63 protein-coding genes, 4 tRNA genes and 1 pseudogene (2 of these 68 cut by a window edge) are annotated in these 52912 nt (G+C 66.7%); 41 read left to right on the top strand and 27 right to left on the bottom strand.

Going from position 1 to position 52912, the window contains the following annotated elements:
• The 3 genes in view from BKG60_RS03200 to BKG60_RS03190 are tightly spaced (at most 25 nt apart) and all read left to right on the top strand, a layout consistent with a single transcriptional unit that may run on beyond the window.
• Positions 1 to 497, top strand: partial view of a trimeric intracellular cation channel family protein gene (locus BKG60_RS03200; protein ID WP_070186680.1) — the 3' portion only. It extends 130 nt beyond the left edge of the window; the window shows 497 of its 627 coding nt (coding positions 131–627); its start codon lies beyond the left edge, outside the window; it ends in the stop codon at positions 495 to 497.
• A gap of 25 nt (positions 498 to 522) precedes the next feature.
• The gene (locus BKG60_RS32805) at positions 523 to 726 is read left to right on the top strand and encodes a DUF5993 family protein (RefSeq protein WP_070946593.1); all 204 of its coding nucleotides are present in this window, start codon (positions 523 to 525) and stop codon (positions 724 to 726) included.
• A 4-nt stretch (positions 727 to 730) separates the two neighbouring features.
• The gene (locus BKG60_RS03190) at positions 731 to 1384 is read left to right on the top strand and encodes a disulfide bond formation protein B (protein ID WP_070946594.1); all 654 of its coding nucleotides are present in this window, start codon (positions 731 to 733) and stop codon (positions 1382 to 1384) included.
• A 4-nt stretch (positions 1385 to 1388) separates the two neighbouring features.
• Here the strand turns inward: BKG60_RS03190 and pdxR (BKG60_RS03185) are convergent, their stop codons facing one another.
• Positions 1389 to 2801, bottom strand: coding sequence for a MocR-like pyridoxine biosynthesis transcription factor PdxR (pdxR, locus tag BKG60_RS03185; RefSeq protein ID WP_120764806.1), 1413 nt, complete (start codon positions 2799 to 2801; stop codon positions 1389 to 1391).
• A 49-nt stretch (positions 2802 to 2850) separates the two neighbouring features.
• On the opposite strand from pdxR (BKG60_RS03185), the gene BKG60_RS03180 reads away from it, so the two are divergent.
• Positions 2851 to 3321: a carboxymuconolactone decarboxylase family protein gene (locus BKG60_RS03180; protein ID WP_070946595.1), complete on the top strand. Its 471-nt coding sequence runs from the start codon at positions 2851 to 2853 to the stop codon at positions 3319 to 3321.
• On the top strand, positions 3273 to 4121 hold the full coding sequence (locus tag BKG60_RS03175; RefSeq protein ID WP_341350323.1) for a phosphotransferase family protein: 849 nt from the start codon (positions 3273 to 3275) through the stop codon (positions 4119 to 4121). Before BKG60_RS03180 ends, BKG60_RS03175 begins: the two co-directional genes overlap by 49 nt.
• Here BKG60_RS03175 and BKG60_RS03170 read toward each other — a convergent pair.
• Positions 4079 to 4414 carry a TFIIB-type zinc ribbon-containing protein gene (locus tag BKG60_RS03170; protein ID WP_083650223.1) on the bottom strand — a complete coding sequence of 112 codons (336 nt, stop codon included), beginning with the start codon at positions 4412 to 4414 and terminating at the stop codon, positions 4079 to 4081. The two genes, BKG60_RS03175 and BKG60_RS03170, sit on opposite strands and share 43 nt — an antisense overlap.
• Positions 4415 to 5045: 631 nt before the next feature.
• Between BKG60_RS03170 and mspA the strand changes: the two genes are divergently transcribed.
• Entirely contained in the window at positions 5046 to 5693 is a 648-nt protein-coding gene (mspA, locus tag BKG60_RS03165) for a porin MspA (RefSeq protein WP_070186691.1), read from the top strand.
• 97 nt (positions 5694 to 5790) lie between these two features.
• Positions 5791 to 6210 carry a pyridoxamine 5'-phosphate oxidase family protein gene (locus BKG60_RS03160; protein ID WP_070187580.1) on the top strand — a complete coding sequence of 140 codons (420 nt, stop codon included), beginning with the start codon at positions 5791 to 5793 and terminating at the stop codon, positions 6208 to 6210.
• Positions 6211 to 6214: 4 nt separating this feature from the next.
• On the opposite strand, the gene wzm is transcribed toward BKG60_RS03160, so the two are convergent.
• Genes wzm through BKG60_RS03135 form a run of 5 tightly spaced genes read right to left on the bottom strand, consistent with a single transcriptional unit; the run spans position 6215 to position 11228 of the window.
• A complete protein-coding gene (gene wzm, locus BKG60_RS03155) occupies positions 6215 to 7045 on the bottom strand; it encodes a galactan export ABC transporter permease subunit Wzm/RfbD (RefSeq protein WP_070187535.1) in 831 nt (276 codons plus the stop codon).
• Entirely contained in the window at positions 7042 to 7938 is an 897-nt protein-coding gene (glfT1, locus tag BKG60_RS03150; protein ID WP_423226847.1) for a galactofuranosyltransferase GlfT1, read from the bottom strand. The genes wzm and glfT1 overlap by 4 nt, the downstream gene beginning before the upstream one ends.
• Entirely contained in the window at positions 7928 to 8725 is a 798-nt protein-coding gene (gene wzt / locus BKG60_RS03145) for a galactan export ABC transporter ATP-binding subunit Wzt/RfbE (RefSeq protein WP_070187537.1), read from the bottom strand. Before wzt ends, glfT1 begins: the two co-directional genes overlap by 11 nt.
• Before the next feature lie 6 nt (positions 8726 to 8731).
• Entirely contained in the window at positions 8732 to 9247 is a 516-nt protein-coding gene (locus tag BKG60_RS03140; RefSeq protein ID WP_075909214.1) for a bacterial proteasome activator family protein, read from the bottom strand.
• The gene (locus BKG60_RS03135; protein WP_075909213.1) at positions 9225 to 11228 is read right to left on the bottom strand and encodes a DUF6541 family protein; all 2004 of its coding nucleotides are present in this window, start codon (positions 11226 to 11228) and stop codon (positions 9225 to 9227) included. Before BKG60_RS03135 ends, BKG60_RS03140 begins: the two co-directional genes overlap by 23 nt.
• A gap of 123 nt (positions 11229 to 11351) precedes the next feature.
• Here BKG60_RS03135 and BKG60_RS03130 point away from each other — a divergent pair, with 123 nt between their 5' ends.
• The gene (locus BKG60_RS03130) at positions 11352 to 12548 is read left to right on the top strand and encodes a cysteine desulfurase-like protein (protein WP_070187540.1); all 1197 of its coding nucleotides are present in this window, start codon (positions 11352 to 11354) and stop codon (positions 12546 to 12548) included.
• 18 nt (positions 12549 to 12566) lie between these two features.
• Here the strand turns inward: BKG60_RS03130 and BKG60_RS03125 are convergent, their stop codons facing one another.
• Positions 12567 to 13544, bottom strand: a complete 978-nt coding sequence (locus BKG60_RS03125) for an NAD(P)H-quinone oxidoreductase (protein WP_075909234.1) — start codon at positions 13542 to 13544, stop codon at positions 12567 to 12569.
• Between the two features lie 67 nt (positions 13545 to 13611).
• On the opposite strand from BKG60_RS03125, the gene BKG60_RS03120 reads away from it, so the two are divergent.
• The 4 genes from BKG60_RS03120 (at position 13612) to BKG60_RS03105 (ending at position 15540) form a co-directional block, all read left to right on the top strand.
• Complete coding sequence (locus BKG60_RS03120) at positions 13612 to 14124, top strand: MarR family winged helix-turn-helix transcriptional regulator (RefSeq protein ID WP_070187541.1); 513 nt, start codon at positions 13612 to 13614, stop codon at positions 14122 to 14124.
• A 19-nt stretch (positions 14125 to 14143) separates the two neighbouring features.
• Positions 14144 to 14230 (top strand) — tRNA-Ser (locus BKG60_RS03115).
• A gap of 189 nt (positions 14231 to 14419) precedes the next feature.
• On the top strand, positions 14420 to 14737 hold the full coding sequence (locus tag BKG60_RS03110; protein ID WP_075909212.1) for a hypothetical protein: 318 nt from the start codon (positions 14420 to 14422) through the stop codon (positions 14735 to 14737).
• Positions 14738 to 14799: 62 nt separating this feature from the next.
• A complete protein-coding gene (locus tag BKG60_RS03105; RefSeq protein ID WP_075909211.1) occupies positions 14800 to 15540 on the top strand; it encodes a DUF4253 domain-containing protein in 741 nt (246 codons plus the stop codon).
• Positions 15541 to 15580: 40 nt separating this feature from the next.
• On the opposite strand, the gene BKG60_RS31850 is transcribed toward BKG60_RS03105, so the two are convergent.
• Complete coding sequence (locus tag BKG60_RS31850; protein WP_165688696.1) at positions 15581 to 15730, bottom strand: hypothetical protein; 150 nt, start codon at positions 15728 to 15730, stop codon at positions 15581 to 15583.
• 104 nt (positions 15731 to 15834) lie between these two features.
• Between BKG60_RS31850 and BKG60_RS03100 the strand changes: the two genes are divergently transcribed.
• The 3 genes from BKG60_RS03100 to BKG60_RS31665 all read left to right on the top strand — a co-directional run bounded on the left by BKG60_RS03100 (position 15835) and on the right by BKG60_RS31665 (position 17475).
• Positions 15835 to 16665, top strand: coding sequence for a 3-octaprenyl-4-hydroxybenzoate carboxy-lyase (locus tag BKG60_RS03100; RefSeq protein WP_075909210.1), 831 nt, complete (start codon positions 15835 to 15837; stop codon positions 16663 to 16665).
• Positions 16666 to 16834: 169 nt separating this feature from the next.
• Positions 16835 to 17140 (top strand): hypothetical protein, encoded by a 306-nt coding sequence (locus BKG60_RS03095; protein ID WP_075909209.1) that lies wholly within the window; start codon positions 16835 to 16837, stop codon positions 17138 to 17140.
• 17 nt (positions 17141 to 17157) lie between these two features.
• On the top strand, positions 17158 to 17475 hold the full coding sequence (locus tag BKG60_RS31665; protein ID WP_131827499.1) for a hypothetical protein: 318 nt from the start codon (positions 17158 to 17160) through the stop codon (positions 17473 to 17475).
• Between the two features lie 212 nt (positions 17476 to 17687).
• On the opposite strand, the gene BKG60_RS03090 is transcribed toward BKG60_RS31665, so the two are convergent.
• Positions 17688 to 18713 carry a linear amide C-N hydrolase gene (locus BKG60_RS03090; protein WP_075909208.1) on the bottom strand — a complete coding sequence of 342 codons (1026 nt, stop codon included), beginning with the start codon at positions 18711 to 18713 and terminating at the stop codon, positions 17688 to 17690.
• 176 nt (positions 18714 to 18889) lie between these two features.
• Between BKG60_RS03090 and BKG60_RS03085 the strand changes: the two genes are divergently transcribed.
• Positions 18890 to 19807 (top strand): acyl-ACP desaturase, encoded by a 918-nt coding sequence (locus BKG60_RS03085; protein WP_110765074.1) that lies wholly within the window; start codon positions 18890 to 18892, stop codon positions 19805 to 19807.
• 161 nt (positions 19808 to 19968) lie between these two features.
• On the top strand, positions 19969 to 20652 hold the full coding sequence (locus BKG60_RS03080) for a cutinase family protein (protein ID WP_423226849.1): 684 nt from the start codon (positions 19969 to 19971) through the stop codon (positions 20650 to 20652).
• Here BKG60_RS03080 and pdxR (BKG60_RS03075) read toward each other — a convergent pair.
• Positions 20649 to 22052, bottom strand: coding sequence for a MocR-like pyridoxine biosynthesis transcription factor PdxR (pdxR, locus tag BKG60_RS03075; RefSeq protein ID WP_075909206.1), 1404 nt, complete (start codon positions 22050 to 22052; stop codon positions 20649 to 20651). The two genes, BKG60_RS03080 and pdxR (BKG60_RS03075), sit on opposite strands and share 4 nt — an antisense overlap.
• Positions 22053 to 22098: 46 nt before the next feature.
• On the opposite strand from pdxR (BKG60_RS03075), the gene BKG60_RS03070 reads away from it, so the two are divergent.
• The gene (locus BKG60_RS03070) at positions 22099 to 22521 is read left to right on the top strand and encodes a hypothetical protein (protein ID WP_075909205.1); all 423 of its coding nucleotides are present in this window, start codon (positions 22099 to 22101) and stop codon (positions 22519 to 22521) included.
• Positions 22522 to 23430, top strand: a complete 909-nt coding sequence (locus BKG60_RS03065) for an NAD-dependent epimerase/dehydratase family protein (protein ID WP_075909204.1) — start codon at positions 22522 to 22524, stop codon at positions 23428 to 23430.
• On the opposite strand, the gene BKG60_RS03060 is transcribed toward BKG60_RS03065, so the two are convergent.
• Positions 23417 to 24232, bottom strand: coding sequence for a crotonase/enoyl-CoA hydratase family protein (locus BKG60_RS03060; protein ID WP_070187554.1), 816 nt, complete (start codon positions 24230 to 24232; stop codon positions 23417 to 23419). The two genes, BKG60_RS03065 and BKG60_RS03060, sit on opposite strands and share 14 nt — an antisense overlap.
• Before the next feature lie 19 nt (positions 24233 to 24251).
• Here BKG60_RS03060 and BKG60_RS03055 point away from each other — a divergent pair, with 19 nt between their 5' ends.
• The gene (locus tag BKG60_RS03055; RefSeq protein ID WP_083650219.1) at positions 24252 to 24791 is read left to right on the top strand and encodes a TIGR03086 family metal-binding protein; all 540 of its coding nucleotides are present in this window, start codon (positions 24252 to 24254) and stop codon (positions 24789 to 24791) included.
• Here the strand turns inward: BKG60_RS03055 and BKG60_RS03050 are convergent.
• Positions 24788 to 25249 carry a DUF4334 domain-containing protein gene (locus BKG60_RS03050; RefSeq protein ID WP_070187556.1) on the bottom strand — a complete coding sequence of 154 codons (462 nt, stop codon included), beginning with the start codon at positions 25247 to 25249 and terminating at the stop codon, positions 24788 to 24790. The two genes, BKG60_RS03055 and BKG60_RS03050, sit on opposite strands and share 4 nt — an antisense overlap.
• Positions 25246 to 26316: a histidinol-phosphate transaminase gene (gene hisC, locus BKG60_RS03045; protein WP_075909202.1), complete on the bottom strand. Its 1071-nt coding sequence runs from the start codon at positions 26314 to 26316 to the stop codon at positions 25246 to 25248. The genes BKG60_RS03050 and hisC overlap by 4 nt, the downstream gene beginning before the upstream one ends.
• A gap of 88 nt (positions 26317 to 26404) precedes the next feature.
• On the opposite strand from hisC, the gene BKG60_RS03040 reads away from it, so the two are divergent.
• A tRNA-Ser gene (locus BKG60_RS03040) sits at positions 26405 to 26496 on the top strand.
• A gap of 37 nt (positions 26497 to 26533) precedes the next feature.
• A tRNA-Arg gene (locus BKG60_RS03035) sits at positions 26534 to 26606 on the top strand.
• Positions 26607 to 26707: 101 nt separating this feature from the next.
• Here BKG60_RS03035 and BKG60_RS03030 read toward each other — a convergent pair.
• Complete coding sequence (locus tag BKG60_RS03030) at positions 26708 to 27121, bottom strand: hypothetical protein (RefSeq protein ID WP_110765075.1); 414 nt, start codon at positions 27119 to 27121, stop codon at positions 26708 to 26710.
• Positions 27122 to 27222: 101 nt separating this feature from the next.
• A complete protein-coding gene (locus BKG60_RS03025) occupies positions 27223 to 27579 on the bottom strand; it encodes a Fe-S protein (RefSeq protein ID WP_070187559.1) in 357 nt (118 codons plus the stop codon).
• Between the two features lie 93 nt (positions 27580 to 27672).
• Between BKG60_RS03025 and BKG60_RS03020 the strand changes: the two genes are divergently transcribed.
• Entirely contained in the window at positions 27673 to 28173 is a 501-nt protein-coding gene (locus BKG60_RS03020) for a metallophosphoesterase family protein (RefSeq protein WP_075909201.1), read from the top strand.
• 8 nt (positions 28174 to 28181) lie between these two features.
• On the opposite strand, the gene BKG60_RS03015 is transcribed toward BKG60_RS03020, so the two are convergent.
• Positions 28182 to 28520 (bottom strand): winged helix-turn-helix transcriptional regulator, encoded by a 339-nt coding sequence (locus BKG60_RS03015; RefSeq protein ID WP_070187561.1) that lies wholly within the window; start codon positions 28518 to 28520, stop codon positions 28182 to 28184.
• Positions 28521 to 28623: 103 nt separating this feature from the next.
• On the opposite strand from BKG60_RS03015, the gene BKG60_RS03010 reads away from it, so the two are divergent.
• From BKG60_RS03010 to BKG60_RS32280, 6 genes and pseudogenes are all read left to right on the top strand, one after another.
• Positions 28624 to 29499, top strand: a complete 876-nt coding sequence (locus tag BKG60_RS03010) for an NAD(P)-dependent oxidoreductase (protein ID WP_075909200.1) — start codon at positions 28624 to 28626, stop codon at positions 29497 to 29499.
• Entirely contained in the window at positions 29496 to 30365 is an 870-nt protein-coding gene (locus BKG60_RS03005; protein WP_075909199.1) for an imine reductase family protein, read from the top strand. Before BKG60_RS03010 ends, BKG60_RS03005 begins: the two co-directional genes overlap by 4 nt.
• Positions 30366 to 30544: 179 nt before the next feature.
• Positions 30545 to 31681 carry a TIGR03364 family FAD-dependent oxidoreductase gene (locus BKG60_RS03000; protein WP_075909198.1) on the top strand — a complete coding sequence of 379 codons (1137 nt, stop codon included), beginning with the start codon at positions 30545 to 30547 and terminating at the stop codon, positions 31679 to 31681.
• A gap of 26 nt (positions 31682 to 31707) precedes the next feature.
• The gene (locus BKG60_RS02995; RefSeq protein WP_075909197.1) at positions 31708 to 32406 is read left to right on the top strand and encodes a phosphonatase-like hydrolase; all 699 of its coding nucleotides are present in this window, start codon (positions 31708 to 31710) and stop codon (positions 32404 to 32406) included.
• Between the two features lie 82 nt (positions 32407 to 32488).
• Positions 32489 to 33178: pseudogene (locus BKG60_RS32285) on the top strand (MFS transporter); the annotation flags it as partial.
• 100 nt (positions 33179 to 33278) lie between these two features.
• Positions 33279 to 33833, top strand: a complete 555-nt coding sequence (locus BKG60_RS32280) for an MFS transporter (RefSeq protein ID WP_242671554.1) — start codon at positions 33279 to 33281, stop codon at positions 33831 to 33833.
• 52 nt (positions 33834 to 33885) lie between these two features.
• On the opposite strand, the gene BKG60_RS02985 is transcribed toward BKG60_RS32280, so the two are convergent.
• Both BKG60_RS02985 and BKG60_RS02980 read right to left on the bottom strand, forming a co-directional pair.
• Complete coding sequence (locus tag BKG60_RS02985; protein ID WP_075909196.1) at positions 33886 to 34626, bottom strand: GntR family transcriptional regulator; 741 nt, start codon at positions 34624 to 34626, stop codon at positions 33886 to 33888.
• A 66-nt stretch (positions 34627 to 34692) separates the two neighbouring features.
• The gene (locus BKG60_RS02980) at positions 34693 to 35448 is read right to left on the bottom strand and encodes an SDR family NAD(P)-dependent oxidoreductase (protein ID WP_070187583.1); all 756 of its coding nucleotides are present in this window, start codon (positions 35446 to 35448) and stop codon (positions 34693 to 34695) included.
• Between the two features lie 48 nt (positions 35449 to 35496).
• On the opposite strand from BKG60_RS02980, the gene BKG60_RS02975 reads away from it, so the two are divergent.
• Entirely contained in the window at positions 35497 to 36105 is a 609-nt protein-coding gene (locus BKG60_RS02975; RefSeq protein ID WP_075909195.1) for a histidine phosphatase family protein, read from the top strand.
• A 9-nt stretch (positions 36106 to 36114) separates the two neighbouring features.
• Positions 36115 to 37146: a phosphotransferase family protein gene (locus BKG60_RS02970; RefSeq protein WP_110765077.1), complete on the top strand. Its 1032-nt coding sequence runs from the start codon at positions 36115 to 36117 to the stop codon at positions 37144 to 37146.
• A gap of 14 nt (positions 37147 to 37160) precedes the next feature.
• On the opposite strand, the gene BKG60_RS02965 is transcribed toward BKG60_RS02970, so the two are convergent.
• On the bottom strand, positions 37161 to 37556 hold the full coding sequence (locus BKG60_RS02965) for a LapA family protein (protein WP_070946058.1): 396 nt from the start codon (positions 37554 to 37556) through the stop codon (positions 37161 to 37163).
• Positions 37557 to 37710: 154 nt separating this feature from the next.
• On the opposite strand from BKG60_RS02965, the gene BKG60_RS02960 reads away from it, so the two are divergent.
• The 5 genes from BKG60_RS02960 to BKG60_RS02940 are packed head-to-tail and all read left to right on the top strand — an operon-like array spanning position 37711 to position 41777.
• Positions 37711 to 38625, top strand: coding sequence for an ABC transporter substrate-binding protein (locus BKG60_RS02960; protein ID WP_070946099.1), 915 nt, complete (start codon positions 37711 to 37713; stop codon positions 38623 to 38625).
• On the top strand, positions 38622 to 39734 hold the full coding sequence (locus BKG60_RS02955; RefSeq protein WP_070187570.1) for an ABC transporter ATP-binding protein: 1113 nt from the start codon (positions 38622 to 38624) through the stop codon (positions 39732 to 39734). The genes BKG60_RS02960 and BKG60_RS02955 overlap by 4 nt, the downstream gene beginning before the upstream one ends.
• Positions 39734 to 40402, top strand: a complete 669-nt coding sequence (locus tag BKG60_RS02950) for an ABC transporter permease (protein WP_070187571.1) — start codon at positions 39734 to 39736, stop codon at positions 40400 to 40402. The genes BKG60_RS02955 and BKG60_RS02950 overlap by 1 nt, the downstream gene beginning before the upstream one ends.
• Complete coding sequence (locus tag BKG60_RS02945; protein WP_070187572.1) at positions 40399 to 41193, top strand: ABC transporter permease; 795 nt, start codon at positions 40399 to 40401, stop codon at positions 41191 to 41193. Before BKG60_RS02950 ends, BKG60_RS02945 begins: the two co-directional genes overlap by 4 nt.
• On the top strand, positions 41190 to 41777 hold the full coding sequence (locus BKG60_RS02940; protein WP_070187573.1) for a putative glycolipid-binding domain-containing protein: 588 nt from the start codon (positions 41190 to 41192) through the stop codon (positions 41775 to 41777). The genes BKG60_RS02945 and BKG60_RS02940 overlap by 4 nt, the downstream gene beginning before the upstream one ends.
• Here the strand turns inward: BKG60_RS02940 and BKG60_RS02935 are convergent.
• Positions 41740 to 42684 (bottom strand): prephenate dehydrogenase, encoded by a 945-nt coding sequence (locus BKG60_RS02935; protein WP_070187586.1) that lies wholly within the window; start codon positions 42682 to 42684, stop codon positions 41740 to 41742. The two genes, BKG60_RS02940 and BKG60_RS02935, sit on opposite strands and share 38 nt — an antisense overlap.
• 98 nt (positions 42685 to 42782) lie before the next feature.
• Between BKG60_RS02935 and BKG60_RS02930 the strand changes: the two genes are divergently transcribed.
• The 3 genes from BKG60_RS02930 to BKG60_RS02920 all read left to right on the top strand — a co-directional run bounded on the left by BKG60_RS02930 (position 42783) and on the right by BKG60_RS02920 (position 43933).
• Positions 42783 to 43289 (top strand): tRNA adenosine deaminase-associated protein, encoded by a 507-nt coding sequence (locus BKG60_RS02930; RefSeq protein WP_070187574.1) that lies wholly within the window; start codon positions 42783 to 42785, stop codon positions 43287 to 43289.
• On the top strand, positions 43286 to 43750 hold the full coding sequence (locus BKG60_RS02925; RefSeq protein WP_075909194.1) for a nucleoside deaminase: 465 nt from the start codon (positions 43286 to 43288) through the stop codon (positions 43748 to 43750). The genes BKG60_RS02930 and BKG60_RS02925 overlap by 4 nt, the downstream gene beginning before the upstream one ends.
• A 92-nt stretch (positions 43751 to 43842) precedes the next feature.
• Positions 43843 to 43933 (top strand) — tRNA-Ser (locus tag BKG60_RS02920).
• On the opposite strand, the gene BKG60_RS02915 is transcribed toward BKG60_RS02920, so the two are convergent.
• From BKG60_RS02915 to BKG60_RS02890, 6 genes are read right to left on the bottom strand one after another with little or no spacing between them, the layout of a single operon-like run.
• Positions 43912 to 44448 (bottom strand): DoxX family membrane protein, encoded by a 537-nt coding sequence (locus BKG60_RS02915; RefSeq protein WP_075909193.1) that lies wholly within the window; start codon positions 44446 to 44448, stop codon positions 43912 to 43914. The genes BKG60_RS02920 and BKG60_RS02915 overlap by 22 nt on opposite strands.
• Positions 44445 to 45866 (bottom strand): Dyp-type peroxidase, encoded by a 1422-nt coding sequence (locus BKG60_RS02910; protein ID WP_075909192.1) that lies wholly within the window; start codon positions 45864 to 45866, stop codon positions 44445 to 44447. Before BKG60_RS02910 ends, BKG60_RS02915 begins: the two co-directional genes overlap by 4 nt.
• On the bottom strand, positions 45851 to 47212 hold the full coding sequence (locus BKG60_RS02905; protein WP_131827498.1) for a hypothetical protein: 1362 nt from the start codon (positions 47210 to 47212) through the stop codon (positions 45851 to 45853). Before BKG60_RS02905 ends, BKG60_RS02910 begins: the two co-directional genes overlap by 16 nt.
• Before the next feature lie 5 nt (positions 47213 to 47217).
• A complete protein-coding gene (locus BKG60_RS02900; protein ID WP_070946062.1) occupies positions 47218 to 47667 on the bottom strand; it encodes a hypothetical protein in 450 nt (149 codons plus the stop codon).
• Positions 47664 to 49484, bottom strand: a complete 1821-nt coding sequence (locus BKG60_RS02895; protein ID WP_075909190.1) for a peroxidase family protein — start codon at positions 49482 to 49484, stop codon at positions 47664 to 47666. Before BKG60_RS02895 ends, BKG60_RS02900 begins: the two co-directional genes overlap by 4 nt.
• Complete coding sequence (locus BKG60_RS02890) at positions 49444 to 49848, bottom strand: hypothetical protein (protein WP_070946064.1); 405 nt, start codon at positions 49846 to 49848, stop codon at positions 49444 to 49446. Before BKG60_RS02890 ends, BKG60_RS02895 begins: the two co-directional genes overlap by 41 nt.
• Before the next feature lie 101 nt (positions 49849 to 49949).
• On the opposite strand from BKG60_RS02890, the gene BKG60_RS02885 reads away from it, so the two are divergent.
• Both BKG60_RS02885 and BKG60_RS02880 read left to right on the top strand, forming a co-directional pair.
• Positions 49950 to 51305: a WS/DGAT/MGAT family O-acyltransferase gene (locus BKG60_RS02885; RefSeq protein ID WP_075909189.1), complete on the top strand. Its 1356-nt coding sequence runs from the start codon at positions 49950 to 49952 to the stop codon at positions 51303 to 51305.
• Between the two features lie 88 nt (positions 51306 to 51393).
• A protein-coding gene (locus BKG60_RS02880; protein WP_075909233.1) for a propanediol/glycerol family dehydratase large subunit crosses the window boundary here: on the top strand, positions 51394 to 52912 show its 5' portion. Its footprint extends 701 nt past the window's final position; 1519 of the gene's 2220 nt are visible here — the first part of the coding sequence; it begins with the start codon at positions 51394 to 51396; its stop codon lies beyond the right edge, outside the window.

Raw genomic sequence — 52912 nt, 5'->3', positions numbered from 1 at the left:
GGGTGATCCGTGACGTGTTCCTCGGTGTTCATCCTCCTACTTCCATTCAGCACTGGCCGAACATCACGGTTGCCCTGGCGGCGACGGCCGTGGCCACTCTCACCGCCAAGCACCTCATCCGGTTCCACCACATCGTGCTTCCGCTGGATGCGATCGGCATGGGCTTCTTCGCGACCTCGGGCGCGGCGTTCGCTGTCGACAACGGGGCCAGTTGGTTCGCGGCCGTGCTGATCGGCATGACCACGGCGATCGGCGGCGGAATCATCCGCGACGTACTGGTCCGGGAGATCCCGATGTTGATGCGGCCGGACGATCTCTACGCCGTCCCGGCGTTGATGGGCGCGACGGCCTATGCGGTCATCGACTACTTCGGCCCGCAGTGGATAGGCCTCGTGGTCGGCACGGTACTCGCCACGACGCTGCGCCTTGCCGGGTTGATTTTCGGTTGGCGGTTACCCACCGGCCCCGCGGACCTGATCGCCGGGGACGATCATTGAATTTCAGGCACAGTTATGACGAAACGTGTTTGTGAATAAAGAAACCGCCCTACCATTTGCGGCCGTGGATACTCTCATATTCGCCGGAATGCTGGGTGTATTGATCCTCATGTACAGACAGCGGTCGCGCCGGGCCATTGTGGCCTCGTGGTGGATTGTCACCATTGTTTGCTGCCTATTCTTGAAGGTGCATATCACCAGCGGCCTCGGCCTCGGGTTGACGTGGTGACGCGATGACCGATACCACGAGTGTTCCTGTCACTGAGAACAGCGGCGGCTTCGCCGGCACGATTCAATATTGGCTGGCATTCATATTCATCGTCGGCTGGACGGGCGTCATCGGCGGTGGGCTCGCCTTCCAGTTCCTGGCCTGGGAGTACCCCTGCCCGCTGTGCATGTTGCAGCGCATGTTCATGACGTTGGCGGCCCTCGGTGGCGTTTACATCGTCCGCAAGGGCATGGACGGGGTGATCGAGGCGCGCGACTACATGGTCGGCTGGGGCATGGCAATTGTCGCCAGTATTTGTGGCGGATTTGCGGCCTGGCGCCAGACGATGCTGCACATTCTTCCGGGTGACCCCGGATATGCCGGAGCATTTCTGGGGATGCACCTATACGTTTGGTCGTGGGTGTTGTTCACCGCGTCGGTGGCCGTAATCGGCATCGTGTTCACGTTCTCGCATTCGACTGCGGCAACGGCTATTCCGGCGTCGTACCGCACCGTCGGGAAGCTCGCGATCTGGTTGTGCGGTGCGGTGATCGTCATCAATTTGGTGGCTGTTTTCCTGTTGGAGGGCTTCCATTGGAAATTGCCCGACGACCCGGCCTGCTATCAGATCTTCCACGATCTGGGAATCCTGAAGGGCGGCTGCGAACTTCCCGGCTGACGAACTACATCCCGGTGGCCGACAACACCGCGCACAGCGCATCGACCGCCGGGCCGAAGGCGTGCTCGGCGGGCGCCCCGAATCCGATGATCACCCCGTCGGGGTCCGCGGTATCCGGACCGGCCTGCGGATGCCGCATGATCGACAGCCCGGACAGTGCGATCCCGGCCTCGCCGGCTCGGCGCAGCACCTCGGGTTCGGCCCCGTCGGGCAGGGTGAGCAGCATGTTCACCCCAGCCGCCAGCCCGCCGATGCCGAGGCCGAATCCGCTCACGGCGTCGACGAGGGCGTCGCGCCGCCGGCGGTAGCGGTTGCGCATCCGCCGGATGTGCCGGTCGTAGCCGCCGCTGTGGATGAAGTCGGCCAAGGTCAGCGCGGTGAGGGCATCGACGTGGTACTGAGCCCCGCCCGCGGCGGCGATGACGGGATCGATCAGTGCGTCGGGCAGAACCATCCAGCCCACCCGCATCACCTGGGCCATGGCCTTGCTGGCCGATCCCAGATAGACGACACGTTCGGGGTTCAGTGCCTGCAGGGCGCCGATGGGTTGCCGGTCATAGCGGAACTCGCCGTCATAGTCGTCGTCTACGACGTATCCGCCGGTGCGTTGTGCCCAGTCGATGACCGCGGTGCGCCGGGCCGGGTGCAGGGCCATGCCGAACGGGCTCTGATGCGCAGGGGTCAGGAGTACTGCCGGAGTGTCGAGGATCTCCAGATCACTGATCACCGCGCCGTGCTCGTCCAGGCCGATGGGTGTGGTCGGTACCCCCAGCGCTGCGAGCGCGTCACGAAAGATGTAGAGGCCGTGCGCCTCCACGGCGATCGGCCGCCGGGCGCCCAGTACCCGCCCCAGTAGGTCGACGCCGTCGCGGACGCCGGAGCAGATCACGATGGAGTCAGGCGTGGTGCGCACCCCGCGCACCCGGCCCAGATATTCGGCGAGTGCCTCGCGCAGCGGAAGCGGGCCGCGTGGATCACCCATCCGCAGGGCTGCGACCGGCACGTTCGTCACGGCCCGACGTGCCGACGCCAACCAGGCCGATCGGGGGAACTCCGACACGTCGGGGGAGCCGGGCATCAGGTTGTGCCGCGGTACGGCAGGTATACGACGCGGTCGGGGCGCGGTCCGCGAGGAAGCAGTGCGCGTGACCCAGGTGCCGGCCCCCTGGCGTGACGCGAGCCAGCCTTCGGCGACGAGTTCGGCGTACGCCTCGGCGACGGTGTTGCGGGCCAATCCCAGATCGGCGGCCAGCGCCCGGGACGGCGGCAGCCGCGTGCCGGTGCTCAAGCTGCCGCCGCGAATGCCGTCTCGAAGTGCGGTGATCAGCTGTTCGCGGGCGGTGCGGCTGCCGGGTTCGATCATCGAGCGCAGCTCGAGATGCAGGTCTCGGCTACCCAGATTGGCCCGCGAAGTCACGCTTAAATTGAACCATCTAGGCGGTATTTTCCGGTCTAGCGTTGATCGCATGACTCAGACACTCGAACCCACCAAGACCGTCGACCGGCTCAAGATCTACAAGACGTCGCCCGAGCTGTACGACGCGATGATGGCGCTGTCCGCCGCCGCGGCCAAGGACATCGACCCGACCATCGGTGAGCTGGTCAAGATCCGCGCGTCGCAGATCAACCACTGCGCGTTCTGCCTGGACATGCACACCCGTGACGCCCGCGAGCGGGGTGAGACGGAGCAGCGGCTGGCGCTGATCGCGGCGTGGCAGGAGGCCGGCGATCTGTTCACCGAACGTGAGCAGGCGGCGCTGGCCCTGACCGAGGCCATCACCGAGCTCGGCAATGGCCACGTGCCCGACGCCGTGTATGCGCGGGCTGCCGCCGCGTTCACCGAACGCGAACTCGGCCAGGTGATCGCGATGGCCGTCACCATCAACGCATGGAACCGGATCAACGTGACCGTGCGGATGCCGGCCCCGCGGCGCTGATCTCGCGGGAAACTGGCAGTGTGCAGACTCGGTCCGGTGCAGACGTCACGGTGTGCGGCGCGGTCGTACACAAGCTGCACCGGCCGGGCACCGATCCGCGTTCGCTGCGCATGAGGCTGCGCGCTGCCGGCCGGACCGGCGTGCTCCTGAGCCCGCTGTCGAGCGTGGCCGACGCAGTGGACGGGCGCTGGCTGACGCGGTGGCCCCTGGTGGAAACCGTTGCGGTGCAACCGGAATGTGTGCCATGGACCGATATCGGTCGGCTGCTGGCAGCGCTGCACACCGAGCCGCTCACTCAGCGATTGCCGGCGCACGGCTGGCCGGCGCGGCTACGGCGAGCGGTCGGCCTGGCCCGGCGGCACCGCGACGATGTGGTGATCCGGGCCGCGGCGGGCCTGCCCGACGAAGTGTGGCGGCCCGGGTCAGCGGACCGCCCTCGCACCCTGGTCCACGGCGACTTCCACTTGGGTCAGGTGGGGCGGCAGGACGGGCACTGGCGGCTGATCGATGTCGACGATCTCGGATTGGGCGATCCGGCTTGGGATTTGGCGCGTCCGGCCGGGTTCTGGGCGGCCGGGCTCATTCCCGACACCGATTGGACGCTGTTTCTGGACGCCTACCGGCGCGCCGGCGGTCCGGCATTGCCTGCGGGCGATCCGTGGCCGGTGCTGGAACCGTTCGCGCGGGCCGCCGTCATTCAGTCCGCCGCCACTGATCCCGACGACGAGCTGCTGATGGCGGCCTGCGCGCGGATGCCTCAGCTGGAGAAGAACAGCCGGCCGAAGCCCTGCTTGCGGTAGTGCTTGTTGCCGCGGTGTCCCCAGCCCGGCCCGTAGTTCGAGTAACCCTGGTGGTAGCCCGGGTGCGCCGGCGGCGGAGGCGGTGGCGCCTGGACGAACCGGTTCTCCATCTGAGTCAGCGCCTCGAGCTCGCCGAAATCCAGGAAGATGCCACGGCAGGTGTCGCATTGCTCCAGGTGGACGCCGTTGCGCTCGTAAGTCTTCATGACCCCGGCGCACTTCGGGCACAGCAAGGTGTTGCCGATTCCGGGGGACTGAGGGGACTTTGGGGGCTCATATGGCGGAATGCTCATATCGCGATAACGTCCGACCCGGCTGTGAAGTGCCTGTGACATGGGGCCGACAGCCGAGAATTCACCGGCCGTAGATGTGATGTCAGTCACAAAAAGGAATATCGACTGCGGGTCGCTTGATTCGATCTGCGGCTGTTCAGTTAATCCGACGGTCCGGCGCTGCGTAACGGAACGTTTACACAGCAAGCGCAAACTCGGTCGGATGGAAGGGTCGGCGCGGGCTGCAGACGGCGGCCGCGGCAATCCTTCGGCTCGGCTCGGTTGCCCGCAGCGACTTCTGCAGAACGGGTAAAACACCAGTTCCTACCCCATGAAACGGCTATCCGCCGGCGCCGTCCTCTCGCCTCGGTGCGGCCGCCGGGGCCAGCGTTCACAGGTAACCGACAGTGACGGTGTGACGCAGTCCGATGTGGGTTTAGCAAACTTTGTATTGACGTTTGTCCGTTGCGGTGGCCAAAACCGTTGCCGTTGCCGCTGAGATGCGGCCCGGTTACGTTTCCTCCTGCCAATCATGAGCAAGGCATGAGAGCCAGGTGTGACGTCCCTAATCGGGCGACGGATCGCGATGGCTGTCTGGATGGGGCCCTGGTTGGTGAAGCACGAATGGATCACCGACACAGCTAGGGAGAACATGTTGGCATTGAGTCGAGTGCTGGTCGCGTTGGTGACCGCATTGGCCGGGATCTTCGCGGGCTTGTTTATAGGCGCGGGCACTTCCCATGCGGGTCTGGACAATGAGCTGAGCCTGGTTGATGGTCAGGACCGGACGCTGACCGTTCAGCAGTGGGACACCTTCCTCAATGGTGTGTTCCCGTTGGACCGCAACCGGTTGACCCGTGAGTGGTTCCATTCGGGTCGGGCCAAGTACATCGTGGCCGGCCCGGGCGCCGAGGACTTCGAGGGCACCTTGGAGTTGGGCTATCAGATCGGCTTCCCCTGGTCACTCGGTGTGGGGATCAACTTCTCCTACACCACCCCGAACATCCTGATCGACGATGGTGACATCACCGGTCCGCCTTTTGGTCTGGAGTCGGTGATCACCCCGAACCTGTTCCCGGGTGTGTCGATCAGCGCGGATCTGGGCAACGGCCCGGGGATCCAGGAAGTGGCCACCTTCTCGGTGGACGTGGCCGGTCCGGCCGGCGGTGTGGCGGTGTCCAACGCGCACGGCACGGTGACCGGTGCGGCCGGCGGTGTGCTGCTGCGGCCGTTCGCCCGCCTGATCGCCTCCACCGGTGACAGTGTCACCACCTACGGCGAGCCCTGGAACATGAACTGAGGACATGAACGTCCAGTAGTCGTCTGTGATCGGCGCGTCCCCCTCCTGATTGGGAGTGGGACGCGCCGATTGCCTTTTGGGCGGCTACGGTGGCCTCATGGTGCCGCAGAGCCCGGTTTCAGTGCTCAGCGAGGACGAGTGCTGGCAGCTGCTGTCCAGCGTGACGTTGGGTCGCCTGGTGTCGACCATCGGCACCAGGCTGGAGATCTTCCCGGTGAACTTCGTCGTCCAGCGACGCACGGTGCTGTTCCGCACAGCGGAGGGGACCAAATTGGTCAGCACCCTGTTCAACGACCGGGTGTTGTTCGAGGCCGACGATCACAATCTCGTCGAAGGCTGGAGCGTCATCGTCCGGGGCGTACCGCAGCTTCTCGAGACTCCTGACGAGATCGCCGAGGCCGAACGCGCCCAACTGCTTTCCTGGATCGGCACCACGAAACGCCGCTACGTCCGGATCCTGCCGAAGGAGATCTCGGGCCGCAGGTTCGTGTTCGGCTCCGAGCCCGAGGATATGTAGCGGCTCAGACCCAGTAGGGCACGCGGGCACGGTACTGACGCATGGCGATCGCCGCGAACGCCCAGCCGATTCCGGTGAGAACGAGAACCACCACCCAGTGCCGCACCTCTTGGTCAGCGCCCAGCAGCGGTGCACGCACGATGTCCAGATAGTGCAGCAGCGGGTTGATCTCGACGATCTTGGCCCAGGATCCGGCGCCCTGCTGCTGCAGCGTCGACTCGTTCCAGATGATCGGAGTCATGAAGAACAGCAGCTGCACCAGCGAGGCCAGCAGCGGCCCGATGTCGCGGTACCGGGTGGCCAGGATGCCGAAACAGATTGACACCCAAACGCAATTGAGCACGATCAGGCCCAGCGCCGGAATGACCGCGAGGTCCGTCCATTTCCAGGGCTTGGGATAGATGATCGCGATGATCACGAAGATGACGATGTTGTGGCCGAACAGGATCAGCTGCCGCCACACCAGCCGGTAGACGTGGACCGACAACGGCGTCGGAAGTTGTTTGATCAGGCCTTCGTTCGCGATGAACACCTCGGAACCCTCGAGGATGGACGCGTTGATCAGGTTCCAGATGATCAGACCGAGCGTGACATAGGGCAGGTGTTCTTCGAGCGGCAGCTTGAACAGCTTCGAGTAGAGCAGTCCCATCGCCACCGCGGTGGTACCGGTGGCGATGGTGATCCAGAACGGACCGAGCACGCTGCGCCGGTAGCGCTGTTTGATGTCCTGCCAGCCCAGGTGCAGCCACAGTTCGCGTTTGCCGAAACCTTCGCGTAGGTCACGCACGGCCCGGGCCATCGTCTTGGAATCGGATGCCGCGTCGGTGAAGCTCATCTGTGGAACCTTTCGCGTCTGCCCAGTCGCCGCAGGCGAATCCATTCGCGTAAACCTGCCGGGTCGCGGCGGGACACCAGAAAATACCAGGCGAACCGCACCCATTCCTGTGGCAGTAGTTTGCGCAAACCGGGTTGGGACAGCAGATAACCGCGATTGCGGTAGGTGAAGAACCGCTTGGTCTCGTCGTCGGGGTACTGGGTGTGCATCCGGCCGCCGAGGATCGGCTTGAACTCGTCGGTGCCGCATGGGTGCAGATAGCTTGCGGTCAAACAGGTCCCGAACGGAAGGCCGGAGCGGACGAGCCGGCGGTGCAGTTCGACCTCGTCGCCGCGGACGAACAGACGCAGATCCGGTACTCCGACGGACTCCACCGTGGCAGCCCGGAACAGGGCACCGTTGAACAGCGAGGCGATTCCGGGCAGCACGTCTGCCTCACCCTCGGTGCGCAATTCGCTGACCAGACGCCGCCAGACCAGCCCGCGGCGCAGCGGGAACGCCAACCGTTGCGGGTCGTCGAGGTTGCACACCATGGGCGAGACCTCGGCCAGCGTGTACTGCTCGGCGCACGCCAGCAGAGTCGACAACACTGTGTTGTCTGCGGGGCGGCCGTCGTCGTCGGCGAGCCAGATCCAATCGGCGCCCTGGGCCAGGGCGCGCAGCATGCCGAGGGCGAAACCGCCTGCGCCACCGAGGTTTCGGCGTGATCCGAGGTAGGTCGCCGGTACGGGCTGGCTCAGCACCAGCTCGCGGACGGCCTCGTCGTTGTCGTTGTCGATCACGATCAGGTGGTCGGGCCTGCGATCCTGGTTCACCACTGCCGCCAGGGACTGGGCCAGCAACTCACGGCGCCGGTGGGTCACGATCACCGCGATGACGGACTCAGGTGCCACGAGCCGTTTCCTCCAGCACCTCACGCACATGCCGCGCGGCGTCCTCGCCCTCGTAGGCGCGCACCACCTCTTCGATCCCGCCGGTCATCTTGATGGTGCCGTGGTCGATCCACATCGCGGTCTTGCAGAGCCGGGCCAGGAATTCGTTGGAATGGCTTGCGAATACGAGGATTCCAGACCGCTCCACCAGGCTCTGCAGCCGTGACTGCGCCTTCTTGAGGAACTCCGCGTCGACGGCGCCGATGCCTTCGTCGAGCAACAGGATTTCCGGGTCGATGCTGGTGACCACGCCCATCGCCAGACGCACCCGCATGCCGGTCGAATAGGTGCGAAGCGGCATCGACAGGTACTCGCCGAGTTCGGTGAACTCAGCGATCTCGTCGACCTTGGCCAGCATCTGTTTGCGGGTCTGCCCGAGGAACAGCCCGCGGATGATGATGTTCTCGAAACCCGAGATCTCCGGGTCCATCCCGACTCCGAGGTCGAACACCGGGGCCACGCGGCCGTTGACGGTGGCCGAGCCCCTCGTGGGCTCATAGATGCCCGAAAGTAGCCGCAGCAGGGTGGATTTGCCCGCACCGTTGTGGCCCACCAGCCCGACCCGGTCACCCATTTTCAGTGACATGGTGATGTCGCGCAGCGCCTCGATGACGACGACATTGGACTCGTTGCGCCCGATCGCGCCGCCGGCCTTGCCGAGGAACGCCTTCTTCAACGAGCGTGTCTTGGCGTCGAAGATGGGGAACTCCACCCATGCTTCGCGCGTCGAGATGTACGGATCAGACAACGCGACCTACAGGTACTGGCCGGTGCCGGGGTGCGACGGGCCGCCGCGCTGTCCGCCGGGGACCTGCAGGCCGGGCGGCAGCGCGCCCTGGCGCATCTGCTCGAGCTGGGCGCGGGCGGCCATCTGCCGAGCGAACAACGCCGTCTGGATGCCGTGGAACAGGCCCTCGAGCCAGCCGACCAATTGCGCCTGGGCGATGCGTAGCTCGGCATCGGAGGGGGCGCTGTCCTCGGTGAAGGGCAGCGTCAGCCGCTCGAGTTCTTCGCGCAGCTCGGGCGCCAGGCCGTCCTCGAGTTCGCGGATGCTGGTCCGGTGGATGTCGCGTAGCCGGTTGCGGCTGGCTTCGTCGAGCGGAGCCGCACGCACCTCTTCGAGCAGCTGCTTGATCATCGTCCCGATGCGCATGACCTTCGCCGGTTGCTCGACGAGGTCGGTCAGCGACTTGCCGTCAGCGTCGGCATCGGTGTCGTCGGCCGTGCTGGCCAGGATCTCGATGTTGTCATCGTCGGGGTTGATGGTCATCGCCTTCCCTTGGATCGTTTCGGTTTGTCGCTTTGGTGGCCGCGTTTTCACCGTGCCAGCGGTAGATGCGGGCCTCACCGTTGTCGTAGATCTTCTCCCACGACCGTGAGCTGTCTAGCGACACTAGCCCGTCCGGCATGGCGAACCCGCGGACCACCGGTGTGCTGGTGAGCACGTAGCGGATGTTGAGTGCCTCGACTGCCTCGGCAACGCGGGGGTCGGTGTCCGCGTCGTCGGCGTAGGCCCAGAAGATGAAGCGGTGATATCCGGGGCCTTGTTGCACCGGGTAGTCGTAGTGCGTCCACAGTGGGTGCAGCCCCGATACCGCATACATCCAGGCGGTGCCGTCGGTGTTGGCGTCGCCGATCAGTGTGGTGCGGGCGTCGGGCAGTTCGGCCAGGTAGGCGAAGGCTTCGAGGTCCTTGGCGCCGATGATCACCGAGTCGTACTTCTGCCCTAACAGGTACTCGTGCCGGGGGAAGTAGTGCCAGGCCAGTCCGACGGAGGTGGCGACGAGGGCGACGGCAGCCGTGGCACGGATCCAGGCCGGGCGGGCACCGGCGCGGCGCAGGGCGGCGGCACCCAGCAGGACCAGCGCGCACAGTCCGATCGCGGCCATCGGCGCATAGAGCATCGTCACGACCGCCGACAACCGACGCGGATCGCTGTAGAACAGGTCGCTGAACGTGCCGGTGATGACGCCCAGTGGTCCGCCGAAGGGTGCGCCGGAATGCACGATCGAGGCGATCAGGATCAGCCAGACCACCAGTGGCCACCAGATCTTCTTGACCAGCATGACCAGGCCGCCGATGCCGGCCAGGGCGATGAGCAGGTTCTGGATCGGGAAATCGTTGAGGTGGCGGGTGTGCTGCACGACCGCTGCGAACAGCGAGTGTTTCTTGCCGAGGTGGTTGACGAAGGCGTGGCCCACGATGATGTCGGCTTGCTGAAGGACCCCCAGGAACTGGGGCAGCATGATTGCCAGGGTCGGCACCGCAACGGCGGCCAGCGCCAGAAGGTCGGACAGCCGGCTGCGCACCGGCCGCCACAGCGCCTCGGCCAGCCACCAGACGCCCACCAGCAGCGCGGTCACCACGCCACCGGTGAGGTGCACCGAGAAGACGCCCACTGTCGCCAGCACGGCCAGGCCGATGCGGTCGCGATGTGCCGGTGTCGAGATGATCAATGCGAACGCCGGCACGGCCAGGCCGTATGCGACCAGGTTGGGCATCGCCGCCACATCGAATTCGACGTAGGGCACGGCGGTGAAGGAGGCGGTGATCGCCGCCGCGGTGGCGGATGCGACTGCGGTGCGCATCTCGCAGGTGTGTGGGCGGACCATCTTCCACGTCAGCACCGCCGCGCTCACCGGGAACAGCCAGACTGCCGCGGCGACCGAACTCACGGTGTACGCGGTGGTCGCGGCGGCACCCGTGATCTGGCAGTAGACCGCGGCCAGGGCGTGGAAGGCCGACGGGTAGTAGAGCGCCTCGTGAGTTTCGACGTTGCGCAGCTCGCCCATGTGGGTCGGTGAGGCCTGGCCGGTGTCGAGGATCCAGCGGATGGTGTTGGCGTGCCATACCGAGTCCCAGGTGCTGGGGATCGATTGCCAGTGCGGGAGACCGGCGAACGCCGCGGCAGCAATCAGCGCGGCGCCCAACAGCACGCCCGCCGCAACCACCGCGGCGGGCGGCCAGGAGAGGCCGGACGCCTCGGCGTCGCGGTCACGGAGGCGCGCCAGCGCCTTCCGTACAGCGACCGCAATGGCAGCGACGATCGCGACAGCAAACAAAGCTGCCCACGCGTTCCACGGCACGCCGATCGCCCCGAGCGGGACGATCGTCAACGCAACGGTGCCGTAGGTCAAGGCTGGACCCACCGCAACCGCCGCCGACACGGTCAGTCCGCCCGCCCTGGCTATCAGCGCCCCGGGGATCACCAGCAAAAACAGTGCGATTAGCACTCCGAACCCGAAGCCCACTGGACTAGTATGGCTGCCCAGGTGACCCGGTCCGAGCATGGTCTCGGAAGCGCAAACGTGCGGTCGGGCGCCCCCCAAATCGTGTCGGTTTGTGATATCGGCGGACGCTCTAAGGTGGCTGGCATGGCATACGACGTCGCCCGGGTGCGGGGCCTGCACCCCTCTTTGGGCGATGGGTGGGTTCACTTTGATGCCCAGAACGGCATGCTGGTGCCCGACTCCGTCGCGACGACGGTCTCCACTGCCTTCCGCGGCTCGATGCCCGCCGCTGTCGGGCCGCACCCGTCGGCGCGGCGCAGCGCGGCCGTGCTCACCGCCGCCCGGCAGGCGGTGGCAGACCTGGTCAACGCCGATCCGCGGGGTGTGGTCCTCGGTGCCGACCGTGCCCAGCTGCTGAACGCCTTGGCCGAGGCCTCCTCGAGCCGGGTCGGCCTCGGCTACGAGGTGGTGGTCACCCGCCTCGACGACGAGGCGAACATCGCCCCGTGGTTGCGGGCTGCCAATCGCTATGGCGCGAAGGTCAAGTGGGCCGAGGTCGACATCGAGACCGGTGAGCTGCCGTCCTGGCAGTGGGAAGGGCTGATCGACAAGCCGACCCGGCTGGTGGCCATCGCGTCGGCGTCATCGACCCTGGGGACCGTCACCGATCTGGGGGAGGTGACCAAGCTCACCCACGAGGTCGGCGGCATGGTCGTGGTCGACCATTCCGCGGCGGCGCCGTACCGGCTCATCGACATCAATGAGATCGACGCCGACGTGCTGGCGCTCAACGCGGTGCCGTGGGGCGGTCCGCCCATCGGCGCACTCGTCTTCCGCGACCCCTCGACGCTCGATTCGCTGGCCTCGGTGTCGTTGGATCCGCACGCCACCGGACCGGCTCGCCTGGAGGTGGGCGGACACCAGTACGGACTGCTTGGCGGCGTGGTGGCCAGCATCGAGTATCTGTCGAACCTCGATGACACGGCCAGCGGTTCGCGGCGCGAGCGCCTGGCCGTGTCGATGAAGTCGGCGAATGCGTACCTGGACCGGCTGTTCGAGTACCTGGTGGCCTCGCTGCGCTCGTTGCCGTTGGTCATGGTGATCGGTAGGCCGGAGTCGCAGATTCCGGTGCTGAGCTTCGTCGTGCGCGACATCCCGGCCGAGCGCGTGGTGCAGCGCCTGGCGGACAACGGCATCCTGGCGATCTCCAACGCCAGCTCGCGTGTGCTCGACGTGATCGGGGTCAACGACATCGGCGGCGCGGTGACGGTCGGGCTGTCGCACTACTCGACCGGTGCCGAGGTCGATCAGCTCGTGCGGGCTTTGGCCTCGCTCGGCTGATCGCGCCTCGAGGCGAAACTAGACCGTCAGCACGATCTTTCCCGACACCTCACCGGAGGCCAGCAGTTCGTGGGCCCGCTGGGCCTCGGCGATGGGCAGTTCGGCACCGATGATCGGGCGTACCCGGCCATCGGCGATCATCGGCCAGACGTTGTCGCGCACCGCCCGCACGATCTCGCCCTTGCCGCCGGGCCCGTCGACCGGACGCGGCCGCAGTGAGGTCGCGACGACCCCGGCGCGTTTACCCAGCAGCTTGGCGATGTTCAGCTCGGCCTTGATGCCGCCCTGCATGCCGATGATCACCAGCCGTCCGCCGATGGCCAGCGCGTCGACATTGCGATCCAGGTAGGCGGCTCCCATGATGTCGAGGATCACATCGGCTCCGGCGCCGCCGGTTTCGGTCCGGAGCCGCTCCACGAAGTCCTCGTCGCGGTAGTTGATGGTGATGTCGGCGCCCAACTCGCGGCACAGGGCCAGCTTGTCGGCGGAGCCGGCCGTCACCGCAACTCGTACGCCGAGGGCATGGGCCACCTGGGTGGCATGGGTGCCGATCCCGCTGGCTCCACCCTGCAACAGCACGACCTGACCGGCCGCCAAACCCGCGGTCATGATGAGGTTCGACCACACCGTGCAGGCCACCTCGGGAAGCCCGGCGGCCTCGCTGAGAGCAACGCCATCGGGCAACGGCAGCACCTGGGCGGCGGGTACGGCGACGTATTCGGCATAGCCGCCCCCGGCGAGCAATGCGCACACCGGTTGCCCCACTGACCAGTCGGTAACATCCGCGCCGAGCGCGGCGACCGTGCCCGAGACCTCCAAGCCGATGACCTCACTGGCGCCTGGTGGGGGCGGATACTTGCCCGCGGCTTGCAGCAGATCGGCGCGATTGACTCCGGCGGCGTGAACGCGGATCAGAACCTCGTCGTTTGCTACTGCCGGATCAGCGACGTTTTCCCAGGTCAGACGGCCCTCGGCGGACGCGGCGATTGCATGCATTTTTTCCACGCTACAAGCACGCTATTTTTCGCGCGCAGCAATACTGACGTCCCTTACGATTGCGCCCATGGCGGGGATGATTGCGGGGCGCACGGCGGGTGACATGCCGGGCCTGGACATCGCCGAGCAGAGGTCATGGCAGAACTACCTCGACTCGGCGTTGCGAATGTATGCGACCTTGAACCGGTCGCTGGTGGACGCGCATCACCTGACCCTCAACGATGTGCGCTTGCTCGACATCTTGGACAAGTCGTCGACCGGGTCCGCCCGGATGGGTGACTTGGCCGAGCGGTTGATGTCTCTGCCCAGCCGGGTTACCCGGCAGATCCGGCGGCTGGAAGTTCAGAACCTGGTGACCAGGTGTGCCAGTCCCGATGACGGGCGTGGGGTGGTCGCCACGATCACCGAAGAGGGCAGGATCGCGGTTCGTGAGGCGATGGTGACGTACGGGCAGGGCGTCCGCTCACACTTTCTCGGTAGGCTCTCGCGTCCGCAGATCGCCGCGATGGGCGAGAACTGTCGCCGGATCAGCGTCGCGCTGAAGAGTGGAGCGCCGCCCGCTCACATCGGCCGCGTGTAAAGCCCGTACGCTTGTCGGCGGTGGCGTGGCAGAGCGGCCTAATGCACTCGCCTTGAAAGCGAGAGACGGCTAACACCGTCCGGGGGTTCAAATCCCTCCGCCACCGCTCTTACCAGCGCCGACGCTTCGATCGCGGGATCGCCCGCGGATTACCTCCCGGCGGACGGGCTCACCTCGTCCGAACTGGCCGGCGGCACGTTGATCTCGGCGCCTGACGACTGGTGACCCCGGTTCTCCTCGGCAACGTCGCAAGCGCAAGATGTGTACCGGCACTGGCTGATCAGGGGGGCGTGTGATGGTCGAGTACGTGCTCGCACAAGGGGATGGCGCGTCGTGGATCGGGCCCGCGGTCCGCGCAGTCTTGTTCATCGCCGCGGGCGTGGCGCTGCTCGTAGTGGGTGTTCGCCGACGTGTTGCCCGCGCCCGCTGGAACCGCGAAGACGACCGTCGCCTGCTGCATCCGGACGGGTCGGCGCGATCGGACGTACACCGCACGTCGAATCCGCACTCTGGCGGGATCTGGTTGATCGTCGCCGGTGCGGTGCTGGCGTTCCTGGGGCTCCTGCACATCCTCGATCTCGTTGCGACCCTGCATGTGTCGGGAGTGATCTGACCCACGGCATCTGCGAAAGTGCCTGCAGCTGAAGAGGATCGCCGCTCACGAAGGAGCTGAAGATGTTTCGCGCCACCCCAGGGCCCCTGCCCGCCGCCGACGCCGGTGACCTCGCGGGGATCGCCCTGCCGCCCGGCCGCATCGTGACGGCCGAGGAGGGCGGCGGTGCGCCCGTCGGCTGGATCAGCCTCGAGCTGTTGCCCGAGGACCAACTGACCGAACTGGTCCGCTCGCTCGCCGCGGTGTTCCCGCAGACCGGTCTCTGGCCTCTGCAGGCGCTGGGTCTCGACAACGCCCTTGACCGGCCGTGGGGCGACGGTGAGATGGAAGGCCCCGAGGGCGAGGTCCCCGACGCGCTGGAAATGCTGCTGGCTCTCGACCACTTCGAGGAGCCCACCGTGCCGGCCGTCACCGCGCTCGCGCCCGCACAGCCTGGACCGGACCTGCGGCCCGATCAGCTCGACGTCGAGGCGGGCGGGCTGCTGCTGGTGCCCGTTGCTCGTCCCGCGGATGTTCCTGCGGCGCTCGGCTGGTGGGGCGGCACGAACTACGCGATGTCAGGCGCCGACTTCTCCGCCGTGCTGCGGTCATGGGAGGACCGGTTCGGCGCGGTCCTGGTGAGCATCGGGTTCGACACCATGACGGTGCAGGTGGGCCGCCGGCCCAAGACGGAGGAGCAGACCGAGGCACTCCTCCGCGAGCACTACGGGTTTTGTCCCGACAACATCGACCAAGGGATGAAACCGGATGCGTTCCGTCTCGGCCTGGCGGAGTGGGGCTACTGGAACTTCTGGTGGGACTGAGCCCTCGACGCGGTACCTACTCCGGGACGGCCGTCCTTGCTCATCTCGACGCGGTGCGGGCGGCCGCCTTCGGGCCACTTCCGGTGAGGTACGGGATGAAGCCCTCGACATCGGTGAGCGCGATCGACTCGGCGGGGGTGAGTTCGTCGGAACAGAACGGAACCCACGTCTCGGTAAAGCGCGGCAGCATGGGTTGATCCTCGAAAACAGAGAATCCGTTGGGGCACAGGGCCTACCGGGGTGCTCGCAGCGGGGAGTTGAGAGCCCCTTGGGGGACCGCACTACTCTCACACCATGGACCGCCAGCTCCGCGACTGCGACGACCGGATCGCCGAGCACATGTACTCCGCCCTCGACATCAAGCCGCTCGTCTTCCAGGAGCGCATCGGCGGCTCTGTGGTGGTCGTGGAGAAACCCGCTCCGTCGTTCACCACAGTCATGACCGCCGGCGTCTCACGGCTGCCCGTCGACGACCGGCTCCCCGTCGAACTCGCCGTCGAGGTCCTACCCGATCAGGTGGGCGCGGCGCTCGTGGCGCTCCAGATCGTCTGCAACGACATCGCGACGAACCGCCGGACACCGCCCATCCAGATCCCGTGGTGTAACGCGGAGCCGATCCTGGTCGGCACTCGGATCTTCGCCATCGCCGCCACCGCATCGCAGCACGGCGACGCCTTCGACACCATCCGCTCCGACGACGGTGCCGTCATCGGGAAGGTGCTCACGTTGCGCATGCTGACCTTCGCCGAGTCGCGAGTACTCGCGAACCGGGGTTGGAGCGGTCTGGTCGAAGCCACGGGTGGGGTCGGCAAGCTGCTCGACGTCACCCGGGCGGACGCGGCCCGGCCGACGCTCGAGGAGGTCGACGGGGCCGTCATCGTCACCAAGCTGCACCACCAGCATCCGCCTCGATGGATCACCGCCGACGAGGACGGCACCTACACATCCGTCACCGGTCGCGAGTCGCAGGAGTACATGGACGACGCCGCGAACCACGAGCTCTGGACCCGGTCGTCGCTCGCGGTCAGGTTCCCGTGGGTGCGCGAGTTCCTCATCACCGCCGCGCCGAACGACGTCGCACGCTTCGACGACACCAGCGGCGCCTACACCCTCGAACGCGACTGACGGCTGTGGCCTGCGATTCGGTGCTGGTGTCCGCCGCTTCGGTCAGCATCACCGAGTAGCCTCTCATCCGTGCGAGCAACTTCGGCCGGTGGTCTTCAGAGACCGAGGTAGCCCCATCCCGCGGTCGGTCTGCGGACTCGGTGGGGCGCCCCAATTTCCGAGGACCCGCATGTCCCGTACCGATGCCCACACCCCCTACCGCGTCCGCGTAGCTCGCCGCGAGATCGCCGTGCGCGCCGTCCACCGATGCGCCGACCGCGAGTGTGACCTTCCCGACTTCGATCCCGACTGGACCATCGGCCGCATCCGTTGCTGCTACTGGGAATTCGTCTACACCGGCACCAGCATCTGCTCCTGCTGGATGTGCCACTGGCATCACCGTCCAGAGGTCCGCCGCGCGGCGGTGCGCACCGAGTTGCGCGGCGTGGTTCGCGAGTGGAACGCCCGCGATGTGGAGGCCGGTTGGGAGGTGTGAGGACGACGCAGCGCGGTGTGCCTGCTGAGAAGCAGCTGGCGCTGAGGGAACAGGAGGCGCGCGGCGAGCTGTGCATCGTGCCGCGAGCTCAGCGGAGTAGTCCGTCGGTCTCACTGCAGGTTCTCTACCAGCTGCCGCGTGGCACCCTCCGCGAGGCGATGAAACCCGTATCCGTATCGACACCCCGGCGACCACCCTGGTCATCGATCGCAGCAACATCATCTCGGTCCGCCCCGGCGGGTGCGTTGATCGTGCTGCGAGTCCGCCCCAAGCAGGTTCTCGTGATCCCGACGGCACTGTTTGCCGATCCCGCACCCATCAGCCTCATCGACTGATGCGACCCATAGGCGGTCTGCTGGTCGAATTCAACGGCCATGCGCGTCCACAAGCCGACCGCGTGGTGGTTCGCGTTGAAGCGCAGTGGAATTCGGAGATGGTGCCGAGCGTGTCCCGTGTGCCCTCTGGAGCGATCTGCCGCCGAAGGTTTTCCGCAACGGGCTCTCGCAGTGGCCTTACTGGAACTTCTGGTGGGACTGAGCCTTTCGGCTCAGGCCTGGTGCTTCTGGGCCGCTTCCAGTTCCTCCATGATTTTCAGGGACAGGAACGTCATGGGGCCCTTGTCGGCGAACTTGTCGGCCACGTTGCCCGCGATGCCGCCTTGTACCGCGAGTTCGCTCATGAGATCGAGCTTGAGTTGCGGGCTTCCCTCGGAGAAGTCGAGATCGGCCAGGTCCACCCACACGATGTTGGGCCGGGTGGTGGACTCGTAGACGTAGCGCTTGTTGGTGAGGTCGAGTACCACCTGCCAGATGGTCTGGGAGGCATCGGGTTTGCCTGGGTCGGGGATGCGGAAGGGCTGCGCGGCGTTGCGGATCACCGAGAACATGCCGGCGATGGCCTGCACCTGGCCGGCCGGTTTGGGCAGCCGGCCGGCGTAGTAACTGGCCCGGGCGAAGCGGTCGCTGGCCAGGGTGGAGCCGGGCAGCGGCTGGTCCCCGCCGAGTCCGGTGAACGACTTCACCAGCTCCAGCTGTTGATCGAAGGTCGGTGAATTGGTCATCACCCGGTAGTCCTTCGAGTGGTACACCCTCGGGTGGCCGTCGACGTACTCGATGATCGCCGAGTCTCCGGTCGCGTCGTCGAGGGCCAGGTGCAGGCCGGGGCGGACGCCGCCGGTCGGGTCATCCATCTGCACCACCTGCACGTCGGTTTCCGCGATCCAGGCGACGGCCTCGGCGACGGTGGCGAAGTTGTCCAGGAAATACTGCAGCCAGATGGCCTGGCCGAGTTGGGTGCGTGAGGCGTCCGGTTCGCCGTAGGTCGATTCGGCCAGCCACAGGATGTGCCCCGCCAGGCCCGCCTCGTTTATTCCGTCCACGGAAGTGATGTCGAAGGCGGCGGCGATCACGCTGCCGTACTTCGAGGTCCAGGTCAGCTTGCCGGATACGGCGTCGTCGCGTTGGACGCCGCGGGGTTGCTTCCACAGGTTTGTCATCAGGTCCTTGTGGAAATCCATGTTTCTGCCGACCAGGACTGCATCGCCTGCCTCGGGCCAGATGACTCGCGTGCACATTCGAGCGAGCCTACTGACGGACCGTTGCCGCCTGGTGCGCTTCAGCAGACGACCCGCCGCTCGAGGGGCTTTTGTTTCACCCAAAAGTAACCTACGGTTCCGTAACCTACGCTACCGTAGGTTACGACGCGGCACGCTGATGCCGACACCTGCCGAGAATGTTGGGAGGACAACGTATGGATGCCCAGAGCGGACTGCTCCACGAACTCGAACCGGTTGTCGCGAGCAACCTCGACCGCCATCTGTCGATGGCGCGGGAATGGTTTCCGCACGACTACGTGCCCTGGAGCAGGGGGCGTGACTTCGCCTTCCTGGACGGCGAAGACTGGCAGCCCGAGGATTCACCGCTCGACCACGTGGCCAAGGTCGCCATGACGGTCAACTTGCTCACCGAGGACAATCTGCCGTCCTATCACCGCGAGATCGCCACGCGGTTCTCCCGCGACGGCGCGTGGGGGACCTGGGTCGGCCAGTGGACGGCAGAAGAAGGTCGCCACAGCATCGCGTTGCGCGATTACCTGGTCGTCACGCGTGGTGTGGATCCCGTTGTGCTGGAACGTCTTCGCATGGCCCATACGGTCGCCGGATATGACTCGGGTGACAAGACGCCGTTGGCGGCGATGGCCTACGTGTCATTCCAGGAGCTGGCCACGCGAGTGTCGCACCGCAACACCGGTCGCGCGTCCGGTTGTCCGATCGCCGACCAGTTGCTGGCGCGGATCGCCGCGGACGAGAACTTGCACATGGTGTTCTACCGCAACCTCATGGCCGCAGCGCTGGACATCGCCCCCGATGCCGCGATGATGGCCATCCGCGATGAGGTGGTGAACTTCGCGATGCCGGGCATGGGGATGCCCGACTTCGCGCAGAACGCCATCACCATCGCCAAGGCGGGAATCTACGATCTGCGCGTGCATCACGATGACGTGGTGCAACCGGTGCTGCGCTTCTGGCGGATCTTCGACCGAACCGACTTCGGGCCCGAGGGCGAGAAGGCACGCGAGGAGCTCGCCCAGTTCCTCGCGGCTGTCGACGAGCGGGCTCGCTACTACGACGAGAAGCGCGAGCGTCAGCACGTCGGCGCCGCCTCGTAGTAAACCTGACCACCCTATGCCGACGGTGAGAGTGTCCTAGATCACACTCCCGCAGAGATTCGCGCCGCCTTGATCTTGGGTATCGAGGAGTAGTTGGCACGAAAGGGTGTGGGTCGGAAATGAACCGGATCGGTCGTTGGTTGAGTGCGGTGGCGTCGGCGATGTTCGTGGCGGGCGGGTGTATAGCGGCCGCCGGTCAGGCTTCGGCCGATCCTTGCTCGGATGTGCAGGTGATATTCGCGCGGGGCACGTTCGAGCCGCCGGGAGTCGGCGGTGTCGGGGAGGCGTTCGTGGATGCGCTGCGCAGCCGGGCCGGTGACAGGTCGATCGATGTCTACGCAGTGAATTACCCGGCGTCGCTTGACTTTGCGACGGCGGCCGACGGCGTGGCCGATGCGAGCAACAAGGTCCGGGACACGGTGGCGGCCTGCCCTGACACGAAGATTGTGCTGGGCGGTTTCTCGCAGGGGGCGGCGGTGGCTGCCTACATCACCGCGGACGCGGTGCCGCAGGGGTTCGTGTTGCCGCCGAGCATCAGTGGCCCGCTTCCTGCGGAGGCGGCTGACCATGTCGCCGCAGTGGCGCTGTTCGGCAAGCCCTCGAGCGGTTTCCTGCAGATGATCTACACCGGCGCACCGCCGATCACGGTTGGTTCCCGGTACGTCGCCAAGACCGACGACCTGTGCATCCCGGAGGATCCGGTGTGTTCACCCACCGGTGGCGACAACAACGCTCACAACTTGTACGCGGTCAACGGTTTGACGGATCAGGCCGCGGATTACGTGGCCGGCAAACTGGGCGTGAAGCAACCGGAGCAGAGCGTCAATCGAACCTCGGGAGGTTAGGGTCCCGCCGCGCCGAGGTGACGCGCGATGCGGCCCAGCTGCTCGACGCCCGCGGCGATCTGGGATTCGGTGACGTTGGCATAGCCGAGGATCAATCCCGGTGGTGCGGTCGCCGGATCGGCGTAACAGGGTGCCAGGGGCTCCAGTCGGATGCGCGATTCGGTGGCGTGGCGGGTGAGTTCCTCGATGGGGAAACCGGCCGGGAAGCGCACGGTCAGGTGCACGCCCGCAGCTGCGCCGAGGACCTCGCCCTGCGGTAGGTGACGCGACAGCGCGGTCAGCAGGGCGGCACGGCGGGCCGGGTAGCGGCGACGCATCTGACGCAGGTGGCGGTCGTAGCCTCCGGAGGACAGGAACTGGCTGAACGCGATCTGGTCCATCACCGAACTACCGGTGTCGGCAAGACCTTTGGCGGCTCTGACCCGCTCGATCAGATGTGCCGGCACCACCATCCAGCCGATGCGCAGCCCGGGTGCCAGGGTCTTGCTGGTCGAGCCGAGGTACACCACCCGGTCGGGTGCCACCCCTTGCAGCGCGCCGACGGGGGCCCGGTCGTAGCGATACTCTGCGTCGTAGTCGTCTTCGACGATCAGCCGGCCGGGTTGGGCCCACTCCAGAAGCTCGGTGCGCCGGGCGGCCGAGAGCACCACGCCGGTCGGCGACTGGTGAGCCGGGGTGGTCAACGCCGTGGTTGCCCCGCTGGCCGCCAGCGCGCCGACGTCGATGCCGTTGCCGTCCACCGGGATGGGTAGCGGATCGATGCCGTTGTGTTGCAGGACCATTCGGTGCAGCCAGAATCCCGGATCTTCGGTGGCCACCGGGCCGTCGAGGCATCGGGCCAGCAGTGCGACGGCTTGTGTTGCACCCGAGCACAACACCACCAGCCGGGGGTCGGCGACGACGCCGCGGGTGCGCTGGAGGTAGTCGGCCACCGCGGCGCGCGCGGCCGGCAATCCGTGTGGGGCCACGTAACCGAAGGCGCTGGACTCGATTTCGGCGAGCCCCTGCCGCATGGCGCGCAGCCAGGCCTGGCGCGGGAAACTCGCGAGATCAGGGGAACCGGGGGCGAAGTCGATGTCGAATCGGGGATGGGCGCGATCAGGCCGGGTGCCGCTGGTGGGGACGGCCTCGACAGCGGCGACGCGGGTGCAGCCGCCCTGGTGGCTGTGCAGGAAGCCCTCGGCCGTCAACTGCCCGTACGCCTCGACCACCAATCGGCGCGACACCTCGAGGTCGGCCGACAGCACGCGGGTGGACGGCATGCGGGTGCCGGCAGTCAGCCGGCCGGACCGGATGGCGTCGCGCAGTCCGTCGGCGAGTTGACGGTGCAACGGCCGCTTGCTGTCCCGGTCCAGTTCGACGAGCAGCTCAGGGGCCGAACTGGTACCCGAAGTTGCCATGGAATTGGAGCCTACTCGGAGACCACTGCGGCGCTAACGTGATGGCATGGCCAACGCTGCGGGCCCGGTGACCTACACCCGGCGCTACCCAGAAGTGGTCCTCGCCGTGTTCGGGGTCTACTCGGTGACACTCGGTCTGTTCATGCTCCTGGCTCCGGGCACGTTCTACGACACGCTCGGGGCCTTCGGGGTGCGCAACGACCACTACATCCTCGACAACGCATCCTTCGAGTTGCCGCTCGGATTGATGATGCTGGCGGCACTCAAGTGGCCGCGGTGGCGGGTGCCGACACTGGCCTTCGCCACCGTGCACTGGGCCCTTCATTCGTTGAGCCACCTCATCGACACGAACCACGCAGCCGGCAACTGGGTCGGTTGGCTGGAGGCCGCGGGTCTGGTGGTGACCACGGCCTTGTTGGCGATTGCGTTGCGTACCAGCATGTCCGACGAGAAGTCAGGAGAACGGTAGATGCGCGTCCTGGTAGCCGGTGCGACCAGTGTCCCGGGAATCCCGCTGCTGCGTGAGCTCAACGCGCGCGGCCACGAGGTCATCGGGGTGACCCGGTCCTCGGGCAAGACCGACCAGATCTCGGCGGCCGGGGCCAAGCCTGTGGTGGCCGATGTCCTCGACAGCGCCCAGATCGATGCGGTGCTGGCAGAGTTCGCGCCCGAGACGGTGGTGAGTCTGCTGACCACATTGCCGAAGTGGGGGCCGAAGCGGATGAAAGATTTCGAACCGGCCAAAGAGTTGTGGAGCCGGGGTGCGGGCAATTTGGTGGCGGCCGCGCAGCGGGCCGGGGTACGCCGCGTGGTCGCCGAATCGGTGATCTTCGCCTACGGGTACGGGCCGACCGGACCGGAATTGCTCGACGAGACAGATCCGTATCCGGGGCCGCCGCCACGTGGTGGTGACGCGATGCTGGAGGCGTTGCGCGGCATGGAGCGCAACGTCATCGGTTCGGGAGGACACAGCGATACCGAGGGCATCGTGTTGCGCTACGGCGTGTTCTACGGTCCCGGCGTCACCCATGACGACCTGTTTCGCCGGCTGGCCAAATGGTGGGCGGTGCCTGCGATGTCGGGCACCGGGGTGCTGTCGTGGGTACACATCGACGACGTTGCCCGGGCCACCGCCGACGCGCTCGAGAGGGGCCGGGGCGGGCAGATCTACAACATCGTCGACGACCGGCCGCAGTCCTTCGGCGACTACATCGCCGAGCTCAACGCGAAGCTGAACCGGCCGCGGCCGTGGCCGATCTCGCACCGCCTGGTGGGACTGGCAGCACCCTATCCGGCAACGGCATTCGGCACCGCCTGGCTTCCGCTGTCAAATGCCAAGGCCAAGACCGAGCTCGGCTGGACGCCTATTCCCCGGTGAACTGCGGCGGGCGCTTCTGGAACATCGCGGTGACCGCCTCGGCCAGATCCTTCGACGGCAGGAAGGCCGAATTCCATGCGGCCACGTAGCGCAGGCTCTCGGCCACCCTGGCGGTGCGCTGTTGGTCGAGCACGTCTTTGACCCCGGCGACGGTCAGCGGCGGGTTGGCGGCGATCTCGGCGGCCGTGGCGTGTGCGGCCGCCAATGAAGCGTCGGCGTCGGCGTACACGTCGTTGACCAGACCGATGCGCTCGGCCCGTGCCGCATCGATGTCCTTACCCGTCAACACGAGCTCGCGCAGGTGTCCGTCGGACAGGATCAGCGGCAGCCGGGCCAGGCTGCCCACGTCGGCGACGATGGCCAGCTTGGTCTCGCGCACCGAGAACTTCGCGTCGGTGCTCGCGTAGCGGATGTCCACGGCGCTGATCAGATCCACGCCTCCGCCGATGCACCAGCCGTGGATCGAGGCGATGGTCGGGGTACGGCAGTCGGCGACGGCGGTGATGGCGCCCTGCATCTTCATCAGGCGCTTGTGGAACGCGGCACGGTCACCGGCGCCGGCGTCGAGCCCGGGCATCTCGGCGCCCATGGCCGGCAGGTCCAACCCGTAGCTGAAGTTCTTGCCCGAGCCGGTCAGCACGATCGCGCGCACCTCGGGGTCGGCGTCCAGAGTGCCGAACACGTCGGGCATCTCGGCCCAGAACGCCGGGCCCATCGCGTTGCCCTTGCCGGGACCGAGCAGCGTCACCTGGGCGACGTGGTCCTTGATGTCGACGGATGCGGACTCGTACGTGTCGGTCATGGGGTGGACACTACCGACTATGGACGAACTCGAAAGTGCCGAGGCCACCCTCGACGTGCTGCAACGCGTGCTGCGCGGTATCACCGCCGACGATCTCACTCGTCCGACACCATGTCGAGAGTTCGACGTGGCGGGGCTGACGGACCATCTCCTGAACTCGATCACCTTGATCGGCTCGGCGGCGGGTGGGCAGATTCCAGACCGCGAGCCCGACGCCTCGGTCGAGGATCAGGTGCTGGGGGCGGCGCGGCCGGCAGTGGCGGCATGGCGTCGGCGCGGGGTGGACGGCACGGTGCCGTTCGGGGCAGGAGAGATGCCCGCGGCGGTGATGACACAGATCCTGTCGCTCGAATTCCTGGTGCACGCCTGGGATTACGCCGAGGCGACGGGGCAGCGCGTCGAGGTATCGGACGAGGCGCCCGAACAGATCCTGGAATGGTCCCGCGCGGTGCTCACTCCGGAGGGGCGGGTGCGTGCAGGTTTCGACGATCCGGTTGCGGTCGCTGACGACGCACCGGCACTCGACCGATTGCTGGCTTTTACCGGGCGACGCCCCTAGACGCGCTGCAGGTAGAAGTACAGGTAGCGGCCGTCAACCACCGCGCCCTTGCCGTTCATGATGCCCACCACGGTGTGGTCGTCGACCACTTTGAAGTGATCGTGCACCGGTGCGCCGTCGTAGACCATCGTCGCGGTCACCTCGCCGCGGAACTCCTCCAGCCACAGGCTGGCCTCGCCCTTCATCGCCTCGGTGTTGGAGAACTTGTTGCCGTCGGCGTCCAGACACACCAGCGGCTTGGCATCGGCCGCTGAGTGGAACGTCTTGCCGAACCAGTTGAGCCGCTTCATGAATCCGTTGGCCTTGTGCCCGGTCTGGAATTCGCCGCCCTTCCACTCACCGAGCATGAAGTCGATGCTGGCCGGCCGCAGCAGTGCCCAGAATGCGTCGAGTTCGGTGTCGGGGATCTGCCCGTCACGGCTGACGAACCCGTCGAACGTGCCGCGTGCGTCGCTCACTCGTTATCTCCATTCCAGTGCTGGGCGTACTCGGTGGCAAAGCTTAGGAAGGCGTCGTTCTCGTGCGGGGCCCCGATGGTGACCCGCACGCCGTCCTCACCGTACGGGCGCACGATGATGCGGCTGTCGGCGGCCCTGGCCACGAAGTCCAAGGTGCGTTCGGCCAACGGCAGCCAGACGAAGTTGGCCTGCGAGGGCGGCAGCCGATAGCCGGCCGCGCGCAGGGCGGCGCTGACGCGAACGCGCTCGGCGACGACGGCGTCGGTGCGGGCCATCAGCTCGTCGGCGGCCTCCAGGCTGGCGATGGCCGCGGCCTGCGACACGCTGGTCGCGCTGAACGGCACGTAGACCTTGCCCAGCGCGGTGACGATCTCCGGATCGGCGACGGCGTACCCGACGCGCAGGCCGGCCAGCCCGTAGGCCTTCGAGAAGGTGCGCAGAACAACCACATTCCGGTGCGAGCGGACCAGCCCGAGGCTGTCGGGCACCAAGCCGTCCCGGATGTACTCCACGTAGGCCTCGTCGAGCACGATCAGGATGTCGTCGGGCACCGCCGCCACGAACCGGGCCAACGCCTCAGGCTCGACCACGGTGGAAGTCGGGTTGTTGGGGTTGCAGACGAAGATCAGCCGGGTGCGGTCGGTGATCGCCGCGAGCATCGCGTCGAGATCGTGAGTCTCGTCACGCAGCGGGACTGCGACCCCCGTCGCGCCCGCGGTGCGGATCTGCAGCGGATAGATCTCGAAACTGCGCCATCCGTACATGACTTCGTCGCCGGCCGCGGATGTGATTTGTATCAACTGCTGGCACAGGCTCACCGAACCGCAGCCCACGGCGATGTTCTCGGGCGCGAACCCGACATGCTTGGCCAGATGTTCGCGCAGGTCAAGGTAGCCGTTGTCGGGGTAACGGTTGATGTTCTCGGTGGCTTTCAGGATCGCCTCACGCACGCTGGGAAGCGGTCCGAACACGGTTTCGTTGCTCGCGATCTTGATTGCGCCCGGAACTGTTTTGCCTGGTGTATACGCCGGAAGGTCGGCCATTTCCGGGCGCAGACGGATACTCACTTGGCCAGAATAGGGGAGGCTGTGTACTGTGTGCCCTCGGCGGTTTCGGGCGACAGGACGGAGTCCGGTACCCTCACAGAAGTTCAAAGGAGGCGTGCCAGAGCGGCCGAATGGGACTCACTGCTAATGAGTTGTCCCCCTTACCGGGGACCGGAGGTTCAAATCCTCTCGCCTCCGCCACGGTTGACTTGTCAACCACACAACTGAATAACGCCAAGCGCCCGTAGCTCAACGGATAGAGCATCTGACTACGGATCAGAAGGTTAGGGGTTCGAATCCCTTCGGGCGCACTCGAAAAAATCGAGGCGTGGTCGACAAGACCGCGCCTCGATTTTTCTCTCGAGATCGACGCCAGGGCTGTGATTTGGGCGCATCGAGGCCCAAACGCGGCCTACTCGGAGGCGACTGCTGTCGCGATGTCGAGCGCCATCTCGCGCAGTACGTCGTCGGTGACGAACTGGCGCGCGGTCTGGCGGTTCAGCCGCAGCACGGAGACCAAGAGCTCGATGTGGCCGGCCACCTGGACCCGGGCGAGTTCTGGCGGCAGGTGCAGCCCGTGCAACTCGGCCAGGAACCCGCGCAGCACGGTGACGCGATCGTTCATCCACGGTGACCGGCCGGTCACCGTGGATGTCGAATTCTTCAGCTGGCCGGTGTAGCGGCGCTGCCGCGGCTGCTCGAACACGCCGTGGTGAGTTTGACGCGCGGAGGCCGCGGGACGCGTCCGCGCCCGCACCCGGGTGTCGCTGTCTGGTGAAGGGCATCCGGTGAATGCCGCCGTGCGCATGACCTTGGCGGTTGCCATGGCGTGTCTGTGACCCATCGTTCCCGTACCTGCCGACAATTGTGGTTTGCCAGTTAACTTTACGGGAACGTCTCAGGTTCAGCTCAGGTTCGAGCCGGGCCTCAGTTCCAGAGGACCGCGATCGCGGACGCGAGCAGGGGTAACACCCCGGCTGCGATGAACAGCGGCATCACCGGTTGGCCGCCGGCGCGACGCTGCCTCACGGTGCCGATGCCCAGCACCGCGCCGAGTGCCACGAGAATGACCAGCTTGGTGCCGATCTTGGGGTAGTTCAAGACGATGCCGGCCGGCCAGGGCGCGGCCAGGGCCAGGCCGGTGATGAGTGACAGTGTCATGCCGTAGGTCATGACGGGGGTGATCAGGAAGCGCCGGGCCGCGGCCTCGGCGACCCAGGAGCCGACCATGGCCGCGAAACCGAGGAGATGCGCATAAACAACTACATTGCGTAGTAGATCCATGGTCGGAGTGTAAGCGGTCTCACGGCGCGGGGCGGCCGAACCCGCCGATGCGCTTCCGCGGCTCGTCGGTATCGGTCACGTAGGCTCGGCTGGATGCGGCTGCTTCTCATCGCCGACACCCATGTACCCAAGCGCGCCAAGGATCTGCCGGCCGAGGTCTGGGATCAGGTGGATCAGGCCGATGTCGTTGTCCACGCCGGTGATTGGGTCGAGCCCGCCCTGCTCGACGCGCTCAGCTCGCGTGCCGCGCACCTGGTCGGCTGTTGGGGCAACAATGACGGGGCCGAACTGCGCAGGCGGCTGCCCGAGCGGGCCGACGTCACCTTGGACGGTCTGCGGTTCACCGTTGTCCACGAGGCCGGTGCGGCCACCGGCCGGGAGGCCCGGATGGCCCGGGACTATCCCGGCACCGACGTCCTGGTCTTCGGGCACAGTCACATCCCGTGGGATACCACCGCGAAAACCGGTCTGCGCCTGCTGAATCCGGGATCGCCGACCGACCGTCGACACCAGCCCTATTGCACGTACATGACGGCACAGATCACCGCGGGCGTGCTGTCCGATGTCAGCCTGCACACGCTGGACCGGCCCTGACGAAACCGCTAGCCGGCTTCGCCCGCGCAGATCAGTGTGATGTGCCTGGTGGCCCAGTTTCCCAGCGGCTCAAGGGCATCGAGTAGCTCCTCGCCGGCCGGGGTCATGGAGTACTCCACCCGCGGCGGCACTTCGTGGTAGCTCTCCCGATGGACCACGCCGTGCCGCTGAAGCTCCTTGAGGTGCTGGGTCAGCATCTTCTGTGACACCCCGGGCAGGCTGCGATGCAGCGCGTTGAAGCGTTTCGGCCCCCCTTGCAGCTCCCAGAGGATGAGTGGTTTCCATTTCCCGTCCACCACGGCGAACGCCGCATCGAGGCCGCAGGTGTACTTGCCCAGCTGGGTCATGCGAGAATCCTTGCAGTTCAGGGCCAATAGTTTCGAAAAGGTAAGTATCGCACTTATTAGTGGGTACTTGTCGGTTGGTCAGTGCCTCTCCCACGATGATGGCATGACAACCACACACCATTCGGTCAGTTTTCTCGGTCTCGGTGAGATGGGCTCAGTTCTGGCCCGTGCCGCTCTGAGGGCAGGGCACCCGACCATGGTCTGGAACCGCACCGCGACGCGCGCTGCCGCACTCGTCGAGGAGGGCGCCACCGCGACGGCCGATCGGGCCGAGGCTCTCGACGCCGACCTGATCGTGGTCTGCCTGCTCGACCAGGCGTCGGTGCACGAGGTTCTCGACCCCGTGGCGCGCCGACTGGCCGGCCGCCGCCTGGTCAACCTGACCACGACGTCACCCAACGGGGCACGGGAACTGGCTCGGTGGGCCGCCGACCACGGCGCCGAATATCTCGACGGCGGCATCATGGCGACGCCGGAGATGATCGCGACGCCGCAGTCGGCGATCCTCTACAGCGGTTCGGCCGCCATGTTCGAGGAGCACCGCGAACTCTTCGAACTGTGGGGCAGCACTGAGTACTTCGGGGACGATGCCGGCCTGGCGTCGCTGTACGACCTCGCGCTGCTGTCGGCCATGTATGTGATGTTCGCGGGATTCGCCCACGGCGCCGCCATGGTCGGCGCTGCCGGCGTTTCCGCGAAAGAGTTCGCCGCGCGCACCGCCGCGTGGCTGCCGGCCGTCATGCCTGCGATCGCCGAATACGCGACCGTCATCGACGGTGGCGACTACTCCGTGCCCGGCCAGCAGAGCTTGTACTTCTCCGATCTGACCGACATCGTCAACGCCAGCCGGGAACAGGGCATCGGCACCGAAGTCGTCGACATGGTGCAACGGCTGATCCATCGGCAGATCGACGCGGGCCACGGCAACGACGGCTTCGCCCGCATCATCGAGAGCATCAAGAACGGAGCGGCCGCATGACCGCCGTCACCGTGCTCGGTCTCGGACCGATGGGGCAGGCGCTCGCGGGCGCCCTGGTGGCCGCGAAACTTCGTACCACCGTGTGGAACCGGACGCCGGCCAAGGCCGACGCACTGCGCGCCCGCGGTGCAGTGTGGGCCGACACTCCAGCCGACGCGGCTGCCGCCAGTGACCTCATCCTGGTCAACGTCGTCGACCAGGCCGCGGTGGACGCGGTCCTGGAAGCCGCCGGCGCCGCGATCTCCGGGCGTGTGGTGGTGGGGCTGTCCTCCGACATCCCCGATTCGGCGCACCGCACCGAGGAACTGGTGGCCGCCCTCGGCGGACGGTATCTGGACGGGGCCATCATGACGCCGACCGACACCATCGGAACCACCAGTGCCAGCATTCTTTTCGCCGGGCCGCGGGATCTCTTCGACGCCCACCGGGAGGTCTTCGGTGCGCTCGCGGCGGTCAGCTGGGTCGGCGCGGATGTGGGCCGCGCCGCGGCATTCGACATGGCCCTGCTCGATGTGTTCTGGACCGCGGTCAGCGGGTTCCTGCACGCACTGGCGGTGGCCGCCGCGCACGGCATCGCACCCACCGAGCTGCTGCCGCATGCGCACAACATCGCCGCCATCCTGCCGCCGATCTTCGGTGAGATCGCCGAACGCGTCGAGGCCGATCGGCACGGCGACGTCAATGCGTCGGTGTCCTCGGCGGCGGCCTCGGTTCGGCACCTGATCGCGGCGTCGGCTGCGGCCGGGTTGGATGCCGGCGCACTGGAAGCGTTCCGGGGTTATGTGGACGCCGCTGTCGGCGCCGGGCACGGGGCCGACGAGATCAGCCGGATCATTCCGACAAGTGTGACCGTGCCGTCACGGTGAAGTGGCAGGCTCGAAGTCACCGGCGATGCCGAGGCGCTGCTGGCAGCGCTGGACCGGCCCGATCCGAACTTCGACATCGTGAGGCCGTGAGGTGAATGGAGAATTAACTTATATAGACAGGTGGTAAAAACAACAAACTTGTATTGACAAGTGGTGGTGATGTGGACCACAGTGTCCGCATGGGAAATCACAGCTACGACGTCGTGGTCGTGGGGGCAGGCATCGTCGGCCTGGCGCACGCCTACCACGCGCATCAGCGGGGACTGAGGGTCGCCGTTGTCGATCACGCCGACGGCGTCGTCGGCGCCTCGGTCCAGAACTTCGGTCACGCCTGCATCACCGCGCAGTCGGGCGTCGCTCGGGACTACGCGCGCAACGGCCGTACGCACTGGCTGGACCTGTCCCGCAAGGCGGGGTTCTGGTCGGCCGAGTCGGGCACCTTCTGCGTCGCGCGCCACGACGACGAACTCGCGGTGATGGACGAGTTCGCTGCCACGCGCGAGGCCGGCGAAGTGCGGTTGCTCAGCCGCGATCAGATCCTCGAACTGATCCCCGTGGTGGCGTCCGCAGTCACCGGCGGCATGTACCTGCCCAACGACCTGCAGGTCGACCCGCGCACAGCCGCCCCGTCGATCGCGCGGTGGCTGGAATCCGAAGGTGTCGATTTCCGTTGGCGCACGGCGGCTTCCGGATTCGAACCCGGGGTGGTGCACACCTCACGTGGCCCGCTGCGCGCCGGGACGACGTTCGTCACGGTCAACTACGACGTCGATCGGCTGTTCCCCGCGCTGGCCGAACGCGACGGCCTGCTGCGGTGCCGGCTGCATATGCTGCGCGCCCGGCTGCCGCTGGCCTTCGCGCTGCCCGCGCCCCTGTTCACCGGTTGGTCGCTGCTGAGGTACTCCGGATTCGAGGGGCTGCCGAGCACGGAAGCGGTGGCCGCCCGGTTGCGCGCCGAACACCCCGATTACGTCGCGATCGACCTGCACCAGATGTACACCCCGCAACCCGACGGCTCATTGCTGATCGGCGACACCCACTACCGGGACATCTCCGCACCGCCGTTCCAGTCCGAAGAAGGATTCGCCGTCCTGATCGAGGTGGCTCGGAAACTGTTCGGGGTCAACGACATCGAGGTCACCGAGCGTTGGCAGGGCGTGTACACCTCCGCACCCGGCCAGGAATTCCTGGTCGAACAGCCCATCGAGGGCACCCACGTCGTCACCGTCACCACCGGTATCGGCATGACCACCAGCATGGGCCTCGCCCACGCCAGCGTCGGCAACGCGCTGGACCAACTCGTCGCCACCGTCTGAACGAACCAATTCGAAGGGATAAACCAATGGGCACCAAAGCAACTGACCCGATCAGCCTGGTCGTGTTCGACATGGCCGGCACCACCGTCGAGGACAGCGGGCTGGTTCAGCAGTCCTTCCTGGCCGCCGACAGCCACGCCGGCCTGTCGAAGACCGACGCCGACCGAGAGGAAATGCTGCGCTACGTCACCGACACCATGGGCCAGTCCAAGATCGTGGTGTTCCGGCACCTGGCCAAAGGCAACGAGGAGCAGGCGCAGGCCGCGAACAAGGAGTTCGAACGCTGCTACGCCCAATTGGTCTCAGAGGGCAACTGCAGTCCGATTCCCGGTGCGGAAGATGTCATTACATCTTTGCGCTCCAGTGGCATCAAAACCGCGCTGACCACCGGATTCGCCAAGGAGACCCAGACGGCGATCATCGAGGCGCTGGGTTGGCAGAACCTGGCCGACCTGGTGCTTTGCCCGGCGCCGGGCATGCGTGGCCGGCCCTATCCGGACATGCCTCTGACCGCGCTGATGCAGACCGAAACCGACTCGGTGCGTTCGATGATCGTCCTGGGTGACACCTCCTCGGACGTCATCAGCGGGCTGCGCGCCGGTGCGCGGGCCTCGATCGGCGTGCTGACCGGTGCCCACAATCGAGCCCAACTGTCCGAGGCGGGCGCCACGCACATCCTCGACAGCGTCGCCGATCTCCCCGCTCTGGTGGCAGCCCTCCGGTAGTCCGCCAACCCCTACCGCCCCGCGGCGGTCGGTCGTAGGCCGTGCCTCCCGACCGCCGCACCTCCTCTGCACCCGTTCTCGTATGAGAAACCTGCCATTGACGTTCGGCCACATCCGCTCGGCAATCTGCCCCGGCCCGTCAACACACCGCCTGCAGCACGCCCACCAGAGGTGCACACTCATGACTCAAACCGCGATTCCCGCCACTGACACAACAATTCCGCGCTACCAGCGGTGGCGTTTCCAGATCTTTGCCGTCACCTGGATCGCCTACGCCGGTTTCTATTTCACCCGCCAGGCCTTTTCCGTGGCCAAGCTCGGCATCCTCGAAGACCCGATCCTGAGCACGCATCTGACCAAGAGCACCCTGGCCAATCTCGACGCCGCCTACCTCGCGGCCTACGCGGTGGGACAGTTCGTCTGGGGACAGGTTTCGGACCGGTTCGGCCCCCGGGTGGTCATCCTCGGCGGCCTGGCGATATCGGCCATCGCGACGGTATTCATGGGACTGCTGCCCGCGCTGGTGTTCCTGCTGCCACTGATGATCGTGCAGGGGCTGGCCCCGTCCACCGGCTGGTCCCCGACGCTGAGCAACATGGCCCAGTTCTTCTCGATCGGTGAGCGAGGCCGCGTCCTCGGATTGTGGAGCACCAATTACGCATTCGGTGGTTTGGTGGCCGCGCCGATCCTGGGCTGGGCCGCCTACGACGTGTTCGGTTCGTGGCGGGCCGCGTTCTTCACCGGGGCCGCCATCGTGGTCGGGGTGTTCGTGCTCGTGCTGCTGTTTCAGCGCAACCGGCCACAGGACGTCGGGTTGCCGCCCATCGAGGAGTACCGGGCGGCCCAGGATGCGAGAGAAGGTGTCGAACTCGATGAGTCACCCGAAGCCGAGTCCGTTGCCGAGCCGAAGCCGTCTTGGCCTGTTGTGGGGCCCGGTGATCGTCGCCGAACGGCTGGCCGACGGAGACAAGTTCCAAGCCGTGACCATCCCGGTGGCATTCGGAGTCGCGGGTGTCCTCGCCCCGATCCTGCTCGGCCGGATCTCCGATCGGGTGTTCAGTGCGCGACGGGTGCCGGCCTGCGTGATCAGCCTCGGGATCCTGGTGGCGGTGCTGGCGCTGTTCGGCCCGCTCACCGCGACCGGCAGCGCGTGGGTCATGGTGGTGGTGCTCGGCCTCATCGGCCTGAGCGTCTACGGCGCGGACGCCATGATCTCGTGTGTTGCCGCAGTGGACTTCGGTACCTCCAAGCATGCCGGCACCGCGGCCGGCTTCATCAACTGCTGCGGTTCGGTGGGCGCGATCCTCGGCGGATTGCTGCCCGGATATCTGAACACGTCCACGTTGTTCTACGGATTCGCCGGTGCGGCACTGCTTTCCATGCTGCTGCTCATCCCGCACTGGAACCGTATGCCTGTCGCCGACTGATCCGCGAGCAGACTCTGAGCTGCCCCCTTTTTTCCGCGAAAAGGGGGCAGCTTTATGCCTGCTCGGCGGAGGAAAATTTGGTGCGGGCGTTGACGATGCTGAACGTGACCACGTCAGGTCGATAGCGATCGTCGGCGCACTCGAACACCACGCCGTGCTGATCGCGCGACACCCGGCGCTCGCGCAACAACGGGCTGCCCGGCGCGATGCCGAGATTGGCGGCGTCGTCCGGCCCGGCGGCCACCGCGTCGAGCACGTGCTCCATCGAGTCGAAGTACACCCCGCGGCTGGCCAGATAGTCGGTCATCGAGCCGGAATCGGTGTCGAACTCGAAAAGCAGAGAACCCACGGATTCGATGAACGTGCTGCGCTCGATCATCGCCGGTTCACCGTCGAGCAGGCGCACCCGCAGCACTTCGACCACGAAGTCGTCGGCCGTCAAACCCAATGCCTCGATGGCGGTTTCGGACGCGCGGCGCCGAGCCACCTCGATCGTCCGGTTGCCTGCGGTGCGTCCGACACGTTCGGCCCACTGGGTGAACGGGGTGAAGGTGTCCAGAGTCTGGGTGGCGTCATGACTGCGCACCACCGCGGGCTTGCCACGCGAGACGCGGATCAGACCCTCGTTCTTCAACGTGGCCAGGGCCTGCCGGACCGGGCCGCGGGACACGTCGAACTCCGTGCACAGCGCACTCTCGGTGGGCAGCGGCTGGCCGATGGCGTAGTCCCCACGGGTGATGCGCTGACGCAGCTCGGCGGCGACGTGCTCGTGGCGCGAACGGGGCCCCGCCATTCGCATCACCTTCCGGTCAGGTTGTCATGACAAGTTCGCTACGAGCGCCACCTTACCGTGCCGGGCTCAGGGCAGGCCGCCGTCCACCCGCAGGATCGAGCCGGTGGCGAAGCTGGACGCATCCGACATCAGAAACAGTGCGGCGCCGACGATCTCGGGTGGGTTGCCGGGCCGTTGCAGGGCCAGGTGGCCGAACGGGTCGCCGGCCATGTCCCAGGCCTTGCTGACGTCGGTGAGAAACGGCCCGGCCATCAAGGTGTTGACCCGCACGGTCGGCCCGAACGCCTTGGCCAGGCCTTCGGTCATGGCGTTGAGCCCGGCCTTGGCCGCGGCGTAGGGCAGCATGTACTGGTCGGGCCGCAGCGATCCCGACGAGCTGACGTTGATGATGACGCCGCCTCCGTCGGCCACCATCCGCTCACCGAGCAGCGCCGAAAGCCGGAACGGCCCTTTGAGATTCAGGTTGAACACGGAGTCGAAGAGCTTCTCGGTGACCGCGCTCAGCGATTCGTACAGCGGTGACATGCCGGCGTTGTTGACCAATACGTCGACCTTGCCGAACCGCTCGTAGGCGGCCTCGACCAGCCCGTCGAGCTGGTCCCACCGGCCGACGTGCACCCCGAAGGGCAGGGCGGCGCGACCGGTGGCCGCGGTGATCTCCTCGGCCGCGGCCACACAGGAGTCCAGGTTGCGGCTCGCGATCACCACGTCGGCGCCGCACCGCGCGGCCCCCATGGCGATCTCGCGGCCCAGCCCGCGGCTGCCGCCGGTGACCAGTACCACCTTGTCGGTGAGGTCGAACAGTTCGTCGGCATAGCCCATGTCGCAGCCCTCTCCGGCCGTCCGGCACCGCCGCCATATGGTGTCACGGTGCAACTGCTTCTCGTCCGACATGCTCTACCGCTCCGCAGCGAGCCAGGTCAAGGGTCGGATCCCGACCTGTCCGCCGAAGGCATCGCCCAGGCGCAGCGCCTACCCGCTGCGTTGGCCAGGTTCCCGGTCAGCCGGCTGGTCAGCAGCCCGCAGCGGCGTGCGGTCCAGACCGCGGAACCGCTCGCGAAGGAACTGGGGCTGCAGGTAGAGGTCGACGAGCGGCTCGCCGAGTACGACCGCGACATGTCGCACTACGTGCCGATCGAGGAGATCGCGAAGGAGAACCCCGAGGAGCTGGCCCGCCTGGCCTCGGGTCATCTGCCCAGCAGCGTGGACGAAAACGCGTTCCTGGCGCGGATCAGCGCCGCGGTCGAGGACCTGGTGACCATCGGTGAGCACGACGAGACCGTGGCGGTGTTCAGCCACGGCGGCGTGATCAACGTGCTGCTGCACCAGATCCTGGGCACCGAGCGGCTGTTGTCCTTCCACGTCGACTACGCCTCGGTCACCCGGTTGCTGTCGTCGCGGTCGGGCAAGTTGGCCGTCGCCTCGGTCAACGGCACCGAACACGTATGGGATCTGCTGCCGAGAAATGTCCGGTGGTAAACAGTGACGGTGACAAATCTGGAGGGCCTCGACCTCACTGCCCTGGACCGGCATCTGCGTTCTGAGGGCATCGCCCGCAGTGGTGAGCTGCGCGCCGAACTGATCGCCGGTGGCCGTTCCAACCTGACGTTCCGGGTGTGCGACGACGCGTCCGCGTGGGTGTTGCGCCGTCCGCCGCTGCACGGGCTGACGCCGTCCGCCCACGATATGGCCCGCGAGTACAAGGTGGTGGCGGCGCTGGCCGGCACCGCGGTGCCCGTTGCCCGGGCGGTGACCATGAGCAACGACGACTCCGTGCTGGGTGCGCCGTTCCAGATGGTCGAGAACGTCGACGGGCGAGTGGTCCGCAGCGCCTCGGAACTTGAGGAGCTCGCCGCGATGGGCGGCCCCGGCGCCATCAGCAGCAGCGTCGACGCCCTGATCCGGGTGCTGGCCGACCTGCACGCGGTGGACTACGAGGCGGTCGGTCTCGGCGATTTCGGCAAGCCCGCCGGCTACCTGGAACGTCAGGTACGCCGCTGGGGTTCGCAGTGGGATCTGGTGCGCCTGCCCGACGATCCCCGCGACGACGACGTCAAGCGTCTGCATCAGGCCCTGGCCGATTCGGTGCCGGCGCAGAGCCGGAACTCGATCGTGCACGGCGACTATCGGATCGACAACACGATCCTGGACGCCCAGGACCCGACGAAGGTGCTCGCGGTGCTGGACTGGGAGCTGTCCACGCTGGGCGATCCGCTGAGCGACGCGGCGCTGATGTGCGTGTACCGCGATCCGATGTTCAACCTGATCCTGAGCATGGAAGCGGCGTGGAGCTCACCGCAGATGCCGTCGGCCGACGAGCTGGCGAACCGCTATTCGGTGCAGTCCGGTCAGGATCTGGCGCACTGGGACTTCTACATGGCCCTGGCCTACTTCAAGGCAGCCATCATCGCCGCCGGTATCGACTTCCGTGCCCGCCAGGGATCCGAGGCGCCCGGCGGTACCAGTGTCGGCGCGGCGGTGGCCCCGGCGATCGCCTCGGGACTGAGCGCTCTGGGTTGACCGCTCAGCTGCGCTCAGCCGCGCTGGGCGGCCTTGAAATTCTTCTTGGCGTTGCGGCGCAGCTGGAAGATCCGCGCCGATCCGGCGGCAACGGTCAGCAGGCCGCCGGCCACCGCCGCGCCCAGGATCGCCACGCCCGTCGGCAGTGACCAGTGCCAGCCCAGGAACGTCATGGGCACGGGGTCGGTGTTCTGCGCGATGAAGATCAGCAAGACGATCAGGACCAGGAAGCCCAGGATCAGCGCTGACCACAGCGCCCCGGCGCGGGTCAGCTTGGGCTCGCTGGCCTTGCCCGGCTTGGCGGGGGTTTTGTCGGCATCGGGGGCTTTGCCCGGGTCGGGCGTTGGCGTCACCGGCACGTTCGGCGTCGGCTCAGGCAAATCGGGCGATGCGGACGGATCGCTGGTCATATGGACATCTTTGCCCGTCATGGCCGCATTGCAAACCACCATGGGGTAAAGCGCGGCGGCATGTCGGGCGTGCCGTTAGGGTCGGGGAGGTTGATCGTCCCGCCGCTGTCGCCGAAAGGATGCGCCTGTGCAGCGCAGAACCCTGGCAATCGCGATGTTCCTGCTCGCCCTGATCGCGCCGCTGGCGGTGGCCTGCGGAAGCTCCAATCCGCTGGGCGGTGGGCCCATCTCGGGTGACCTGAAATCGATCACGGTCGGATCGGCCGACTTTCCGGAGTCCAAAATCATCGCCGAGATCTATGCCCAGGCTCTGGAGGCCAATGACTTTCAAATCCGCAGGCAGTTCGGAATCGGCAGTCGTGAGACGTATGTGCCTGCGGTGCAGGATCACTCGATCGATCTGATCCCCGAATACACCGGGAATCTGCTGCAGTACTTCGATGCCCGGGCCACCGCCACCACCCCCGACGAGGTGCTGATCGCCCTGTTCAAGGCCTTGCCAGGCGATCTGGCGATCCTGTATCCCTCGCCGGCCGAGGACAAGGACACCCTCGCGGTCACCGCCGAGACCGCCCAGCGGTGGAACCTGAAGACCATCGCCGATCTGGCCGCGCATTCGGCCGAGGTGAAAGTCGGTGCACCGTCTGAATTCCAGACGCGCCAGACCGGGCTGGTGGGTCTGAAGTCCCGGTACGGTCTGGACATCGCGCCGGTCAACTTTGTGGCGATCAGCGACGGGGGCGGGCCGGCCACCGTTCAAGCGCTGAACAGTGGTGCCGTGACTGCGGCGAACATCTTCAGCACGTCCCCGGCCATCGAGCAGCACCGCCTCGTGGTCCTGGAGGATCCGAAGAACGCCTTCCTGGCCGCCAATGTCGTTCCGCTGGTGGCCTCGCAGAAGATGTCCGATGAACTCAAGACCGTGCTCGACGCGGTGTCGGCCAAGCTCACCACCGAGGCGCTGATCGAATTGAACACCGCGGTGGAGGGCAACTCCGGCGTCGATCCCGACGAGGCTGCCGAAAAGTGGGTCAGGGACAACGGATTCGACAGGCCGGTCCAGAAGTGATCACGTTCGAGAACGTCACCAAGCAGTACCCGGACGGCACGGTCGCCGTCGACAACCTCAATCTGGAAGTGCCGCAAGGGACCCTGACGGTGTTCGTCGGCCCGTCGGGCTGCGGCAAGACCACCTCGATGCGGATGATCAACCGGATGATCGATCCCACCTCGGGCACCCTCACGGTCAACGGCGAGGACGTCAGCACCGTCGATCCGGTCAAGCTGCGGCTCGGCATCGGCTACGTCATCCAGAGTGCCGGGCTGATGCCGCATCTGCGGGTGGTCGACAACGTCGCAACGGTGCCGGTATTGCGGGGCGAGTCCCGGCGCAGCGCCCGCAAGGCCGCGATCGGCGTGATGGAACGGGTCGGGCTCGACCCGAAACTGGCCGATCGCTACCCGGCGCAGCTGTCCGGCGGGCAGCAGCAACGTGTCGGAGTGGCCCGCGCATTGGCCGCCGACCCGCCGATCCTGCTGATGGACGAGCCTTTCAGTGCGGTCGACCCGGTGGTTCGGGAGGATCTGCAGGCCGAAATCCTGCGGTTGCAAAGTGAATTGCACAAGACCATCGTCTTCGTCACCCACGATGTCGACGAGGCGATCAAGCTGGCCGACTTGGTCGCGGTGTTCGGCCGTGGCGGCGTGCTGCAACAGTACGACCCACCGGCCCGCCTGCTGTCCAACCCGGCCAACGACCTGGTGGCCGGAATCGTCGGCGCCGACCGCGGCTATCGCGGGTTGCAGTTCTTCCACACGACCGGCCTGCCGGTACACGACATCCGTCATGTCCCTGAGGAACAGCTCGACGGGTTGCAACTCGGCCCCGGCGATTGGGTGTTGATCACCAGACCCGACGGTGCCCCCTACGGCTGGGTCAATGCCGAAGGAGTCGCAGCGCACCGGTCAGGAAAGTCGTTGTACGACAGCACGATTGCCGGTGGTTCGCTGTTCCGCCCGGACGGGACCCTGCGACAGGCGCTGGACGCGGCGCTGTCCTCGCCGTCGGGCCTGGGGGTTGCGGTCGACGCCGACGATCAGGTGATCGGGGGAGTGCGGGCGCAGGACGTGCTGGCCGCGCTGGAAACGCAGCGTCACGTTCCCGCCTTGGGGACGTGATGCGCTATCTGCTGAACCATCTCGACGACCTGTGGGTGCTGACCGTCGTGCACTTGCGGTTGTCGTTGGTGCCGATCCTGCTGGGCCTGCTGATCGCCGTCCCGCTGGGGGCGGCGGTGCAGCGCACCACGGCGCTGCGGCGGTTGACCACCTTGACCGCCAGCATCATCTTCACCATTCCGTCGCTGGCGTTGTTCGTGGTGCTGCCGCTGATCATCCCGACCCGCATCCTGGATGAGGCCAATGTGATTGTGGCGCTGACGCTTTACACCACGGCACTGTTGGTGCGGGCGGTGCCCGAAGCGCTGGACGCAGTGCCCGAGCAGGTGCGTGATGCCGCGACGGCGGTGGGGTACCGGCCGTGGGTGCGGATGCTCAAGGTGGAACTTCCGCTGGCCATCCCGGTGTTGATCGCCGGGCTGCGGGTTGTCGCGGTCACCAACATCTCGATGGTGTCGGTGGGTTCGGTGATCGGTATCGGCGGCCTGGGCACCTGGTTCACCGAGGGCTACCAGTCGAACAAGAGTGACCAGATCATCGCCGGCATCATCGCGATCTTCGTGCTGGCCATCATCGTCGACACCCTGATCATGTTGGCGGGCAAGGCCCTGACCCCGTGGAATCGTTCGCCCCGAGCGTCGTCTCGGCGTTTAGGGGCGGCGGCATGAACTTCCTGCAGCAGGCGCTGGACTTCATCTTCACGGCCGCCAATTGGGGTGGGCCCGCAGGGCTGGCCGCCCGCATCGTCGAACACCTGCAGTACACCGTGGTCGCGGTGCTGGCGTCGGCGGTGATCGCGATTCCTGTCGGCCTGATCATCGGGCACACCGGGCGCGGTACGTTCCTGGTCGTCACGGGCGTGAACGCGCTGCGTGCCCTGCCGACGCTCGGTGTGTTGTTGCTCGGCGTGCTGTTGTGGGGGCTGGGCCTGGTGCCGCCGACCGTCGCGCTGATGCTGCTGGGCATTCCGCCGCTGTTGGCCGGAACGTATGCCGGGATCGCGAACGTGGATCCCGCCGTCGTCGACGCGGCGCGGTCGATGGGCATGACCGAGCGCCGGGTGTTGTTCGGTGTCGAGGTGCCCAACGCGCTGCCACTGATCGTGGGCGGGCTGCGCACCGCGACGCTTCAGATCGTGGCGACCGCGACCGTCGCCGCCTATGCGAGCCTCGGCGGGCTGGGCCGGTATCTGATCGACGGCATCAAGGTGCGTCAGTTCCACATCGCGCTGGTGGGTGCGCTCATGGTCACGGCGTTGGCCTTGATACTGGACGCCGCGCTGGCCTTCGCGGTGTGGTTGTCGGTGCCCGGAAGTGGCCGATTGAGAGGTCGGCGCCGGATTCCGCAGCCGTTGCTCGGTGACGAGATGGCATTGGAGTCGCGGGCGGCGTCACCTGCGGCGGGGAGTTCCGGACTCGGCTACGAACGCCGTGCGTCGTCGCATACGGTAGAAGGGTGAGCGACGAGAAGGATCGTGCCTGGCCAGCGGTGTTGACCTGGCGGGCGCACGACGAGCCCCGGATGGAATCCGCTCGGGTTCAGCTGTCGGGCAACAGGATCAAGGCCTACGGCCGGATCGTGGCCGCAGCCACGGAATCCCACCCGGCGTTCTCGGCGTCCTATGACCTGGTCACCGACGAGACCGGCGCCACCAAGCGGCTGTCTCTCACCGTCACGCTGGCCGAGCGGGAACGCCAGCTCTCCATCGCGCGCGACGAGGAGAACATGTGGCTGGTGCAGGACCACACCCAGACCAAGCGCTCGGACTTCGGCGGTGCGCTTGATGTGGACCTGGTGTTCAGCCCGTTTTTCAATGCGCTGCCGATCCGGCGGACAGGTCTGCACCAACGCGTGGAGTCCGTGACCCTGCCGGTGGTCTACGTGCGGTTGCCGGACCTGTCGGTGGAGACTGCGAACATCAGCTACAGCAGCCCCGGCCCCGGCTCCGCGGTCAAACTCCGCTCGCCGGTGGCGGACACCACCATCACCGTGGATCCCGACGGCTTCATCCTTGATTACCCAGGATTGGCAGAGCGGATCTGATCACCCCGCCGGCGCGTCCGGCCGCGGCCAGCTCGTCGCGCCAGTTCTCGGTGCCGACCACCGTGGTGATGATTTCGGGGCGGCTGAAGCTGTCGTAGCGCATGCGGGCGGCGTGACCGTTCTCGACCAGCTCGGCCACCGAACCCGTCGCGGCCAGTGCGTCCTTGGCGCGGGTCAGTAGTTCGATGCCGTGTTCGAGCGCGGGCAGCAGCTGGTCGGCGTTGGCCTCGCACATGGCCCGCACCAGGTCAGGCGCGGTGGCCGCCACCCGGGTGCCGTCGCGGAACGACCCGGCGGCCAGCGCGAAGGCCAACGGCACTTCACCGGCGTTCACGGCCAGAGTCTCGGCGAACAGGTGTGGCAGGTGTGAGATGGCGGCCGCCGCGGCGTCGTGCTCGTCGGAGCGGGCCGGCACCACCACCGCGTGGCAGTCCAATGCCAGTTCGGTGACCAGTGACCAGACCCGCGCGTCGACGTGATCGTCCACGCTGACCACCCAGGGAGCACCGGTGAACAGGGCGGCGTCCCCCGCCGACCAGCCCGAGTGGGCGGTGCCCGCCATCGGATGGCCGCCGACGAAGTTCGGCAGCAGGCCGGCCCGCCGCACTTCGTCGAGCACCGCGACCTTGACGCTGGTCACGTCGGTCAGCGGACACCGCGGCGCGGTTTGGCGGATGTGGTCGAGCATCTGCGGCAGGGCCGGCATCGGCACCGCGAGCACGATCAGTGCGTCGCGCTCGGCAGCTCGGCACAGCGCCTCGTCGAGGTTCTCGGTGGCGTCGAACCCGTCGAACTTCGCGGCGGTAACGGCCTCCACCGACCGGTTGTATCCGAAAATCTCGCGGCCGGCTCGGGCGGCGGCACGCATCAGCGAGCCACCGATCAGGCCCAGGCCCACCACGCACACCGGTGTGTTCGTCACGGTTCAAGACTGGCATACCGGCCGCATCGGGGCCGAGGGCGATCCCTGTCAAAATTGCTGGTCGGCGACTACCGTAGGCGGGCATGGAGGCACAGCGTGCGCCGGCAGACCTGCCTGAGGGCTTCGGGGTGGCCGTTGTCCGGGAGGACGGCAAGTGGCGGTGCGCCCCCATGCGTTCGTCCTCGCTGAAGAGCCTGACCGCGGCGGAGACCGAGCTTCGCGAGCTCCGCAGCGCCGGGGCCGTCTTCGGGCTGCTCGATGTGGACGATGAATTCTTCGTGATCGTGCGGCCGGCGCCGGCGGGGACCCGGCTGCTGCTGTCGGATGCCACTGCCGCGCTGGACTATGACATCGCCGCTGAGGCATTGGAGAATCTGGACGCCGACCTCGAAGAAGAGGATCTCGAAGACGCGGACCCGTTCGAGGAGGGCGATCTTTCGGTGCTGTCCGACATCGGTCTGCATGAGGACGTGCTCGGCGTGATCCTGTCCGAGACCGACCTGTACGCCGACGAGCAGATCGGGCGCATCGCCCGCGAGATGGGCTTTGCCGACGAGCTGTCGGCGGTGCTCGACCGGCTCGGGCGGTGAGCGCCTCAGACCAAGCGCTGATCCGCGCGGCGCTGGAGGCTGCCCGGACAGCCGGTCCGCGCGATGTGCCGATCGGCGCGGTGGTGTTCGCCTCAGACGGCACCGAGCTGGCGCGGGCGGCCAATGTCCGCGAGGCCACCGGGGACCCGGCCGGCCATGCCGAGATCGTGGCGATGCGCGAGGCCGCCCGGGTGCTCGGCGACGGCTGGCGGCTGGAAGGTACGACGCTGGCTGTGACCGTCGAGCCGTGCACGATGTGCGCGGGCGCACTGGTGCTGGCCCGGGTGGCTCGCGTGGTGTTCGGGGCGTGGGAACCCAAGACCGGGGCGGTCGGCTCGCTGTGGGATGTGGTGCGTGATCGCCGGCTCAACCATCGTCCCGAGGTGGTCGGCGGGGTGCTGGCCGACGAGTGCGCGCGTTTGTTGGAGGAGTTCTTCAGCCCTTTCCGGCGCCCAATCTGAACTTCTGTGCGAGTTTGCGCCGGATTCTCGACATCAACCTCAGGCTCGCGACCGATTATGGCTTGGCGCGCTCGCCCGGTAAGCTGCCACACGGTGGCGTGTCCGAGCGGCCTAAGGAGCACGCCTCGAAAGCGTGTGACGGGTAACCCCCGTCCGAGGGTTCAAATCCCTCCGCCACCGCCATAAGCCCGCTTCCTGTCAACGCAGGTGGCGGGCTTTTTTGGCGCTGTGCTCCGCTCCGGCGCACTGTGCCGAGCATGTTCGCCACAGGGTCTGGCGACGAGTCCTGACTTCCCGGTCAGCGCGAGCCGGCCGGGTCCACTGAGCACCAGGCTCACCACGCCGGCCAAGATCAGGAACGCCTCCCTGAATCCGGGCAATGGATCCCCGCCGGGCGGCGGCGCGGGGATTCCGCCCGCGGCCCACCCGAGCACCAGCAGGCCGCCGACGTTGAGCACATTCACCACTATGGCGAGTCGGAAGAAGACACCGAGCAGGATGCCGATACCGCCGCCGAACTCGACGACGCCCACCAGCCAGCCGGCCGCGTCGGCGAACGGCACCCCGAGCTGGCCGACCAGGTAGGCGATGTTGGCGTGCCCGCCGGAGGCGAACAGTTTGATGCCGCCGTGCAGGATCAGGCCGCCACCGAGAAACAGCCGCAGAGGCAGCGGAGCCCATTCCCGCCAGGTGGTCATGGCAGGGACGCGAGATAGCGCGTGGCGGCCACACCGGGCATGAAGAAGTAGCCGCCGCCGACGGTGTAGACGAAGCGGGGCAGGCCGGTGACGCGCCGGCGAATCGGTTCCCGCTGGATTGTGAACGTCCCGTGCCCGTGCCCGTTGCCGTTTCCACTGCCGCGGGCGCCGGTGATCGGATCGTCGTCGGCGTAGCCACCGTCGAACTTGGTGCTGTTGACCCAGGTGTGCTGGATGAACTCGAACTGCCGTCCGAGCTGGGTGTTGAAGCAGATGAAATGCAGGCCGCGTTCGATGCCGTCGTCACTCGCCCCGATCAAGTCGGCGGGGTCCATGGACGGCACCAAAGGCGGTCCGTAGGCCCTGCCCCGGCGAATGATGCGGTGGCGTTTGCCCACATCGATCGACCGATCGGATCCTGGTGTGGGCTCGAGCGCATCGCGTGGATTGGTCCGCCGCAGGTGCGAGCCGATCGGGCATTTCAGGCCGTCGGCATCGTCGGACCGGAAGTACATGAAGTCGTTGTCGTCGGCGAGTGCGGGATCGTCGGCGGTCGGCGCTTTCACCAGCGGCGCACCGCTGGGCCAGCGGCCGACCATCTTGGCCGCCAGCCCGACACACGCAGGCACCCGGTCGAGCACGTCGGCGGATCGCTCGGCCAGGCTGTTCCAGAACCCCGCCACGTCCTGTTCGAGCTGCCGGAAGACGAGGTAGCTGCCGTCCTTGCCGAAGTCGCGCAGCGCCGGGGCATCGGCCGCGGCGGACAACAGGTTTCGAGGGTCGGCGGAGGGGTCCACCAACGGCCGGTCGGTGTATTGCCCGTAGGCGTTCGGATAGCCGAGCACGAACTCGCCCGCAGCCACGGTGTTGCCTTCGGGTCCGCCCTCGTCGTAACCGTCGATCAGTGGTTGCGATATCCCGTCGCGAAAACCGAAGTGCTCCTTGCGCCCTGGCAGGGTCAGCGAGTCGAGCCGCCTGATGACGCGTATTCCGGAGTTGGGAAGCCCGTGACGTTCTTCGAGCGCGTCGACCGTGGCAGCGTCGCGTCCGTAGAGCAGGAGCAGCGCGTGGATGTCGTCGCCGTTCCACCGCCAGTTCGACGGGCAGCTGGCGCCGTGATCGCCGAGGATGCGACGGCGGTGCTCGGTGCCCGACATGCCTTCGCGGAACTCGCCGGCCAGCATCGCGAGGTGCTCGGGCGGCAGTCCCAGCCGGGCCAGGCCCGACGGTGTGAAGGCGACGTTGGTGCAGGTGTCGGTGGCTTCGGGCCGGACGGTGCTGTCGCGCAATTCCAGGCCCGCCAGCCATCGCTTGGCCGCCGCGACGTCGTCGATCGTCAGCAGCAGGAACGCCGCGTCGTCCAGGGCGCCGTAGCCGTGCAGGATGACGCCCTGGATGTCGTCTAGTTGGAGAGCCATAGTCTGTCCCAGGGAATGCTGTCGAGCTTTCGGGCCGCCCAGTTGGACTCGGGAAGGTCGTTGCCGCAACCGAATCGGCGCAACCAGCGTTGTGTCTGGGCATCGTCCATCTCGGTCGAGAGGCCCTGCCGGATGGCTTCGTTGTTGGCGATGTTCTTGGTCGTCAGATGCGGGTAGGCGCTGAACCAGACATTGCTCGGGGCCTGCCGGGTGGGCAGCAGCTTCTTGTAGGCCTTCTCATCGGTGATGCCGCCGAAGAACAGGAAGCGCGTGCGCGGGAAGCCGTCGCCGTTGCTGAAGATCGCGTTGAGCCCCCAGAACGCCTTGTCGATGAAGTCGTTCATGTAGCTCTCCAGGCTGCCGTCGTAGTTGCTGGCGAAGAACAGGCCGCGGTTGCCGTTCATTCGCACCCATCGGGCGAAATGAATGGTGTTCAGCCCGGAAAGGGTTCCGCGGTTGTAGATGTGGCGGGTCGCGTAGTCGGTCAGGAACAGGATGGCTGTGGTCGTCAGCCGGCGGAACGGCCCGGGCTTGAGGAATCCGACGGCGACGATCTGGTTGTGCACCCAGTAGTCCTCGTCGTCGCGGTAGGCCCGGACCGCATCGGGTGCGGCAGCCCGGGTGTCGGGTACGTCGCGCTTCTCGTGGTAGCGCAACAGGACCGCGAACAGGCCCAGTCCGATGAGCACGAGCGGCAGGAACAGCACCGTGACCACGGCCAGTACACCAATCCAGAAGTACTGATGGAAAGCCTCTTTGGCCCGCCACCGCAACGAAGGTGGGGCGGCCGGCCGCAAAGCCCAGGCCAGATCTTCGCGATCGCGGACGAAATCCACGATCGCGCTCTTGATCTTCCCGGGATCAAGCGATCCGTGGTCGGCTGTGTCCAGGAACCGGTTGATCTCGCGCTGCAGCAGATCTTCCTGCCGGATCTGACGGACCGAACGGCCGCGTCGGTTGATGTGTGCCGCAGCGGCTTTCACCTGGTGTTCGATCAGGAATGTCCGGCGAGAAGGCGGCGAAGGGGCGTCCGGATAGCCGACGCAGTGGGTGAACACCGCATCGAGCCCGTCGCCGCCGATCGTCACGAGTTCGTCGAGGTGCCCGCGCAGTGGCGCGTCGACGTCGGTCAGCAGTGCCACCTGGGCCGGCACCGGTCGCCCGGCGAGGTCCTGCGTCGGGTCGAACAACACGAGCCGGGCGAAGTGCACGCCGCTCAACTTCTCGAACGGCAGCACGTCCCAGCGTTCGACGTGCTCGGGGATACGTCCGAGTAGCTCTCGCAGTGATGCCAGCCGGTCGTTGTCGACTTCGGCGAGGACGGTGAACGCTTCCTGGTGTGGCATCGTGATCACCCGGTCGAGCGAATGGTGAACCACCCGACGCGTTTCCGCCACAGCCAGACGACCCCGAGGTAGAGACCGGGACCGACCTGGCGGATCTCGTCGCGCACCATGCGGGCCAGGAACGAGGTCGTGGAGTAGTCGATGAGCACGCAGTCCCCGAAGTCCACCCAGCTCGATGCGATCGAGAGCCGGGCTTTGACGAGCCGCAGGCCGAACGGGGTCACCTTGTTGCGCAGTACCCCCTCGCGACGGTCGAGCACCTTGCCCTGCCAGATGAGGATCCGTACCAGCCAGGCCAGCGGCTTGGCGATCCGCGTGCCCGGCCAGGCCAGCAGCGTGCCGCTGGTGTCGCCGTCCGGGATGGGTCCGGCGAGCGATTGCCGGAACAGGTTGTCCAGCATGCTGTTGCTGTAGCTGAGGAGCGCCGTCTCGTCGATCGGCGCGGTGCGCGTCATGGCTTGGCCTGACCGAGGCGCGGCCACGGTGCGAACGCGTTGCGCTGTTCGCGCAGTACCGGTTCCAGCTCGGGGTAGTGCCGGATCAGCACCGAACACATGTCGTTCTCGTCGATCCAGGCCATGCCCTCCGGGGTGTAAACGCGCGGGGTGAAGTCGACGGTGAAGAAGCGATCGCTCTTGAGCCGGCGGGTCGCCATCAGGACGAAGATGCGGAAAGCGGTGTCGCTGAATCCGAACCCCTTCGGCAGCTTCTCGCCGTACATCCCGACCATGGCGTCGACCTTCTCGATGTCACCGCCGTAGATCTTCTTCATCTTCGCCGCGGTTTCCTTGGAGCCGCCGCTGATCTCGTCGAACGAGGTGGCCGGTTTCAGCCGTAGCTGTCGGCGGAATTCGTTGTAGCGCGGCACCCCACGCTCGCGCGAGCGGATGATGTCGGTCGAGATCAGGTCGATGACGTGGCCGTCGGTGCGGTCGAAGCGGCGCATGAAGTTGGGACTGTTGTGCAGGGTGACCGCACCGGGATGCGCGACGCCGAGGGAGTACAGGCAATTGCCCACGCCCATGCTCTTGAGCACACCGCGGGAGTTCGCCCCGCCGTGGATACTGTCGAACGAGAGTTCCTGCGGCGCAGCGGCTCCGGACACGTTGAGGAATTCGTACTTGTCCGGAACCAGCGGGTGCATGCGGTAGACGGTGACGAAATCCTCGGTGATGGAGTACGGCGCCGAGTGGTGGTCGGTGGCCGATCCGAGGACACCGCTGATCGCCTCGCTCGAGCTCACCCGCCCGATCAGCTCCTTGACCCGCTCGCCGGCCAGGCCGAACCAGTTGGCCCGCATGCCGATCTGCAGCGTCGGGTGCCCCAGGATCGCCGGTGTCCACTCGATGGTGTGGATCTTGGCGATCAGGGCGGCGTTGATCATCCGGGCCTTGTTGAAGATCTGATCGCCCGACCACGCCGGGTAGGCGGCCTTCAGCCGATCGCAGATGGCGTTGTGCTCACGCAGGAAGATCGTGCCCATGAGTTCCAGGCCGAGCCACCAGCCGTCGGCTCCGCCGGACTCGCCGAGCAAGTTCGGGTCGAGGTCGATGAACCCGTCGGCGTCGATGCGCACCTTGCCGTCGTTGGCTTGCTTGGGGGTGCGGATCGCATCCTGGAACTGTTGATTGCTGCCGTAGATCTGAGAGGCGTCCCACCAGTGGGTCTCGGTGTTGAGGAAGGTCGGTGGCTGCTGCCCGGGCGCTGCGTTGTGGTCGGCGGGCGTGGACGGGATCTGGATGGTGGGGCCGTCCCCTTTGACGTCCCAGTCCGTCTCGCCTTCGGGTAGCGGAATCTCGATCATATTGGTCGGGTCGGTGCCGTGGCTGAACCAGTCGCGGGTTTCGAACTGCAGCCAGGCCGCCGCCAGCACGTTGAGTGTCGTGGCCGGTTTGAACTCGTCTCCGCGTTGCAGCAGCTCGTTGCCGACGAGCCGCGGGTTGGGGTCCATCAGGTGTGGCGGCTGCTCGCCATGTCCCTTGTCCAGCGGTACGTTTCGCCCGAACCGGGTGTTGGCCATGCCCATCGAAGGTGCCGACAGATCGTTGTACGAGCCGTCGACGGTCCTGACGGTCAGGTAGTCGGCAGGGTCGTGCGTCGGTGCGGCCGGGGGATCACCCCGATAGGTGTCGTAGAGATTGTGCTCGCGCAGCGCGTCGCGAACCCCGATCAGTACCGAGAGCCCGATCCACGGCGGGAGTTTGTCCCACCCGATACGGCGGTCGACGATCTCAGTGGCTTTGATGAACCACCGTGTCAGCAGGGAGGACATCCCGGCCTCCTTTCCATGCGGTGACCGCGAGTGCGGTGTTGATTGCGGAGATGACTATGGCCACCAATCCCGGTTTGCGTGGCAGATCGCCGCGGGCCGCGGTGACGGCGGCCGAGACGGTGTCGCTGGCGTGGATGAGCACCGCGAGTTTCTCGGCACGACGCAGTTCCGCGCCGCGCAGCATCAGGAGCTCGAGACCGATGATGACGGTGCGGATACCGAACATGCGGAAGGGATAGGTGCCGGAGCGATCCTGGGCGGTGTCGACGCCGAGGCGGCCCAGCAGCTTCTCGGGTGCGAGCAGTCCCGCCGCACCGTTGACGATTCTGATCAGTGCGAGAATCTTGCGCGCCGTGGTGGCCATGCACAGATCCTGCGTGCTTGTCGGCGGCCGGGAACGCGTAGTCGGCTACTTGTTTTGCCATGCGCAGCGTGGGGTCTGCCGCATCGGCGTTGAATGTGTCCATGGAGCTGATGTCGCCGACCGATTCGATGTTTCTGATCGCCGAGACCCGGGAGCACCCGTTCCACGTCGGCGGCCTCGCGCTCTACGAGCCCCCGGCCGGTGCGGGCCGCGAGTTCGTGCGCGAGCTGTACGACGAGATGGTGGCCCACACCGAGGTCGAGCCCGTGTTCCGCAAGCACCCGGCAACCATTCTGGGCGGTATCGCCAACGTCGGCTGGACGTATGACGAGGACGTCGACCTGGACTATCACCTGCGTCGCTCGGGTTTGCCGTCGCCGGGCCGGGTCCGCGATCTGTTGGAGCTGACCTCGCGACTGCATGGCAGTCTGCTCGACCGGCACCGGCCGCTGTGGGAAGCGCACCTGATCGAAGGCCTGGCCGATGGCCGGTTCGCGGTCTACACCAAGATGCACCATTCGCTGATCGATGGAGTCTCGGCGCTCAAGCTGCTGATGCGCACGCTCTCGGAGGATCCGGACGACACCGAGGTGCGGGTGCCGTGGGCACTGCCGCGCCGCAGGCGCCCGCACCAGGGTTCGTCGGTGATGAAGACGGTCAGCGACACCGTCGGCTCGGTGGCCGGGCTGGCGCCGTCGACGGTCAAGCTGGCCCGTACGGGGCTGCTGGAACAACAGCTCACGCTGCCGTTCGCGGCTCCCAAGACGATGTTCAACGTCAAGATCGGTGGGGCCCGCCGAGTCGCAGCGCAGTCGTGGCCGCTGGAGCGGTTCAAGCGGATTTCGCAGGCCGCCGGGTCCACGGTCAACGACGTGGTGCTGGCGGTGTGTGCCGGTGCGTTGCGCGCGTATCTGTTGGAGCAGGATGCACTGCCGGACCGGCCGTTGATCGCGATGGTCCCGGTGAGCCTGCGCGCCGAGCACGAGGCCGACGCCGGCGGAAATCTGGTCGGTTCGGTGCTGTGCAATTTGGGCACCGATCTGGACGATCCCGCCGGGAGGCTGAAGGTCATCGGTGAGTCGATGCGGGGCAACAAGAAGGTGTTTTCCGAGCTGCCCCGGGTTCAGGCCCTGGCGTTGTCGGCGATGATGATCGCGCCGCTCGGTCTGGCCGCCGTGCCGGGCTTCGTCCGGGCCACCTCGCCGCCGTTCAACCTGGTCATCTCCAACGTGCCGGGCCCGCGACATCCGTTGTACTGGAAGGGTGCTCGGCTCGACGGCAACTATCCGCTGTCGATCGCGCTGGACGGGCAGGCGATGAACATCACCCTGGCCAACAATGCCGACAACCTGGATTTCGGGCTGGTGGGCTGCCGGCGCAGTGTGCCGCATCTGCAGCGCATGCTCGGTCATCTGGAGGATTCACTCAAGGCACTTGAGGTTGCGGCCGGGGTCTGACACCAAAAGGCGTAATGGGTAGACCAAATAGGGTTCGTCACGCAAAATGGTCGGCGTGGCGGACGACGGCGGTGACTACCTCGGCAGGATGCGGATACTCGATGCGCAGCCGGTGAACCTCGACGGGTTCAGCATGACCAATCCGGAGCTGGGCCTGGTCGCGATGCGCAGCCCGCACGATCCAGAACCGTCACTGGTGGTGCGCGACGGGCAGGTCGTCGAGATGGACGGCAAGGCCGCCGCGGATTTCGACGTGATCGACGAGTTCATCGCGCGGTACGGCCTGGACCTCGAAGTCGCACTCGAGGCGATGGCGATGACCGACGTCGACCTGGCCCGCAAGACCGTCGACCTCAACGTGTCCCGCGCCGAGGTGGTCCGGCTGATCGGCGGCACCACGCCGGCCAAACTCGCGAGGGTCATCGCCGTACTGACCCCGGTCGAGATGCAGATGGCGATGGCCAAGATGCGGGCCCGGCGCACCCCGAGCAATCAAGCCCATGTCACCAACCAGCTCGACGATCCCATGCTGATCGCCGCCGATGCGGCCAGCGCGGTGGCCTACGGGTTCCGCGAGGTCGAGACCACGGTGCCGGTGCTCGGCGATGCGCCGTCGAATGCCGTTGCGCTGCTGATCGGTTCGCAGGTGGGCGTGCCAGGGGCGATGGCTCAATGCTCGATCGAGGAGGCGCTGGAACTGCGGTTGGGCCTGCGCGGGCTGACCAGTTACGCGGAGACCATTTCCATCTACGGCACCGAGCAGGTGTTCGTCGATGGCGATGACACCCCGTTCTCCAAGGCGATCTTGACGAGTGCCTACGCCTCGCGTGGTTTGAAGATGCGGGTCACCAGCGGTGGCGGCGCCGAGGTGCTGATGGGTGCGGCCGAGAAATGTTCGATCCTCTACCTGGAATCTCGCTGTGTCTCGCTGGCCCGGGCGCTGGGCTCCCAGGGTGTGCAGAACGGCGGCATCGACGGGGTCGGTGTGGTGGCCTCGGTGCCCGAGGGCATGAAGGAGTTGCTTGCCGAAAACCTGATGGTGATGATGCGTGATCTGGAGTCGTGCGCGGGCAACGACAACTTGATCTCCGAATCCGACATCCGCCGCAGCGCGCACACCCTGCCGGTGCTGCTGGCCGGCGCGGATTTCATCTTCTCCGGGTTCGGCTCGATCCCGCGCTACGACAACGCGTTCGCGCTGTCCAACTTCAACTCCGACGACATGGACGATTTCCTGGTTCTGCAACGGGATTGGGGAGCCGACGGTGGGCTACGCACGGTGTCGCCCGAGCACCTGGCAGCGGTGCGGCGCCGCGCGGCCACCGCCGTGCAGGCCGTCTACCGCGACCTGGGCCTGGCCGATTTCGACGACACCCACATCGAGGAGGTGGTGATCGCCAATGGGTCACGCGATCTGCCACCCGGGGACCCGAAGGCCGTCGCGGAGGCCGCCAATGCCATCGAGGCCAGACAGCTCACGGTGTTCGACGTGGTCGCCTCCCTCAAGCGCACCGGTTACGACGACGAGGCCGAAGCCATCATGCGGCTGACGGTCGAACGGCTGCGCGGCGACCAGCTGCAGACCTCGGCGATCTTCGATGAGCAGT

This window comes from Mycobacterium syngnathidarum (assembly GCF_001942625.1).
In the GTDB taxonomy this organism is placed as follows: Bacteria; Actinomycetota; Actinomycetes; order Mycobacteriales; family Mycobacteriaceae; genus Mycobacterium; species Mycobacterium syngnathidarum.
This window is presented reverse-complemented; position numbering and strand designations above follow the sequence as displayed.

What these genes read in the sequence shown, in the direction of transcription:
- BKG60_RS02895 (WP_075909190.1), bottom strand. Translation starts at nt 49,484, where the DNA reads ATGTCCTCCCTGCTGACACGGTGGTTCATCAAAGCCACTGAGATCGTC.
- BKG60_RS03100 (WP_075909210.1), top strand. Translation starts at nt 15,835, where the DNA reads ATGGACCGCCAGCTCCGCGACTGCGACGACCGGATCGCCGAGCACATG.
- BKG60_RS03025 (WP_070187559.1), bottom strand. Translation starts at nt 27,579, where the DNA reads ATGGATCTACTACGCAATGTAGTTGTTTATGCGCATCTCCTCGGTTTC.
- BKG60_RS32280 (WP_242671554.1), top strand. Translation starts at nt 33,279, where the DNA reads ATGAGTCACCCGAAGCCGAGTCCGTTGCCGAGCCGAAGCCGTCTTGGC.
- BKG60_RS03125 (WP_075909234.1), bottom strand. Translation starts at nt 13,544, where the DNA reads ATGCATGCAATCGCCGCGTCCGCCGAGGGCCGTCTGACCTGGGAAAAC.
- BKG60_RS02885 (WP_075909189.1), top strand. Translation starts at nt 49,950, where the DNA reads ATGGAGCTGATGTCGCCGACCGATTCGATGTTTCTGATCGCCGAGACC.
- BKG60_RS02905 (WP_131827498.1), bottom strand. Translation starts at nt 47,212, where the DNA reads ATGCCACACCAGGAAGCGTTCACCGTCCTCGCCGAAGTCGACAACGAC.
- BKG60_RS31850 (WP_165688696.1), bottom strand. Translation starts at nt 15,730, where the DNA reads ATGCTGCCGCGCTTTACCGAGACGTGGGTTCCGTTCTGTTCCGACGAA.
- BKG60_RS03120 (WP_070187541.1), top strand. Translation starts at nt 13,612, where the DNA reads ATGGCGGGGATGATTGCGGGGCGCACGGCGGGTGACATGCCGGGCCTG.
- BKG60_RS03015 (WP_070187561.1), bottom strand. Translation starts at nt 28,520, where the DNA reads ATGACCCAGCTGGGCAAGTACACCTGCGGCCTCGATGCGGCGTTCGCC.
- BKG60_RS03080 (WP_423226849.1), top strand. Translation starts at nt 19,969, where the DNA reads ATGTTCGTGGCGGGCGGGTGTATAGCGGCCGCCGGTCAGGCTTCGGCC.
- BKG60_RS03070 (WP_075909205.1), top strand. Translation starts at nt 22,099, where the DNA reads ATGGCCAACGCTGCGGGCCCGGTGACCTACACCCGGCGCTACCCAGAA.
- BKG60_RS03170 (WP_083650223.1), bottom strand. Translation starts at nt 4,414, where the DNA reads ATGAGCATTCCGCCATATGAGCCCCCAAAGTCCCCTCAGTCCCCCGGA.
- BKG60_RS03175 (WP_341350323.1), top strand. Translation starts at nt 3,273, where the DNA reads ATGGAACCGGATCAACGTGACCGTGCGGATGCCGGCCCCGCGGCGCTG.
- BKG60_RS03000 (WP_075909198.1), top strand. Translation starts at nt 30,545, where the DNA reads ATGGGAAATCACAGCTACGACGTCGTGGTCGTGGGGGCAGGCATCGTC.
- BKG60_RS03085 (WP_110765074.1), top strand. Translation starts at nt 18,890, where the DNA reads ATGGATGCCCAGAGCGGACTGCTCCACGAACTCGAACCGGTTGTCGCG.
- BKG60_RS03055 (WP_083650219.1), top strand. Translation starts at nt 24,252, where the DNA reads ATGGACGAACTCGAAAGTGCCGAGGCCACCCTCGACGTGCTGCAACGC.
- BKG60_RS02980 (WP_070187583.1), bottom strand. Translation starts at nt 35,448, where the DNA reads ATGGGCTATGCCGACGAACTGTTCGACCTCACCGACAAGGTGGTACTG.
- BKG60_RS03140 (WP_075909214.1), bottom strand. Translation starts at nt 9,247, where the DNA reads ATGACCATCAACCCCGACGATGACAACATCGAGATCCTGGCCAGCACG.
- BKG60_RS03020 (WP_075909201.1), top strand. Translation starts at nt 27,673, where the DNA reads ATGCGGCTGCTTCTCATCGCCGACACCCATGTACCCAAGCGCGCCAAG.
- wzm (WP_070187535.1), bottom strand. Translation starts at nt 7,045, where the DNA reads ATGAGCTTCACCGACGCGGCATCCGATTCCAAGACGATGGCCCGGGCC.
- BKG60_RS02915 (WP_075909193.1), bottom strand. Translation starts at nt 44,448, where the DNA reads ATGACCACCTGGCGGGAATGGGCTCCGCTGCCTCTGCGGCTGTTTCTC.
- BKG60_RS03095 (WP_075909209.1), top strand. Translation starts at nt 16,835, where the DNA reads ATGTCCCGTACCGATGCCCACACCCCCTACCGCGTCCGCGTAGCTCGC.
- mspA (WP_070186691.1), top strand. Translation starts at nt 5,046, where the DNA reads ATGTTGGCATTGAGTCGAGTGCTGGTCGCGTTGGTGACCGCATTGGCC.
- BKG60_RS02900 (WP_070946062.1), bottom strand. Translation starts at nt 47,667, where the DNA reads ATGACGCGCACCGCGCCGATCGACGAGACGGCGCTCCTCAGCTACAGC.
- BKG60_RS02945 (WP_070187572.1), top strand. Translation starts at nt 40,399, where the DNA reads ATGAACTTCCTGCAGCAGGCGCTGGACTTCATCTTCACGGCCGCCAAT.
- BKG60_RS03130 (WP_070187540.1), top strand. Translation starts at nt 11,352, where the DNA reads ATGGCATACGACGTCGCCCGGGTGCGGGGCCTGCACCCCTCTTTGGGC.
- BKG60_RS02995 (WP_075909197.1), top strand. Translation starts at nt 31,708, where the DNA reads ATGGGCACCAAAGCAACTGACCCGATCAGCCTGGTCGTGTTCGACATG.
- BKG60_RS02960 (WP_070946099.1), top strand. Translation starts at nt 37,711, where the DNA reads ATGTTCCTGCTCGCCCTGATCGCGCCGCTGGCGGTGGCCTGCGGAAGC.
- BKG60_RS02890 (WP_070946064.1), bottom strand. Translation starts at nt 49,848, where the DNA reads ATGGCCACCACGGCGCGCAAGATTCTCGCACTGATCAGAATCGTCAAC.
- BKG60_RS03105 (WP_075909211.1), top strand. Translation starts at nt 14,800, where the DNA reads ATGTTTCGCGCCACCCCAGGGCCCCTGCCCGCCGCCGACGCCGGTGAC.
- BKG60_RS02930 (WP_070187574.1), top strand. Translation starts at nt 42,783, where the DNA reads ATGGAGGCACAGCGTGCGCCGGCAGACCTGCCTGAGGGCTTCGGGGTG.
- BKG60_RS03110 (WP_075909212.1), top strand. Translation starts at nt 14,420, where the DNA reads ATGGTCGAGTACGTGCTCGCACAAGGGGATGGCGCGTCGTGGATCGGG.
- BKG60_RS03010 (WP_075909200.1), top strand. Translation starts at nt 28,624, where the DNA reads ATGACAACCACACACCATTCGGTCAGTTTTCTCGGTCTCGGTGAGATG.
- BKG60_RS03090 (WP_075909208.1), bottom strand. Translation starts at nt 18,713, where the DNA reads ATGTGCACGCGAGTCATCTGGCCCGAGGCAGGCGATGCAGTCCTGGTC.
- BKG60_RS03190 (WP_070946594.1), top strand. Translation starts at nt 731, where the DNA reads ATGACCGATACCACGAGTGTTCCTGTCACTGAGAACAGCGGCGGCTTC.
- BKG60_RS03060 (WP_070187554.1), bottom strand. Translation starts at nt 24,232, where the DNA reads ATGACCGACACGTACGAGTCCGCATCCGTCGACATCAAGGACCACGTC.
- BKG60_RS02985 (WP_075909196.1), bottom strand. Translation starts at nt 34,626, where the DNA reads ATGGCGGGGCCCCGTTCGCGCCACGAGCACGTCGCCGCCGAGCTGCGT.
- BKG60_RS03065 (WP_075909204.1), top strand. Translation starts at nt 22,522, where the DNA reads ATGCGCGTCCTGGTAGCCGGTGCGACCAGTGTCCCGGGAATCCCGCTG.
- BKG60_RS03160 (WP_070187580.1), top strand. Translation starts at nt 5,791, where the DNA reads ATGGTGCCGCAGAGCCCGGTTTCAGTGCTCAGCGAGGACGAGTGCTGG.
- BKG60_RS03005 (WP_075909199.1), top strand. Translation starts at nt 29,496, where the DNA reads ATGACCGCCGTCACCGTGCTCGGTCTCGGACCGATGGGGCAGGCGCTC.
- BKG60_RS02950 (WP_070187571.1), top strand. Translation starts at nt 39,734, where the DNA reads ATGCGCTATCTGCTGAACCATCTCGACGACCTGTGGGTGCTGACCGTC.
- BKG60_RS02965 (WP_070946058.1), bottom strand. Translation starts at nt 37,556, where the DNA reads ATGACCAGCGATCCGTCCGCATCGCCCGATTTGCCTGAGCCGACGCCG.
- pdxR (WP_075909206.1), bottom strand. Translation starts at nt 22,052, where the DNA reads ATGGCAACTTCGGGTACCAGTTCGGCCCCTGAGCTGCTCGTCGAACTG.
- BKG60_RS03180 (WP_070946595.1), top strand. Translation starts at nt 2,851, where the DNA reads ATGACTCAGACACTCGAACCCACCAAGACCGTCGACCGGCTCAAGATC.
- BKG60_RS02910 (WP_075909192.1), bottom strand. Translation starts at nt 45,866, where the DNA reads ATGGCTCTCCAACTAGACGACATCCAGGGCGTCATCCTGCACGGCTAC.
- BKG60_RS03030 (WP_110765075.1), bottom strand. Translation starts at nt 27,121, where the DNA reads ATGGCAACCGCCAAGGTCATGCGCACGGCGGCATTCACCGGATGCCCT.